51 protein-coding genes (2 of these 51 only partly in view) are annotated in these 57,483 nt (G+C 71.4%); 31 read left to right on the forward strand and 20 right to left on the reverse strand.

Translation table 11 applies throughout. From position 1 onward, the window contains the following. From BJ964_RS19390 to BJ964_RS19415, 6 genes are all read left to right on the forward strand, one after another. Window positions 1-1,188: the 3' portion of a glycosyltransferase gene (locus tag BJ964_RS19390; RefSeq protein WP_203832464.1), read on the forward strand. 204 nt of this gene lie to the left of the window's left edge; only the last 1,188 of its 1,392 coding nucleotides appear in the window; the start codon falls outside the window, past its left edge; its stop codon occupies window positions 1,186-1,188. Then, window positions 1,178-2,731, forward strand: coding sequence for an ABC transporter (locus BJ964_RS19395; RefSeq protein WP_188121968.1), 1,554 nt, complete (start codon window positions 1,178-1,180; stop codon window positions 2,729-2,731). Before BJ964_RS19390 ends, BJ964_RS19395 begins: the two co-directional genes overlap by 11 nt. A 259-nt stretch (window positions 2,732-2,990) precedes the next feature. Further along, window positions 2,991-3,983, forward strand: coding sequence for a Ppx/GppA phosphatase family protein (locus BJ964_RS19400; RefSeq protein ID WP_307838011.1), 993 nt, complete (start codon window positions 2,991-2,993; stop codon window positions 3,981-3,983). A gap of 118 nt (window positions 3,984-4,101) precedes the next feature. After that, the gene (locus BJ964_RS19405; protein ID WP_188121969.1) at window positions 4,102-5,220 is read left to right on the forward strand and encodes a WD40/YVTN/BNR-like repeat-containing protein; all 1,119 of its coding nucleotides are present in this window, start codon (window positions 4,102-4,104) and stop codon (window positions 5,218-5,220) included. After that, window positions 5,217-5,513, forward strand: a complete 297-nt coding sequence (locus tag BJ964_RS19410) for a MoaD/ThiS family protein (RefSeq protein WP_188121970.1) — start codon at window positions 5,217-5,219, stop codon at window positions 5,511-5,513. The genes BJ964_RS19405 and BJ964_RS19410 overlap by 4 nt, the downstream gene beginning before the upstream one ends. Window positions 5,514-5,568: 55 nt before the next feature. Continuing rightward, a complete protein-coding gene (locus tag BJ964_RS19415; RefSeq protein WP_188121971.1) occupies window positions 5,569-6,117 on the forward strand; it encodes a TetR/AcrR family transcriptional regulator in 549 nt (182 codons plus the stop codon). A 4-nt stretch (window positions 6,118-6,121) separates the two neighbouring features. Here the strand turns inward: BJ964_RS19415 and BJ964_RS19420 are convergent, their stop codons facing one another. Next, window positions 6,122-7,135, reverse strand: coding sequence for an SDR family NAD(P)-dependent oxidoreductase (locus BJ964_RS19420; RefSeq protein ID WP_188121972.1), 1,014 nt, complete (start codon window positions 7,133-7,135; stop codon window positions 6,122-6,124). Window positions 7,136-7,253: 118 nt separating this feature from the next. Here BJ964_RS19420 and BJ964_RS19425 point away from each other — a divergent pair, with 118 nt between their 5' ends. The 3 genes from BJ964_RS19425 to BJ964_RS19435 all read left to right on the forward strand — a co-directional run bounded on the left by BJ964_RS19425 (window position 7,254) and on the right by BJ964_RS19435 (window position 12,552). Beyond that, a complete protein-coding gene (locus BJ964_RS19425) occupies window positions 7,254-8,456 on the forward strand; it encodes a hypothetical protein (RefSeq protein WP_188121973.1) in 1,203 nt (400 codons plus the stop codon). Between the two features lie 463 nt (window positions 8,457-8,919). Continuing rightward, entirely contained in the window at window positions 8,920-10,254 is a 1,335-nt protein-coding gene (iscB, locus tag BJ964_RS19430) for an RNA-guided endonuclease IscB (RefSeq protein ID WP_188121974.1), read from the forward strand. A 39-nt stretch (window positions 10,255-10,293) separates the two neighbouring features. Further along, window positions 10,294-12,552: an FdhF/YdeP family oxidoreductase gene (locus BJ964_RS19435; RefSeq protein ID WP_188121975.1), complete on the forward strand. Its 2,259-nt coding sequence runs from the start codon at window positions 10,294-10,296 to the stop codon at window positions 12,550-12,552. Here BJ964_RS19435 and BJ964_RS19440 read toward each other — a convergent pair. Beyond that, complete coding sequence (locus tag BJ964_RS19440) at window positions 12,549-13,517, reverse strand: glycosyltransferase (protein WP_188121976.1); 969 nt, start codon at window positions 13,515-13,517, stop codon at window positions 12,549-12,551. The two genes, BJ964_RS19435 and BJ964_RS19440, sit on opposite strands and share 4 nt — an antisense overlap. A 466-nt stretch (window positions 13,518-13,983) precedes the next feature. Here BJ964_RS19440 and BJ964_RS19445 point away from each other — a divergent pair, with 466 nt between their 5' ends. Further along, window positions 13,984-14,370 carry a nucleoside/nucleotide kinase family protein gene (locus BJ964_RS19445; RefSeq protein WP_229807016.1) on the forward strand — a complete coding sequence of 129 codons (387 nt, stop codon included), beginning with the start codon at window positions 13,984-13,986 and terminating at the stop codon, window positions 14,368-14,370. A gap of 1 nt (window position 14,371) precedes the next feature. Here the strand turns inward: BJ964_RS19445 and BJ964_RS19450 are convergent, their stop codons facing one another. The 10 genes from BJ964_RS19450 to BJ964_RS19495 all read right to left on the reverse strand — a co-directional run bounded on the left by BJ964_RS19450 (window position 14,372) and on the right by BJ964_RS19495 (window position 25,554). Then, on the reverse strand, window positions 14,372-15,466 hold the full coding sequence (locus BJ964_RS19450) for a hypothetical protein (RefSeq protein WP_188121978.1): 1,095 nt from the start codon (window positions 15,464-15,466) through the stop codon (window positions 14,372-14,374). Next, window positions 15,463-15,993 (reverse strand): RNA polymerase sigma factor, encoded by a 531-nt coding sequence (locus BJ964_RS19455; RefSeq protein ID WP_229807017.1) that lies wholly within the window; start codon window positions 15,991-15,993, stop codon window positions 15,463-15,465. The genes BJ964_RS19450 and BJ964_RS19455 overlap by 4 nt, the downstream gene beginning before the upstream one ends. 62 nt (window positions 15,994-16,055) lie before the next feature. Further along, on the reverse strand, window positions 16,056-17,432 hold the full coding sequence (locus BJ964_RS19460; RefSeq protein WP_188121980.1) for a glycosyltransferase family 39 protein: 1,377 nt from the start codon (window positions 17,430-17,432) through the stop codon (window positions 16,056-16,058). 89 nt (window positions 17,433-17,521) lie between these two features. Beyond that, window positions 17,522-18,322, reverse strand: a complete 801-nt coding sequence (locus BJ964_RS19465) for a carbohydrate ABC transporter permease (protein ID WP_188121981.1) — start codon at window positions 18,320-18,322, stop codon at window positions 17,522-17,524. Further along, window positions 18,319-19,179, reverse strand: coding sequence for a carbohydrate ABC transporter permease (locus BJ964_RS19470; protein WP_188121982.1), 861 nt, complete (start codon window positions 19,177-19,179; stop codon window positions 18,319-18,321). Before BJ964_RS19470 ends, BJ964_RS19465 begins: the two co-directional genes overlap by 4 nt. Next, window positions 19,176-20,426, reverse strand: a complete 1,251-nt coding sequence (locus tag BJ964_RS19475) for an ABC transporter substrate-binding protein (RefSeq protein WP_188121983.1) — start codon at window positions 20,424-20,426, stop codon at window positions 19,176-19,178. Before BJ964_RS19475 ends, BJ964_RS19470 begins: the two co-directional genes overlap by 4 nt. A gap of 5 nt (window positions 20,427-20,431) precedes the next feature. Next, window positions 20,432-21,529, reverse strand: coding sequence for an LLM class flavin-dependent oxidoreductase (locus tag BJ964_RS19480; protein WP_188121984.1), 1,098 nt, complete (start codon window positions 21,527-21,529; stop codon window positions 20,432-20,434). 131 nt (window positions 21,530-21,660) lie between these two features. Continuing rightward, window positions 21,661-22,830 (reverse strand): S8 family peptidase, encoded by a 1,170-nt coding sequence (locus tag BJ964_RS19485; protein WP_188121985.1) that lies wholly within the window; start codon window positions 22,828-22,830, stop codon window positions 21,661-21,663. 146 nt (window positions 22,831-22,976) lie between these two features. Then, on the reverse strand, window positions 22,977-24,179 hold the full coding sequence (locus tag BJ964_RS19490) for a GAF domain-containing sensor histidine kinase (protein WP_229807018.1): 1,203 nt from the start codon (window positions 24,177-24,179) through the stop codon (window positions 22,977-22,979). 103 nt (window positions 24,180-24,282) lie between these two features. After that, window positions 24,283-25,554 (reverse strand): pyridoxal phosphate-dependent aminotransferase, encoded by a 1,272-nt coding sequence (locus BJ964_RS19495; protein WP_188121986.1) that lies wholly within the window; start codon window positions 25,552-25,554, stop codon window positions 24,283-24,285. Between the two features lie 195 nt (window positions 25,555-25,749). Here BJ964_RS19495 and BJ964_RS19500 point away from each other — a divergent pair, with 195 nt between their 5' ends. Continuing rightward, window positions 25,750-26,178: a cupin domain-containing protein gene (locus BJ964_RS19500; protein ID WP_188121987.1), complete on the forward strand. Its 429-nt coding sequence runs from the start codon at window positions 25,750-25,752 to the stop codon at window positions 26,176-26,178. A gap of 89 nt (window positions 26,179-26,267) precedes the next feature. Here BJ964_RS19500 and BJ964_RS19505 read toward each other — a convergent pair whose 3' ends face one another. Continuing rightward, a complete protein-coding gene (locus BJ964_RS19505; RefSeq protein WP_188121988.1) occupies window positions 26,268-28,787 on the reverse strand; it encodes a PAS domain-containing sensor histidine kinase in 2,520 nt (839 codons plus the stop codon). Between the two features lie 158 nt (window positions 28,788-28,945). Here BJ964_RS19505 and BJ964_RS19510 point away from each other — a divergent pair, with 158 nt between their 5' ends. From BJ964_RS19510 to BJ964_RS19530, 5 genes are all read left to right on the forward strand, one after another. Then, window positions 28,946-29,893: an NmrA/HSCARG family protein gene (locus BJ964_RS19510; RefSeq protein WP_188121989.1), complete on the forward strand. Its 948-nt coding sequence runs from the start codon at window positions 28,946-28,948 to the stop codon at window positions 29,891-29,893. 34 nt (window positions 29,894-29,927) lie between these two features. Beyond that, window positions 29,928-30,788: an ion transporter gene (locus BJ964_RS19515; protein WP_188121990.1), complete on the forward strand. Its 861-nt coding sequence runs from the start codon at window positions 29,928-29,930 to the stop codon at window positions 30,786-30,788. 54 nt (window positions 30,789-30,842) lie between these two features. Further along, window positions 30,843-32,102: an AAA family ATPase gene (locus BJ964_RS19520; RefSeq protein WP_188121991.1), complete on the forward strand. Its 1,260-nt coding sequence runs from the start codon at window positions 30,843-30,845 to the stop codon at window positions 32,100-32,102. Between the two features lie 65 nt (window positions 32,103-32,167). After that, window positions 32,168-32,731, forward strand: coding sequence for an RloB family protein (locus tag BJ964_RS19525; RefSeq protein ID WP_268248030.1), 564 nt, complete (start codon window positions 32,168-32,170; stop codon window positions 32,729-32,731). 41 nt (window positions 32,732-32,772) lie between these two features. Then, on the forward strand, window positions 32,773-33,324 hold the full coding sequence (locus BJ964_RS19530; RefSeq protein ID WP_188121993.1) for a GNAT family N-acetyltransferase: 552 nt from the start codon (window positions 32,773-32,775) through the stop codon (window positions 33,322-33,324). A 27-nt stretch (window positions 33,325-33,351) separates the two neighbouring features. On the opposite strand, the gene BJ964_RS19535 is transcribed toward BJ964_RS19530, so the two are convergent. After that, entirely contained in the window at window positions 33,352-34,035 is a 684-nt protein-coding gene (locus BJ964_RS19535) for a hypothetical protein (protein ID WP_188121994.1), read from the reverse strand. 215 nt (window positions 34,036-34,250) lie between these two features. Here BJ964_RS19535 and BJ964_RS19540 point away from each other — a divergent pair, with 215 nt between their 5' ends. Genes BJ964_RS19540 through BJ964_RS19550 form a run of 3 tightly spaced genes read left to right on the forward strand, consistent with a single transcriptional unit; the run spans window position 34,251 to window position 37,298 of the window. Then, entirely contained in the window at window positions 34,251-35,063 is an 813-nt protein-coding gene (locus BJ964_RS19540; protein ID WP_188121995.1) for a polyphosphate polymerase domain-containing protein, read from the forward strand. Between the two features lie 3 nt (window positions 35,064-35,066). Then, window positions 35,067-35,744: a DUF4956 domain-containing protein gene (locus BJ964_RS19545; RefSeq protein ID WP_188121996.1), complete on the forward strand. Its 678-nt coding sequence runs from the start codon at window positions 35,067-35,069 to the stop codon at window positions 35,742-35,744. Then, a complete protein-coding gene (locus tag BJ964_RS19550; RefSeq protein WP_188121997.1) occupies window positions 35,745-37,298 on the forward strand; it encodes a CotH kinase family protein in 1,554 nt (517 codons plus the stop codon). It abuts the gene before it with no gap. A 59-nt stretch (window positions 37,299-37,357) separates the two neighbouring features. Here BJ964_RS19550 and BJ964_RS19555 read toward each other — a convergent pair whose 3' ends face one another. Further along, window positions 37,358-39,862 (reverse strand): HAD-IC family P-type ATPase, encoded by a 2,505-nt coding sequence (locus tag BJ964_RS19555; RefSeq protein ID WP_188121998.1) that lies wholly within the window; start codon window positions 39,860-39,862, stop codon window positions 37,358-37,360. A gap of 65 nt (window positions 39,863-39,927) precedes the next feature. Continuing rightward, window positions 39,928-42,990 (reverse strand): AfsR/SARP family transcriptional regulator, encoded by a 3,063-nt coding sequence (locus tag BJ964_RS19560; RefSeq protein ID WP_188121999.1) that lies wholly within the window; start codon window positions 42,988-42,990, stop codon window positions 39,928-39,930. 110 nt (window positions 42,991-43,100) lie between these two features. Here BJ964_RS19560 and BJ964_RS19565 point away from each other — a divergent pair, with 110 nt between their 5' ends. From BJ964_RS19565 to BJ964_RS19595, 7 genes are all read left to right on the forward strand, one after another. Continuing rightward, window positions 43,101-43,319 (forward strand): hypothetical protein, encoded by a 219-nt coding sequence (locus BJ964_RS19565; RefSeq protein WP_188122000.1) that lies wholly within the window; start codon window positions 43,101-43,103, stop codon window positions 43,317-43,319. A gap of 72 nt (window positions 43,320-43,391) precedes the next feature. Next, window positions 43,392-43,922, forward strand: a complete 531-nt coding sequence (locus BJ964_RS19570) for a MauE/DoxX family redox-associated membrane protein (protein WP_188122001.1) — start codon at window positions 43,392-43,394, stop codon at window positions 43,920-43,922. 4 nt (window positions 43,923-43,926) lie between these two features. Further along, complete coding sequence (locus BJ964_RS19575; RefSeq protein WP_188122002.1) at window positions 43,927-44,460, forward strand: TlpA family protein disulfide reductase; 534 nt, start codon at window positions 43,927-43,929, stop codon at window positions 44,458-44,460. Continuing rightward, window positions 44,457-46,298: an ABC transporter ATP-binding protein gene (locus tag BJ964_RS19580; RefSeq protein WP_188122003.1), complete on the forward strand. Its 1,842-nt coding sequence runs from the start codon at window positions 44,457-44,459 to the stop codon at window positions 46,296-46,298. Before BJ964_RS19575 ends, BJ964_RS19580 begins: the two co-directional genes overlap by 4 nt. Then, window positions 46,298-46,693, forward strand: coding sequence for a signal peptidase I (gene lepB / locus BJ964_RS19585; RefSeq protein WP_188127039.1), 396 nt, complete (start codon window positions 46,298-46,300; stop codon window positions 46,691-46,693). Before BJ964_RS19580 ends, lepB begins: the two co-directional genes overlap by 1 nt. A 113-nt stretch (window positions 46,694-46,806) precedes the next feature. After that, entirely contained in the window at window positions 46,807-47,787 is a 981-nt protein-coding gene (locus tag BJ964_RS19590; protein ID WP_188122004.1) for a glycosyltransferase family 2 protein, read from the forward strand. Then, window positions 47,777-48,907 carry a glycosyltransferase gene (locus BJ964_RS19595; protein ID WP_188122005.1) on the forward strand — a complete coding sequence of 377 codons (1,131 nt, stop codon included), beginning with the start codon at window positions 47,777-47,779 and terminating at the stop codon, window positions 48,905-48,907. The genes BJ964_RS19590 and BJ964_RS19595 overlap by 11 nt, the downstream gene beginning before the upstream one ends. A gap of 239 nt (window positions 48,908-49,146) precedes the next feature. On the opposite strand, the gene BJ964_RS19600 is transcribed toward BJ964_RS19595, so the two are convergent. From BJ964_RS19600 to BJ964_RS19610, 3 genes are read right to left on the reverse strand one after another with little or no spacing between them, the layout of a single operon-like run. Further along, the gene (locus BJ964_RS19600; RefSeq protein ID WP_188122006.1) at window positions 49,147-50,700 is read right to left on the reverse strand and encodes a hypothetical protein; all 1,554 of its coding nucleotides are present in this window, start codon (window positions 50,698-50,700) and stop codon (window positions 49,147-49,149) included. Next, the gene (locus tag BJ964_RS19605; RefSeq protein ID WP_188122007.1) at window positions 50,697-51,533 is read right to left on the reverse strand and encodes a hypothetical protein; all 837 of its coding nucleotides are present in this window, start codon (window positions 51,531-51,533) and stop codon (window positions 50,697-50,699) included. Before BJ964_RS19605 ends, BJ964_RS19600 begins: the two co-directional genes overlap by 4 nt. Window positions 51,534-51,580: 47 nt before the next feature. Beyond that, window positions 51,581-52,414, reverse strand: a complete 834-nt coding sequence (locus tag BJ964_RS19610) for an SGNH/GDSL hydrolase family protein (protein ID WP_203832467.1) — start codon at window positions 52,412-52,414, stop codon at window positions 51,581-51,583. 69 nt (window positions 52,415-52,483) lie between these two features. Here BJ964_RS19610 and BJ964_RS19615 point away from each other — a divergent pair, with 69 nt between their 5' ends. Genes BJ964_RS19615 through BJ964_RS19635 form a run of 5 tightly spaced genes read left to right on the forward strand, consistent with a single transcriptional unit; the run spans window position 52,484 to window position 56,657 of the window. Next, complete coding sequence (locus BJ964_RS19615) at window positions 52,484-52,780, forward strand: SelT/SelW/SelH family protein (RefSeq protein ID WP_229807019.1); 297 nt, start codon at window positions 52,484-52,486, stop codon at window positions 52,778-52,780. 16 nt (window positions 52,781-52,796) lie between these two features. Continuing rightward, window positions 52,797-53,882 carry a calcium:proton antiporter gene (locus BJ964_RS19620; RefSeq protein WP_188122009.1) on the forward strand — a complete coding sequence of 362 codons (1,086 nt, stop codon included), beginning with the start codon at window positions 52,797-52,799 and terminating at the stop codon, window positions 53,880-53,882. 26 nt (window positions 53,883-53,908) lie between these two features. After that, window positions 53,909-54,913: a permease gene (locus BJ964_RS19625; RefSeq protein ID WP_188122010.1), complete on the forward strand. Its 1,005-nt coding sequence runs from the start codon at window positions 53,909-53,911 to the stop codon at window positions 54,911-54,913. After that, window positions 54,910-55,617: a TIGR03943 family putative permease subunit gene (locus tag BJ964_RS19630; RefSeq protein WP_188122011.1), complete on the forward strand. Its 708-nt coding sequence runs from the start codon at window positions 54,910-54,912 to the stop codon at window positions 55,615-55,617. Before BJ964_RS19625 ends, BJ964_RS19630 begins: the two co-directional genes overlap by 4 nt. Next, the gene (locus BJ964_RS19635; RefSeq protein WP_229807020.1) at window positions 55,614-56,657 is read left to right on the forward strand and encodes a hypothetical protein; all 1,044 of its coding nucleotides are present in this window, start codon (window positions 55,614-55,616) and stop codon (window positions 56,655-56,657) included. The genes BJ964_RS19630 and BJ964_RS19635 overlap by 4 nt, the downstream gene beginning before the upstream one ends. Here the strand turns inward: BJ964_RS19635 and BJ964_RS19640 are convergent. Continuing rightward, window positions 56,654-57,483, reverse strand: partial view of a PepSY-associated TM helix domain-containing protein gene (locus tag BJ964_RS19640; RefSeq protein WP_188122013.1) — the 3' portion only. It continues 559 nt past the right edge of the window; the window shows 830 of its 1,389 coding nt (coding positions 560-1,389); its start codon lies beyond the right edge, outside the window — the gene reads right to left on this strand; it ends in the stop codon at window positions 56,654-56,656. The two genes, BJ964_RS19635 and BJ964_RS19640, sit on opposite strands and share 4 nt — an antisense overlap.

Below are 57,483 nucleotides of genomic sequence, written 5' to 3' on the forward strand. Positions count from 1 at the left end.
ATCCGGGTCACCGACGAGGAGGCCCGCGCGATTCCGGACGCCGACCTGCCGGTCTACACGGTGCTGGTCCCGGCCTACCGGGAGCCGAGTGTCATCGGCCTGCTGATGTCCCACCTCGGCGCCCTGGAATACCCGAAGGACCGGCTCGAGGTGATCCTGCTGCTGGAGGAGGACGACCGGGAGACCATCGAGGCGGCGTCGGCGGTCGCCACCGAGCCGCACGTACGCATCCTGGTGGTCCCCGAGTCGCAGCCGAAGACCAAACCGAAGGCCTGCAACGTGGGCCTGGAACAGGCGACCGGCGAGTTCGTCACGATCTACGACGCCGAGGACATCCCGGATCCGCTGCAACTGCGCCGGGCCGTGGTCGCGCTGCGCCGGCTGGGGGCGGAGTACGTCTGCCTCCAGGCCGAACTCGGCTACTTCAACGTCGACCAGAACCGGATCACCCGGTGGTTCGCGCTGGAGTACGCCACCTGGTTCCGCTCCCTGCTGCCCGGGCTGGTGGCGCTGCGGATGCCGATTCCGCTGGGCGGCACGAGCAACCACTTCCGGGCGCGGGAGCTGCGGGAACTGGGGGCGTGGGATCCGTACAACGTGACCGAGGACGCCGACCTGGGCATCCGGCTGGCCCGCTCCGGCCTGCGCGTCGGGGTGCTGCACTCGATCACCCTGGAGGAGGCGAACTCCGACTTCATCAACTGGATCAAGCAGCGCAGCCGCTGGTACAAGGGCTACCTGATGACCTGGCTGGTGCACCTGCGCGCACCCCGGGCCACGATCCGGCAGCTCGGCTGGCGCGGCCTGCTCTGCCTCAACCTGTTCGTCGGCGGCACCCCGCTCGCGGCGCTGCTCAACGCGGTCCTGTGGGCCACCACGATCCTGTGGTTCCTGGACCGGCCGCCGGTCATGGAGGAGATCTTCGTGCCGCCGTTCTACTACCTGGGTGTCCTCTGCCTGGTCTTCGGCAACGCCACGGTGATCTACCTGAACGTGCTGTCGGCCCGCACCATGGACCGTCCCGACCTGCTCGGCACGGCCCTGCTGTCACCCGTGTACTGGGCCATGATGAGCCTGGCCGGGGCCAAGGCCGCGTGGCAGCTGATCGTCAAACCGTCCTATTGGGAGAAGACGACCCACGGCTTGCACCTCCCGTCTTCGTCGAAGGAGGCGGCCGATGTCAGTTGATGTCGCGACTCGCCCGGTTTTAAAAAGCCGGACATATGCCTATGCGCTGGTCTATCTGGCCATGGCCCTCTGGTTCTGGCAGAGCGACCTGGTCCCCGGCGACTCGGCCAGCCGTGTCGCGAACGCCTACTACACCCTGTTCAGCCGGGATCCGCACCTGGCCGCCATCGGCTTCGTCTGGAACCCGCTGCCGTCACTGATCCTGCTGCCGTTCCTGCCGCTCGGCCTGCTCTTCCCACCGCTCACCCAGCAGGGCCTGCTGGTGGTGCTGATGTCCGCGGCGCTGATGACGGCGACCGTCGCGGTGGTCCACGACGTGCTGCGCCGCTCCGGCGCGCCGCGGATCCCCCGGCTCGTGCTGACCGCCGCGTTCGCCCTGCACCCGATGATCGTCGTCTACTCCGGCAACGGGATGAGCGAGGCCTGCTTCCTGCTCTGCCTGATGCTGGCGGTCCGGGCCCTGCTCATCTGGTTCACCGACGGCCGGGCCGAGTCGCTGGTCCCGCTGGGCCTGGCGGTCGGCCTCGCCTACGGCGCGCGCTACGAGGCACTCGCCCCGGTCGCCGCGGTCCCGCTCATCGTCTTCCTGACAACCCTTTGGCGTACGCCCGGAGCACTCCCGAGACGCAGGGCCCTCGCCCGGACCGACGCCGTGATCGCCGGCCTGCCCGGGGTGCTGGCGGTGCTGCTGTGGGCGCTGGCCGGGAAACTGATCGTGGGCCAGTGGTTCGCCACCTTCTCCAGCCAGTACGGCAACTCGGCCCAGGTGTCCGCGAACGCCACCGGGATCGGCTCGGTGACCGGCGGCGACCTGCCGGCCCGGGCCGGCTACTGGCTCCAGCAGATGACCGGCCTGGCCCCGTTCTTCCTGGTGCTGCTGGCCGCCGCCCTGGCCGTGGCGTGGCGGCGCCGGGACCCGCGGGTGCTGGCCCCGGTCACCGTCCTCGGCTCGGTGCTGGCCTTCGACGGCCTGGCCTTCCTGTCCGGCACCAGTTTCGGCTGGCTGCGCTTCCACATCACGGTGATCCCGCTGACCGTCCTGCTGGCCGGCCACCTGATCGCCCACCTCCACCGCCGGCCGGTCACCGCGGCGGTGCTCGCGCTGGTCCTGGCGTCCGTACCGGCCACCCTGATCACCTTGAACCGCCCGGAGCTGGCCCGCGAGGAATCGGAGTGGCTGACCGCCGAGGGCGCCGCCCGCACCCGGGGCCTGGCGCTGGTGAACCGCCAGGTGGCCGCCGACCTGGATGCGATGAACCTGCCCGACGGCGCCGTCCTCACCGACGCCGCCTACGCCTTCGGGGTGGTCCTGGCCAGCGACCGCCCCGGCCAGTTCGTCATCACCCCGGACCGCGACTTCGCCACGGTCCTGGCCGACCCGCCCGCCCACGGCGTCCACTACCTGCTGGTCTCCGCTCGCGGTGCGGCCGACGCGGTCCGCCTCCGGCACTTCGGCCCGGACCCCGCCACGGTGCCCACCACCGGCGTCCGAACCTGGCACGACCCGGCCGGCAATCTCCAGTGGACCCTGGTCCCCCTCTGACCACGGCGCGGGAGCCATCACACGACCTCGTCATCCGCTGCAACTGCTCCCTGCGCCCGTTTCGCCCGCTTTGCAGGCCGACGTCGTGCGATCGTGAACGATTTGCCACCCGCAACGGTGGTAAATCGTTCAAGATCGCTCCGGGTGGGCGGCGACCGCACGCGGTGTGAGGGTGGCCTCTGTTGCGGGGCGAGCGGCACCTGCCACGAAACAATCGTGGGTGAGAGCCAGGGCGGCGCGTGAGGAGAATCCGGGTCGGATGACGGTGGAGTTTCTGGGTATGCGGCGGCAGATGCGCCTGGGTGTGCTCGATGTCGGGTCGAATACGGTCAACCTGGTGGTGGCCGACGCGGAGTCGGGGCTGCCGCTGCCGGTCCACACGTGGGAGCGGCGGCCGCGGCTGGCGCACCGGCTGCCGGCCGACGGCACGATCGGCGACGAGGCGATGCGGCGCATGATCGCCGCGGTGGGCGAGGCGGCCGGCGAGGCCCGCCGTGCCGGGGTGAACCGGATGTTCGCCTACACCACGGCGGTGGTCCGGGACGCGCCCAACCGCGACGAGGTGCTGGCCGCGGTCGAGAGGGAAACCGGCGTACGCCTCGGCACGCTCTCCGGTGTCGAGGACGCCCGGCTCACCTTCCTGGCCGCCCGGCGCTGGCTGGGCTGGCAGGCCGGCCCGATGCTGATGGTCGACATCGGCGGCGGCTGCCTCGAGGTGGCGTTCGGCCGGGACCGGCTGCCCGAGTCGGCGATGTCCCTGCCGCTCGGCGCCGGCCGGCTGACCCGCGAGTTCCTCCGCGACGCCGATCCGCCCTCGCCGCGGGCCGTCGAACGGCTGCGGCGGCATGTGCGGGACCGGTTCGCCGAGGTCGCCGCCCGTACCTCCTGGGAGTCGCCGCGGACCTCGGTGGCCGCCTCGAAGACCTTCCAGCAGCTGGCCCGGCTGACCGGGGCGCCGCCGCTGCGGCTCGGCCCGTTCGTGCCGCGCGAGCTGACGGCCCGGGCGCTGCGGCCCTGGATCAAGCGGCTGGCCGCGATGCCCAGCCCGAAACGGGCCCGGCTGCCCGGTGTGTCGCCGCACCGGGCCCGGCAGATCCTGGCCGGGGCCATCGTGGCGCACGAGGTGATGCGCCGCCTCGGCGTCGAGTCGCTGCGGATCTGCCCGTGGGGCCTGCGCGAGGGCATCCTGCTGCGCGAACTGGAGGCCCGGCAGGTTCCGCTGGGCAACGCCGCCTGGGTGCCCTGGGACTGAGAGCCGCGTGAAGCGCTGCCGGCTTGACCCCTATCGGTCGAACATTCGTCCTAGACTCCCCAGGGTGATGTGACGCGCACCATCATGCGTCTATGGGTCGACAGGAGGGGAGTGGAACGTGAGCGGTGTTCGATTGCTGGTCGGGACGCGCAAGGGACTGTTCATCCTGACCTCGGACGGCAAGCGCGAGGACTGGAAGGTGGACGGCCCGCACTTCGCCGGATGGGAGATCTACCACGCCAACGGCTCGCCGGCGGACACCGACCGGCTCTGGGTGTCGCAGTCCGGGGGCTGGTTCGGCCAGGTCATCCAGCGCTCCGACGACGGCGGCGCCAACTGGGAGACGGTGGACAACGACTTCACCTACGCCGGCGACGTCGGCGACCATCTCTGGTACGACGGGACCCCGCGCCCGTGGGAGTTCAAACGGGTCTGGCACCTGGAGCCGTCCCGCACCGACCCCGACACGGTGTACGCCGGGGTCGAGGACGCCGCCCTCTACAAGAGCACCGACGGCGGCCAGAAATGGGTGGAGCTCACCGGCCTGCGTACCCACCCGTCGGCGCCGAAGTGGCAGCCCGGCGCCGGCGGCATGTGCCTGCACACGATCCTGCTGGACCCGGTGAACCCGGACCGCATCTACGTGGCGATCTCGGCGGCCGGCGTGTTCCGCAGCGACGACGGGGGCGAGACCTGGCAGCCGATGAACCGGGGGTTGCAGAGCAACATGGAGCTGCCCGACCCGGACGCCGAGGTGGGCCACTGCGTGCACCGGCTCGCCATGCACCCGTCCCGCCCGGACACGCTGTTCATGCAGAAGCACTGGGACGTGATGCGTACCGACGACGCCGGCGCCAACTGGCGTGAGGTGAGCGGGGACCTGCCGACCGACTTCGGCTTCCCGATCGCGGTGCACGCGCACGAGCCGGAGACGATCTACGTGGTGCCGATCACCAGCGACCAGCAGCACTTCGTGATGGACGGCAGACTGCGCGTCTACCGCAGCCGGACCGGGGGCGAGCGGTGGGAGGCCCTCACCGCAGGCCTGCCCCAGGAGAACTGCTACGTCAACGTGCTCCGCGACGCCATGGCGGTCGACACGCTCGACTCCTGCGGCATCTACTTCGGCACGAGCGGCGGCCAGGTGTACGCCTCCGCCGACAGCGGCGACACGTGGCGCGCCGTCGTCCGCGACCTGCCGCCGGTGCTCTCCGTGGAAGTGCAGGTGCTGCCGTGATCCGTGTCATCCTCCCGCCCCACCTGCGCAATCTCGCGCACGTGACCGGGGAGGTGCGGGTCGAGGTGCCCGGGGAGGTGACCCAGCGGCACGTGCTCGACGCGGTCGAGGAGCGTTATCCGATGCTGCGCGGCACCATGCGGGACCGGGCCACCGGCAAGCGGAGGGCGCTGGTGCGTTTCTTCGCCTGCGAGGAGGACCTGTCCAACGAGTCGCCGGACGATCCGCTGCCGGACCGGGTGGTCAAGGGTGAGGAGCCGTTCATGGTGGTCGGCGCGATGGCCGGCGGCTGACCCGGACCCCGGCCTGCCGGGATCGGCGATGCTGGTGGCGGCATACGATCGGGGCATGGCCAGGCGTACCGGGGAGGCGACCCGCGAGGAGATCCGTAACGCGGCGACCCGTCTCTTCCGGGAGCGTGGCTTCGCCCGCACGTCGGTGCGCGACATCGCGGCGCAGGCCGCCACCAACCCGGCGCTGGTGATCCGGCACTTCGGGACCAAGGAGCTGCTGTTCCTGGACACCATGCACCTGACGATCGACGACGAGCCGCTGCTGGACGTCCCGCTGGAGCGGTTCGGCGAGCGTTTCATCGAGGTGCTGCTCGCCGACGACGACATCCGCGGCGTCTACCTGGCGCTGGTGCACGGCAGCAACGAGCCGCAGATCCGGGCCCGCCTCCAGGACATCCACGAGCGCACCTTCGTCGCACCGGTGCGGGCCCGGCTCACCGGCCCGGACGCCGACATCCGGGCCCGGCTGGCCGCCGCGGTGGTCGGCGGTCTGCTCTACGCCCTCTGGGTGGTGGAGGACGAGCATCTGGTGACCGCCGACCGGCCGCTCCTGGTGGCGCACTACGGCGCGCTGTTGCAGCGGGCCCTGAGCCCGCGCGGGTGACCGGTTACTGCACGGACCAGCCGCCGTCGGACGGCAGGACCACGCCGTTGAGGTTCACCCCGTCGTCGCTGAGCAGGAAGGTGATCGACGCGGCCAGGTGCTCGGCCATCGCCACACCCGGGATGAGCTGGAGGAACGGGCCGGTCCGCCCGCGGCCGAACTCGGAGGTGTTCACCGGTGCCATGCCGGTGGCCACCCCGCCGGGCGCCACCGCGTTGGTCCGGATGCCCTGCTGCCCGTACATGAACGCGGTGTTCTTGGTGATGCCGACGACCGCGTGCTTGGACGCCGTGTAGGCGATGCCCGCGGCGTTGCCCCGCAGCGCCGCCTCGGAGGCGACGTTGACGATCGCGCCGCGCCCGGCGGAGAGCATGGCCGGCAGGACCGCGCGGGTGAGGCGGAAGACGCCGTCCACGTTGACCGCGAAGACCTTCTCCCAGACGGCGTCGGACGCCTCGTGGGCCGGGCTGAAGTCGTCGACCACACCGGCGATGTTGGCCAGGCCGTCGATGCGGTCGCCGGCGGCGGCGACGATCCGTTCGATGTCGTCCGACCGGGTGATGTCGCCGGCGACCGCGACGAACGACTCACCCAGCTCGGCCTCGGCCTCCTTGAGCTTCTCGGCGGTGATGTCGACGCCGATGACCCGGCCGCCCTCGCGGACGATGCGGGACGCGGTGGCCCGCCCGATGCCGGAGGCGGCGCCGGTCACGATGACCGTCCGGCCGTCGAACCGGCCGGCGGTGATCCGCTCCTGCCAGCCGGCGCCCGCACCGGACTCGACCGGGGCGACGCCGCCGTTGACCTGGAGCACCAGGTCGTCGATCACCGACTGCGGCATCTTGCCCTGGCTGAGGGCGACCAGTTGCTGGAGCGGGAGTCCGCGGACCGGCGCGAGCGAGGAGGCGTCGGCGCCGCCCGCCGCGAGCAGCTCGCCCAGAGCCGGGCCGCCCACCGGGTGGTCGAGCCATTCACCGACGGTGTTCGCCGCGGTCAGGGGCTTCGGCGCGGTCGTCATAGGGTGTTCCCTTCGGTCAAGGGGAGCGGGAGCGGAAGTCAACTTAGTTTACTTCGGCTCTCCCGGCGAGCCCCGGCCAGGAGCGGATCGATCCGGCGAAACACGCTACGGTCCACCAATGGGACTGCTGGACAGGTTCGCCGGTTCGCCGCGGCGCCGTTTCGCCCAGCTCGCTCTCCGGGTGGCCCGGCGTACCCCCGGCGTGGAGCGTGCGGTCTACCAGCCGGACGACTTCGCCATCGCGATTCACCGGACCGGTGTGGCCGGTCCGGCCCATCTCTACCTCTCCAACGTCTTCCGGGAGACCGCGGACGCCTCGCCGGCGGAACGCCGGCAACAGCTCGAGCGCCTCATCCGGCTGATCGCGCCGCTCCCGGAAGAGGACTGGGACGCGGTACGCGCGAAGCTGCGCCCGGTGCTGCGCCCGGTGACGTTCGGCGCGGCCGGGCCGACCGGGATGCGCCCGCCGCTGTCCCGCCCGGCCATGCCGCACCTGCGCGAGCTCGTCGTGATCGACACCCCGGAGGCGATGGCGTACGTGTCGCCGGACCGCCTGGAGACGTGGGGCGTACCGGTCGACGAGGTGTTCGCGGTGGCCCGGCAGAACCTGGCCGTCATCGCCCGCGGCGCCCTGGACCGGCCGTGGCGCGACAGCACGGCGATCAGCATCCTCGACGACGGCGACGGCTACTTCACCTCGCTGCTGCTGTCGCCGGGCTGGCTGTCCGAGGTGGGGGAGCGGATGGGCGGCCCGGCCCTGGCGTTCGTGCCGGACAGCAACACCCTGCTGGTCACCCCGCTGCCGGACACCGGCGCGGAGCAGATCTACGCCGCCGTGGAGCACTCCTTCGGCGAGGCGGTCCGCTACCTGTCCCCGGTCGGCTACGTGGCCGGGCCGGACGGCCGGTCGGTGCCGTACGCTCCCCCGCCGGGGCACCCGCACCACCGGCCGGCCCGCCGAGCCGACGCGGTGCTGGCGCTCACCGAGTACTCGAACCAGACCGAATGGCTCTCCGACCAGTACGCCAAAGCCGGCGTCGACGTGCACGTGGGCAGCCTGATCGCGGTCGAGCCGTCCGGCGGCGGCCCGGTCGAGACCATCGCCACCTGGACCGACGGCGTCTGCACACTGCTGCCCCGCGCCGACTCGGTGGCGTTCGCCCGGGCCGGCGACGGCATCGACTTCCGGGTGCCGTGGCGGATCGCCGAACAGGAGGCCGGCCTGTGCCCGGAGCCGCTGCTCGCCCCGGCCCGCTACCGGGTCGAGACGTGGCCGTCCGCCGACGTGCTGGACGGGATGCGGCAGCACCGTCTCGACTGAGAATGCTGAGGTTGCCGATCCCGCACGGCGAGGCGCACGGTGGGCGAGAGAGACTGCACGTGGGAACGTGTGCCGCAATGGGGAGGGTCCGGTCACCAACCCGGCCGTGAACGACCGGGCTTGCTGGTTAAGCCGGTGAGCCCGGTCGGTCGCGGTGTGTGTGACCAGCCCGAGTAAACCCTTTGAAAGGGGTGAAACTACGTTGAACATAGGTGCGCAGACCTACGGTCGGGTGCTTCCTCAGCCCGGCCCTCTGGAATCGCGGTCAGTAGACAACCCGTCGGGTCGGGACGAAACAGGGCCACGACACCACTCCCACCCGGGGTGGCAAGCCGGTGTTCAACATGGGCGAGGGGAGACCCCTACCGTGGTTGTTCCGCGGCAGGGGCGTCACCCCGGCGCGGCTGCGGCCGAGCCGGGAGCGGGCGGTAACGCCCACCAGCAGCAAGTGACAGAACCGCGGGTGTTCGTCCTCGACCGCAACGGCCTCCCACTACAACCCTGCACCCCCGCACGAGCCCGGCAATTGCTACGCACAGGCCGAGCCGTCGTACACCGCCGTACCCCATTCGTCATCCGCCTCCGCGACCGTAACCGGCAGGAATCAGTCGTCCAAGGCGTGCAAATCGGAGTCGATCCCGGGTCGCGGTACACCGGCATCAGTTTGTTCACCGGCTCTGATGCCGTCTCACCGAAGCCGGTGGCGGAACCGGCGGTGGTGCGGGCTGGGGTGTTCAGCATCGAAGTCCAGCACCGCGGCAACCAGATCCGGGAGAAACTCACGGCGCGTGCTGCGTTGCGTCGGGGCCGGCGCTCCCGGAATCTGCGTTACCGGCAGCCGCGGTTCGACAACCGCACCCGCTCAGTGGGCTGGTTGGCTCCCTCGCTGCGGCATCGGGTCGAGACGACGATGTCGTGGATCAGCCGACTCCAAAGGTGGGCTCCCGTCGCCGCGCTGCATGTGGAGCGGGTTGCGTTCGACACCCAGTTGCTGCAGGACCCCGAGATCGCGGGTCGCGGCTACCAGCAGGGCACCCTGCATGGCTACGAACTCCGCGAGTATCTCCTCGAAAAGTGGCAGCGGAAATGCGCGTACTGCGGCGTTTCGGGAGTGCCGTTGAACCTCGATCACATCCGGCCGCGGTCGCGTGGCGGCTCGGACCGGGCATCGAATCTGACGCTCGCGTGTATCTCTTGCAACCAGACGAAGGGTAACCAACCGGTGGAGGTGTTTCTCGCCGGCCGGCCCGAGATGTTGGCTCGGATTCTCGCGCAGGTAAGGAAGCCGCTCCGCGATGCGGCGGCTGTGTCTTCGACCCGGTGGGCGCTCTGGAAGTCGCTCACCGTCACGGGCCTGCCCGTGCATGTTGCGTCTGGTGGCCGCACCAAGTACAACCGGCACCGCACCAACACGCCGAAGTCTCACACCCTCGACGCCCTGCACGTCGGCGTTGTGGATGAGGTGACGGGCTGGCCCGTCCGGGTGCTGGTCGCCACGGCGACAGGCCGCGGCACCTACACCCGCACCCGGACGGACAGGTACGGGTTCCCCCGGCTCCGGCTACCGCGGACGAAACTGCATCACGGGTTCCAGACCGGTGATCTGGTCCGCGCTGTCGTGCGCACCGGTGCGAATCAGGGCACGCACGTGGGTCGCGTCGCGGTCCGCTCGACCGGCCGGTTCAACATCCGCACCGCTACTGGCCTGGTTCAAGGAATCGGTCACCGGTATGTCCGGCTGTTGCAGCGCGGCGACGGCTGGACCTACTCCCGCCAGCCCGAACAACAGCCTGCGTGAGCTCGTTACGGCGCCGGAGTATCCACGGAAGGAAATCTGATGACAGCCTTCGACGAGGAAGAGGCCCGTCTTCGGGTGGGGCCACCGGCCGATCACGTGGCCGGTCTCCAGGCGGTCCGGCTGAGCCTCGCCAACGCCGTACGCAAGATGGGTGTGCGCAAGACGGTGCGCAACCTGCGCACCCTGAATCAGCACGACGGCGTCGACTGCATGAGCTGCGCCTGGCCGGACCCGCAGGGCCGCCGGCACACCGCCGAGTTCTGTGAGAACGGGGCGAAGGCGGTCTCCTGGGAGGGCCAGCGGGACACCGTCGGCCCGGAGTTCTTCGCCGAGCACGGACTCGCCGACCTGGCCGGGCGGACCGATCACTGGCTGGAGAAGCAGGGCCGGCTCACCCACCCGATGGTGCGCCGGGACGGCGGCACCCACTACGAGCCGATCTCCTGGGACGACGCGTTCGCCCTGATCGGCTCGTTCTTGAGAGATCTGGACAGTCCGGACGAGGCGGCCTTCTACACCTCCGGGCGGGCCAGCAACGAGGCGGCGTTCGTCTACCAGCTGCTGGCCCGGGCGCTCGGCACCAACAACCTGCCGGACTGCTCCAACATGTGCCACGAGTCGACCGGCACCGCCCTGATGCGCACCATCGGCATGGGCAAGGGCTCGGTCACCCTGGAGGACCTGCACCAGGCCGACCTGATCGTGGTCTCCGGGCAGAACCCGGGCACCAACCACCCGCGCATGCTCACCGCCCTGGAGATCGCCAAACGGGACGGCGCGAAGATCCTGGCGATCAACCCGCTGCCGGAGGCCGGGCTGATCCGCTTCGACAACCCGCAGAACGTGCGCGGCCTGGTCGGCGCCGGCACCCCACTGGCCGACCGGCTGCTGCGGATCCGCTCCAACGGCGACCTGGCCCTCTGGCAGGCCATCGGCCACCTGCTGCTGCTGAAGGGCGTCGCCGACCGGGAGTTCATCGAGACGTCCACGGCCGGGTTCGACGCCTGGGCCGAGCACGTCGCCGGCATCGACCGGGACACCGTGCTCGCCGCGACCGGGCTGAGCTGGGACGAGATCGAGGCCGCCGCCGACATGCTGGCCTCGGCGAAACGGATCGTGCACTGCTGGGCGATGGGCATCACCCAGCACCGCAACGCCGTCGCCACGATCAAGGAGTTCGTCAACGTCGCCCTGCTCCAGGGCATGATCGGCAAGCCGGGGGCCGGGCTCTGCCCGGTCCGCGGGCACTCCAACGTGCAGGGCGACCGGAGCATGGGCATCTGGGAGAGGCCGCCCGCGGTGTTCCTGGACCGGCTGCGCGACGAGTTCGGCTTCGAGCCGCCACGCGCGCACGGCCACGACGCCGTCGACACGGTGCGCGCCTTCCGGGACGGCCGGGCGAAGGTGTTCGTCGCCCTGGGCGGCAACTTCGTCGGCGCCATGTCGGACACCGAGGTGACCGCGGCCGCGATGCGCGACGCGGCGCTGACCGTGCAGATCTCCACGAAACTCAACCGCAGCCACGTCGAGGCCGGGCGGACCGCGCTGATCCTGCCGACGCTCGGGCGTACCGAGCAGGACCTGACCGGCGGCCGGGTGCAGCGGATCACCGTGGAGGACTCGATGTCGGCGGTGCACGCCTCCCGGGGGCGGTCCGCTCCGGTGGGGCCGCTGCTGCGCTCCGAGGTGGACATCGTCTGCGGCATCGCGGCCGCCGCCCTCGGCGACCGGCACGACATCCCGTGGGACGCGTTCGCCGCCGACTACGAACAGATCCGGGAGCGGATCGGGCGGGTGGTGCCGGGCTGCGACGACTACGCCGCGAAGATCCGCGACGGCGGGTTCACCATGCCGCACCCGCCGCGGGACTCACGGACCTTCCCGACACCCGAGGGGAAGGCGGTCTTCACGGTCAGCCCGGTCGAGGTGATGACCGTGCCGGAGGGCCGGCTCGTGCTCCAGACGCTGCGCAGCCACGACCAGTTCAACACCACGATCTACGGGCTGGACGACCGGTACCGGGGGATCAGGCAGGGCCGCCGGGTGGTGTTCATCAGCGACGCCGACCTCACCGAGCTCGGGTTCGCCGACGGTGACGTGGTGGACCTGGTCTCCGAGTGGGCCGACGGCGTCGAGCGGCGGGCCGAGCGGTTTCGGCTGGTCGCCTACGACACCCCGAAGGGCTGCGTGGCCGCCTACTACCCGGAGACCAACCCGCTGGTCCCGCTCGACTCACAGGCCGAGGAGAGCGGGACGCCCACGTCGAAATGGGTGCAGGTCCGTCTGGAACGCGTCTAGACGGAGACGTTGTCGGTGGGGGCCGGGCCGCTCTCGAAGAGCCCGGCCAGGGTCTCCACCCCGCCACCCCAGGCGGCCGCGAGGACGGCGGCGACCACGGCCATCGCCTGGAGCGCGTGCGCGGCCCCGCGGCCGGTCATCGCCCGCGTCAGGTTGCGGCCCACGGCGCGCGGCAGCGTACGCCGCAGGTAGTCCTTCTCCGCGCCGAGTTCCTGGTCCTTCGGCATCAGACCGGCCATCTGCACCTTGCCGCGGCCCTCGGCGTAGCAGCGCCGCATCAGGAACCCGAACGTCGACCGGTCGGCCGGCACCTCGTGGTCGATGGTGGCGTGCGGCACGTACATCCACCGGCCGCCGGCCGCCGCGCTCATCCGCAGGCACAGCTCGGTGTCCTCGGGCCGGTTCTGGTCGCCCAGCTTGCCGAACCCGGTCCGGAAGCCGCCGACCGCCAGGAACGCGTCCCGTCGCACGATCATGTTCGCGGACCAGACGTTACGGATCGGCGCGGTCCTCGTCGGCATCCCGGTGTAGGAGACCCCCACCGCCCAGAGCAGCTCGTCCGGCATCCACGCCGGGCGCGGTCCGGCCCAGGCCGGGATGATGCCCCCGCCGGTGCCGACCACCGACGGGTCGGCGAACGGCGTCAACTGGTACGCCAGCCACTCGGGGCTCGCCACGGTGTCGTCGTCGAGGAACGCGATGAACGGCGTACGGGTGTGGAAGGCCCCGGTGTTGCGGTTGCCGGATGCGCCCCGCGCGTACGCGTTCTCCAGCACGGTCACCCCGGGGAACGTGAGCTTCACCCGGTGCGCCATCTCCGGGTTGTGGTCGACGACCACCACGATCTCGGCCGCCGGGTACGTCTGCGCCTGAGCGGAGGTGATCGTACGGGTGAGCGAGGCCCACCGCTTCTCACTGTGCGTCGGTATGACGATGCTGACGTCGGAACTGCTGTTGTGCTCCAAGCCGTTTGCTCCTGGGCGACGGCGCATGACGCGGTGGGGGGCGCGATTTGCGTACGGGTGCGGACGAGGGGGAAAGGGGATCCGGAATGCAGCATCCTACGGGTAAAAGGCGAACCAATTACACGTAGGTGACGAGGGTGGTCGAGGGTGATGTCCGGAGCCGCGCAGGCCGGTGGCCAGAGCTTTCCCGAGAATCCTGTGGTAGGGCTGTGGATTCTGGGGACCTCGGTGAACGGCGATGTGAGCCCGGTCGCTTTCCCGTCCCGGGCGGGTCCGGAACGAAATAGGATGATCGCCCATGGTGGTGGCGAAAACGGGTGCCGTTGAGCGCATAGTCGCTTGGGCGGCGGCCCGGCACCCACCGATCGAAGGCCGACGGGTCCTCGCGATAGAAGGCCGTTCCGGCTCAGGCAAGACGACCCTCGCGGCGGCCCTCGCCGACCGAACGGGGTCGCCGACCATCCACATGGATGATCTCTACACCGGGTGGGACGGGCTCCTCCCCGGTGTCACGGCCCTGCGCGAGTGGATCCTCGAGCCGCTCGCCGCCGGGGAGCCGGCCGTGTGGCGGCGCTGGGACTGGACCGCCGGCGCCTACGCGGAGGAGCACCGGGTGCCGCCGGGCGGGTGGCTGATCGTCGAAGGGGTCGGCACGGGGGCGCGGGTGCTCACCCCGTACCTCATCGGTCTGGTCTGGCTGGTGTGCCCCACCGCGGAGCGCAAGCGGCGCGCGCTCGCCCGGGACGGCGCCACCTATGCCCCGCACTGGGACCGGTGGGCCGGGCAGGAGGCCGCCTTCCACACGGCCGAGCAGGTCCGCGACCGGGCGGACCTGCTCATCGAGACGTGCTGAATCACTCCTTCATGGCGTATTCGTCGAGGCGGGGGTCGTCGGCGGGGAGGTGGCGCAGGCCGGCCAGCAGGGCGCGGACGGCGGCCGGGTCGCCGCGGACCTCGGTGTCGGCCCAGCTGCCCGGTTGTGCCTCGTAGGAGAGGCCCGACTTCCCCTCGATCAGGGTGTGGCCGTCCAGGGACTCCAGCCGCAGCCCGGTCCTCAGGTCGGCGGCGAGCGGCTCCAACCGGCCGCTGCGGACGTTGACGATCCAGTCTCCGTGGCCGTCGGTGAGGCGGATGTACCAGTCCTCGGTGGGGGTCTCCGCCGGGTAGCGCGGGCCGGTCCGCTGGTGCAGCACCCGCATCTGAGGGACCTGCTCGCCGGACCAGACGACCTGGTCACCGTCGGTGCGGGCGGCGGCCATGATCTTGCGGGCCTGGTCCAAGGGGTAGCCGGAGACCGTCGCCTGCCAGTACTTGCCGCGCTCGTCGGACCACACCCAGGAGATCGAGTCCTGCCAGTCGTAGCGCACCGCCGGGCGGCCGTTGAGGGTGTCGTCGGTGCGGACCGGCTTCGGGTTCATCCCGGCGCCGTCCTCCTCGTAGGAGATCCGGTCGACCGGGCCGTTCACCCACACGCCGCCCCGCATCACGGCCCCGTCGTCGAGGTCGGCGGCCATCAGCGACGGAACGGTGCACGCCGCCGGCCAGGTGGAGGAGCGGGCGAAGACGTTCACCAGCCGCCAGCCGTCGGGGATCACGGTGGGGAACAGCCGGACGGACGCCTTGTCGGGGCGGATCGGCTCGGCGTACCCCTCGATTCCGGCTCCGCAGCTCAGCGAGCCGTCCATGGCGATGGCCGCGGAGATCAGCGGGTCCGGCTCGGGTGACCACAGGCGGGTTCCGGCGACCGTCACCACCACCGCGGCCGTGGTCAGCCCGGCCAGTACCGCCAGACGGCGCCCGTGCCGGCGTGGCGCGGAGCTGATGGCGACCGAGTGCCGCCGGTGGTCGACGGCGGCGCGGATCGCGGCGAGCCGCTCGGCGTCACCGGGTTCGGCATCGGGCGCCGGGTTCGCCGCGAGCAGGGCGGACGGCAGATCGTTGCGGTTCATCGCAGGACTCCCGGAACGGTGGCGGGCAGAACGGCCGGCCCGGACTCTCCGGCCAGGTCGGTCATGACGGTCCTCAGACGGCGGCGGGCACGATGCAGGCGTACGGCCAGCGTGCCCCGGGAACATCCCAGCGCGGCCGCCGCCTCGGGCCGGGTCAGCCCGTCCCAGGCCAGCAGCATCAACAGTTCGCGGTCGTCGGCGGGCAGCCGGTCCAGGGCCCGGCCGACCAGGCCGGACGGGCCGCTGGTGGCGTGCGCGGGCTGGGCGGCGAGCCGGTCGTGCAGGGCCTCGCGCCGCTGCTCGGACCGGCGCACGTTGGCGCTCACCCGCCGGGCCACCCCGAACAGCCACGGCCGGGCCGCCTCCGGGATCTCGCGGAGCCGCCGCCACGCCACCACGAACGTCTCGGCGACCACCTCGTCGGCCTGGTCGCCGTCGACCCGGCGGCGCGCGTAGGCCAGCACGGCCGCGGCGTGTTCGCGCCACAGCCGGTCGAATCTCTCCTCGTCGGGCGCGTCGTCGCCCACTCCTGCCTCCCCGGTCGTCGATGGCTCTCCACCACCGAAGGTGTCCGGCAGGTGGCGGGAGATTACCGGCGTTCCATCAGGGTGATGCCGAGCAGTGGGTAACTCCATCGCCGGGCGATCCGGTAGCCGTCGCCGATCCGGTCCCGTTTGGCGGCCGTCATGTCCTGCAACGGGTCGGCCGGGCTGTCCACCCGGATCACCCAGATCCGGTCGGGTGCGCCGAGGCAGGCGGCGTCCGGGCACTCCCGGGCCTGGAGCCGCCCGGTCAGCCGCTGGCCGGTGGTGGCGAGCACGTCCGGCGGGCGCGGGGCGGGCAGATAGCGCTGGTAGAGGTCGCGGGGCGCCCAGGCGATGCTGTAGTGCGAGTCGGGGAAGACGGCCACGTCGCCGGGCCGGTAGAGGGGGCGGATCACCGCGGCGATGCGGGCGGAGTCCTGACCGTGGCCGGCCGGTTCGCGGATGTCGAGCTGGGCCGGGTAGCCGAGGAAGGCGGCGAGCGCGACGACGGCGGTCAGGTGGGTTCGGCCGGCCTGAACGGCGGCCCACGCCGCGAGCACCACCAGGGCGGGGACGGTGATCAGCACGTACCGGGCCACCCACACCGGGGTGAACAGTCCGGCGGCGAGGAGGAGCGCGATCGGGACGAGACCGGCGCCGACCAGGGCGCGCTGAGACCACGGGCCGAGGATCGCGAGTCCCAGGATCAGGCCGCCCACGACGGCCGAGACGAACAACTGCTGCGGGAGGTTGCGCACGGTCTGCGGGCCGACCAGGGCGATCCAGGAGATCTGCGCGGATTGTCCGGCGGCCGACAGGCAGAGGGCCAGCGCCGGAAGGCTCCCGGCCAGCGCGGCGGGCAGCCACCGCCGTGGCAGACGCCATCCGGCCAGGGCGTGCCCGGCGATCATGAGCAGGCCGCTGAGCGGATGGCACAGGCCGGTCGCTGTGACCGCCGCCGCGTAGACCGCGGCCCGCGCGACCGTCGGCCGCTCCAGCAGGCGGACCAGCGCCAGCAGGGCGAGCGCCGCGCCGAGCATGACCAGCGCGTAGGGGCGGGCCTCCTGCGCGTACCGGGAGGTCACCGGCAGGACCGCGAAGAGCAGCCCGGCGCCGAGCCCGGCCGCGTCCCCGCCGGCCCGGCGGCCGAGCGCCACCACCACGAGGGCGGTCAGGATCATGGCGAGCAGCGAGGGGAGGCGCAGGGCCGTCGTGCCGGTTCCGGCAATCGCGGCAAAAGCCTTCAAACCCGCATAGTACGGCGTGAGCACCACGTCAACCGCATCGGCGAGCCGCCACAGCCGCTCCCAGCTCAGCCGGACCGCTCCCCAGGTGGCCAGCTCGTCCGCCCAGAGCGCCGCCCCGGTCAGCCGCCACCCGCCGAGCATCGCCGTGACCACCGCCGGAAGGGCCCACACCAGCGGGGTCGTCACGCGTTTCACCGGACGACCCTAGGAGCGGCCGCCCCGCGGCACGACGATCGCCACCCGAACAGTCCGTGAACGTCAGGTGGGCGCCGGGGCCGTGCCGGTCAGCCCTTGACCGCGCCCGCGGTGATGCCGGCGACGAAGTGGCGCTGGAGGAAGGCGTACGCCAGCACCATCGGCAGCGAGGCGACGACCACACCGGTGAACAGCAGCGGGTAGTCGGTGAGGTATTCGCCCTGGAAGCCGAGCAGTGCCAGGGGGAGGGTGCGTTTGCCCGGCTCGTCGATGAACAGCAGCGGGTAGAGCAGATCGTTCCAGTGCATCACCAGCAGGAAGATCGCGGTGGCGGCGAGGCTCGGCGCGGAGACCGGTACCGCGATCCGCCAGAACGTCGCCCACGGCCCGGCCCCGTCGATCTCGGCCGCCTCGTACAGCTCGCCCGGCAGCGTCCGCATGAACCCGGCCAGGATGAACACCGCCACCGGCAGGGTCACCACCACGTTCACCAGGATCAGGCCGGTCAGGCTGTTGCGCAGGCCGAGCCGCTCGAACTGCACGTACTGCGGGATCATCACGGCCTGTGCCGGGACCGCCAGGCCGATCGCGAAGATCCCGAACAGCAGCCGGGACGGCCACCGGGGCAGCCGGGCCACCGCGTACGCGGCCAGGCTCCCCAGCAGCAGGGTGAGCGGCACCGACACCGACACCACGAGCACGCTGTTGCCGAGCACGCCGAGCAGGTCCTGTTCGGCCAGCACGGTGGCGTAGTTGTCCAGGGTCGGGTCAGTGGGCGGCCCGAACGGCGCGGCGAACAGGTCCGGGGTGGTCTTGAGACTGCCGCCGACGATCACCAGCAGCGGCACCACGATGAGCGTCGCGTAGACGCCGAGGATCAGCCGTCTCATCCGTGCACCATCCGTCCGGCCCGGTTCTGCAGCCAGGTGACCAGGGCGATCGCCACCATGAACACGATCGACTCGGCGGCCGCGTAGCCGAGCTGCGAGTTGGCGAAAGTGGTGTAGATCCGGGTGGACAGGATGTCCAGCGCGGACCGTGGCGGATTGCCGGCCAGGCCCAGGATCAGGTCGAACGCCTTGAACGACTGCACCGTGGTGTAGGCGATCACCAGGGTCGTCGCGGGCGCCACCATCGGCCAGGTGACGTGCCGGAACTGTTGCCAGCGCCCGGCCCCGTCGGTCTTCGCGGCGTCGTACAGCTCCGCCGGGATCTGGTTGATCCCGGCGATGTAGACGATCATCATCTGCCCGGCGTGGAACCAGATCTGGGCGACCGCCACCCAGAGGATCGCGGTCTCCTCGTCGCCCAGGTAGGCGCTCTGCAACGCGTCCAGCCCCACCGTGTCCAGGACGGCGTTGGCCAGCCCGAAGTTCGGGTCGTAGACGAATTTCCAGATGAACGCGACCGACACCGAGGACAGCACGGTCGGCAGGAAGAACAGTGCCCGCAGCACGGTCGACCCGCGGGTGCGGGCGGCCAGCAGCACCGCGAGCAGCAGTGCCAGGGCGGTCTGCCCGAGCACCACCACCAACAGGAACTTGAGATTGTTGGTGAGCGCGTTACGGAACAGGTCGTCGTTCGACACCACCTCGGTCAGGTTGGACAGCCCCACGTCGGCGAAGGTGGGGCTGTAACCGTCCCAGTCGGTGGTGGCGTACCGCAGACCCTGTACGGCGGGGAGCAGGAAGAACCCGCCGTACAGGGCCAGCGCGGGGACCGCGAAGAGCAGGAGACGGAACTTCATTTCTTCTTCTGGTCGATGACCTTCTGGGCCGCCTCGGCGGCCTCCTCCGGGCTCTTGCCGCCGGCCACCTGTACGGTCGCGTTCTCCACGGCGCCGCGGATGTCCAGGTTGGTGAACTGGAAACGCGGTGCCAGGGCGGTCTTCCTGGTGAGCCAGGGGGCGAGCGCCTTCAGGTCGGCGTTGGTGTACTCGACGCCCTTGACCGTGACGTGCTGGGCCGTGCCGTTGGCGTACACCCCGGCGACCGCCGGGTCGGACAGGTGCTCGATCCAGGCCAGCGCGTCGTCCTGCCGGGCCGACCGGGTGTTCACGCCGAGGATGAAGGTGGCGTTGAAGACACCCTCGTACTTCGCCTTGTCGGCGGTCGTGGTGATCGGCGCGAGCAGGTCGATCGGGAAGGTGGCGCCCAGCTTGCGGACCCCGGCGATCTGGAACGAGCCGGTGGCCAGCAGGGCGGCCTTGCCCTGGGCGAACAGTGCGAGCGCCGCGTCGCTGCTGGTGCCGGTGGCGTTGTCCGGGAAGTAGGGGCGCAGCTCGGCGTACTGCTTCAGGACGGTCAGGAACCAGTCGTCGGTGACCTTGTGCTCGCCGGTCTCGATCTTGCCGAGCGCGTCGTCGGTGGGCGCGTTGTTGACCACCAGCACGTTGAGCAGCTGGCCGGCGTTGGCCGCGTCGCCGCCCGGCCAGGCGATCGGGGTGACACCCTGGCTCTTCAGCCTGTCGGCCAGCGCCAGGAAGCCCTGCCAGTCCTTCGGGGCCTCGCCGATCCCGGCCTTGCTGAGCAGGTCGGTGTTGGCCAGCGGGGTGTTGAACACCAGCTGATACGGGATGCCGAGCTGCTTGCCCCCGGTGGCGCCCGCGGTGATCAGGGACGGCTCGTACCCGGCGAGCACCGCCTTGCCGGTCAGGTCGGCGGAGACCCCGGCCTTGGCGATGTCCAGGAACTGCGCGCCGCGGAAGGCGGTGAAGGCGTCCCCGATCGAGCCGCCCCGCAGCTTCTGGAGAGCGGTGCTCTGGTAGTCGTTGGACGGCGAGATGTCCTGACGTACACCGAAATTCTTTGATTTTTTGAACTCAGCGATGATCTGCTCGAAGACCTCCTTGTCCTCGGCACGCCAGTGGGCGAAGGACAGGTCGCCGCCGCTCCCGGTCGTGGGCGCGGGGTCGCCGCCCGGCCCGGCGCAGGCGGCCAGCAGCGAGGCGGCCCCGGCTCCGGCGGCGATGCGGAACAGGTCCCGGCGATTCATGATTGTCACTTCTGTTCAGCTCCTGTCAGGAGGCCGCGTCGGCGCAGTTCGGGCAGCAGGCCCTCACCGGCGTGGTAGGCCTCCTCGAGGTGGGGGTATCCGGAGAGGATGAATTCGTCGATGCCGAGGTCGTGGTACTCGGCGATCCGGTCGGCGACCTCGGTGTGGCTGCCGACCAGGGCGGTCCCGGCGCCGGGACGGACGAGTCCGACCCCGGCCCAGAGATTGGGGTAGATCTCCAATTCGTCGCGGGTGCCGCCATGGAGGGCGAGCATCCGCTGCTGGCCGACCGAGTCGGCCTGGCGCAGGGATGCCTGCGCCGTCGCGATCTGTTCCGGGGTCAGGGCGTCGAGCAGCGCGTTCGCCTCGGCCCAGGCCTGCTTCGACGTGTCGCGGGTGATCACGTGCAGCCGGATGCCGAATCGTCCGGGGTAGCCGAGTTCCCGCAGCGCGGCGATCTTGGCGGCCACCGCCGCGGGCGGTTCGCCCCAGGTCAGGTAGACATCGGCGTGGTTGGTGGCGACATCCAGGGCGGCCCTCGACGAGCCGCCGAAGTAGATCGGCGGGGCGTCGAAGCCGCGTGGCGCGTGCGCGCCGGCCACATGGAAGTGCTCACCGTCGAAGTCGAACGGGCCGTTCCAGGCGCCGCGCAGCACGGTCAGGAACTCGCCGGTCCGGGCGTACCGCTCGTCCTTGCCCAGCCAGTCACCGAAACGTCGCTGCTCGGCGGAGTCGCTCCCGGTGACGATGTTGAGCATCAGCCGGCCGCCGGAGATCCGCTGGAAGGTCGCGGCCATCTGGGCGGCCAGGGTGGGCGACAGCGAGCCGGGGCGGAAGGCCACCAGGAACTTGAGCCTCGTGGTCTCGCGGGAGATCGCCGCGGTGGTCAGCCAGGCGTCCTCGCACCAGGTGCCGGTGGGGGTGAGCACACCGGTGAAACCGTTGCGCTCGGCGGCACGTGCGACGTCGATCAGGTAGTCGATACCGGGCTCGCGCAGCGAGGCGCCGTCGGTGTGCGTGCTGCGGCCGCCACGGTCGTCGACGCCCACGATGGACCGGCTGTCGCCGGTCGTGGGCAGGAACCAGTGCAGGACAACGGGCATGCCGGAGATATTTTCACATCTCCTATGGGACAACAAGGTGATCTAGATTATGTGCACGTTCTCATACAAGCGGTCGGCGGACCGGATTTCGCGAACGGCGGGGGACGGGCGTCCCCCGCCGTTCGACCGCCTTACTGGACGACGAAGAGCAGGAGGTTCGGGGAGCTGGTGCCGGGGCTGGTGACCACGCTCGGGGTGGCGTTGGTGGTCAGCGCCGAGGAGACCTGGGCCGGGGTGTAGCTCGGGTTGCGGGACAGCACGAGAGCCGCCGCGCCGGCCACGTGCGGCGACGCCATCGAGGTGCCGCTGATCGTGTTGGTGGCCGTCGTGCTGGTGTACCAGGACGAGAGGATCGACGAGCCGGGCGCGAAGATGTCCAGGCAGCTGCCGTAGTTCGAGTAGCTGGCCCGGGCGTCGGTGCTGGTGGTGGCGCCGACCGTGATGGCCGTGGGCACGCGGGCCGGCGAGTAGTTGCAGGCGTTCGCGTTCGAGTTGCCGGCCGCGATGGCGTAGGTGATGCCGGCCGCGATGGAGTTGCGTACCGCCGTGTCGATCGAGGTGCTGGCGCCGCCGCCGAGGCTCATGTTGGCGACCGCCGGCTTGACCGCGTTGCTGGTCACCCAGTTGACGCCGGCGATGACCCCGGCCGTGGTCCCGGAGCCGGAGCAGTTGAGCACCCGTACGCCGACCAGCTTGACCGCCTTGGCCACGCCGTACGTGCTGCCGCCGACCGTGCCGGCGACGTGGGTGCCGTGGCCGTTGCAGTCGACCGCGCCGCTGCCGACGGCGTCGTAGCCGGCCGTGGCCCGCCCGCCGAACTGGCTGTGGGTGTAGAGGATGCCGGTGTCGATGATGTAGGCGGTCACGTTGGAGGCGGTGACCGGGTAGGTGTAGGTGGTGCTCAGCGGCCGGGCGCGCTGGTCGATGCGGTCCAGGCCCCAGGGCGCGTTGCTCTGGGTGGCGGCCAGCGAGACCACCTGGTTCTGCTCGACGTAGGCCACCTTCGGGTTCGCCGCCAGCCGCTTGGCCTGGGCCTCGGTGAGGCCGGCCTCGTAGCCGTTGAGCGCCTTGCCGAAGCTGCGCTTCACGGTGCCGCCGTACGACCTGGTCAGACCGGACTCCACCGCGCCCGACTTGAGCACCACGATGTAGCTGCCGGGGATCGCGTCGGCGGTGCCGGCCAGCCGGATGGTGCCGGTCGCCGGTGCGGCCGCGGCCGGTGTTCCCGTCGCCACGACCGCCGTCGCCAGTGCGAACAGACCAGCGGCCAGGATGCGGCCGCCACTGCGTCGAATCGCCATGATCTTCCTCTCTCGCGCGCGCCGGCGGCGAGCAACCGAGGGATCGATGCCCATCGCTCGACTTCTTCGGTGAGCGTACGGGCGTCAGGCGTTCACACCTAGATATTGAAATGTATATATTCTGTTGTCGCCTGGCCGCGGTGCCCTCAGGCGACGGCGGGCAGCACGATCCGGGCGACCGTGCCGGACGGCGTGCCGGTGACGGTCAGCCTGCCGCGATGCGACTCGATGATGTTGCGGGCGATCGTCAGACCCAGACCCACCCCGGGTACGGCGTGATCGCGGGCGTGGCGGCCGCGGTAGAAGCGGTCGAAGACGTACGGCAGCTCGTGCTCCGGGATGCCGACGCCGGTGTCCACGACCTCGACCCAGGGCTGCGGCGTGGTGCCGGTCCGGACCGTGATCGCCCGGTCCATCGGGGTGAACAGCAGCGCGTTGCGCAGCACCTGGGTGATCGCGTCGGCCAGCCGGGGCAGGTCCGCCCGGACCGGTACGGCCGCGCCGGTGTGCAACCGCGGCTGCTCGGCGCGCAGCGCGATCAGGGACCCGCAGGACTGGAACGCGGCCTGCACCACGGCGTCCAGCTCGACCCGCCCGGTCGGCGGCGGCAGCGGCGCCTCCCCCGGCCGGGTGCCGGCCAGCAGGTGGTCGACCATGCGCATCAGGCGCTCGCCGTTGCGGTGGATCGGGTCGATCAACTTGCGATAGGCGGCCAGCTCCTCCTGGTCGCCGAGGATCTCCAGATAGCCCTGGATGGAGGCGACCGGCGTACGCAGCTCGTGGCTGATCGCCGACACCAGGTCGTCCTCGCGCTGCACGGCCCGGGACAGCTCGTCGCCCAGGTCCGCCATTCGCATCCGGTCCCGTATCGAGGTCAGGTGGACCGCCGCCTGCCCGGCGAGGGTGACCAGGTTCTCCACCTGGCGGTCGTGGAGCACACGCGGCCTGTCGTCGATGACGCACATGGCGCCGAGCGTGTGCCCGTCCGGGTCGATGATCGGCGCGCCCGCGTAGAACCGGATTTTCGGCGTCCCGGTCACGTTCGGCGCGGCCGCGAAGCGGGGGTCGAGGGTGGTGTTCGGCACGATCAGCGGGGTGCGGGCCGGGATCACGTGCTTGCAGAACGACAGGTCCAGCGACGTCTGCTCGTCGGCCAGGCCGGTGCTGCCGGCGAACCACTGCCGGTCCCGGTCGATCAGCGAGACGGCGGCCATCGGGGTGTCGAACATCGATGCGGCCAGCCGGGTGAGGTCGTCGAGCACGGCGGAGCGGGGCCGCCCCAGCACGCCGTACGAGTACAGCGTGGCCAGCCTGGCCTTTTCGTCCTCGGCGGGGGATTCGTGGCGCACGCCTGTACTTCGGCGGTGGGCCGATGGAGCTGAGCTTTCGGGGGTCCGTGCCGCCGTGTTCACCACGAGGGTGATCACGGCGGCGCGACGTCCGTTGCGGGCCTCAGCCGACGGCGGCCCGGCGTGCCGTGTAGTCGCCGCCGCCACCGCGGTGGCCCGGGTACGGGATCAGGTTGTCCGGCTGCTCCTCGTACGCCGGCTCGGCCCAGCGGCGGCCGGCGCTCTCCAGCGGGTCGCTGTCGTAGGCGGACCGGCTGTGGAAGCGCTGCGCGTACTCCATCATGCCGTCGACCAGGCGGTCCACGTCGGCGGCCGGGCGCACCACGAGGCGCATGAACTGGCTGGTCATGCCGAGCTTGTTGCCGCACTCGCGGGTCATGATGCCGTGGTTGGCGACCAGGTAGTCGCGCAGCGCCACGCCGGACCACTCGTTCGGCAGCTTGACCAGGAAGAAGTTGCCCTGCGAGGGGAACACCGTCATGCCCTGGATGCGCTGGAGCTCGCGGCCCATCGAGCGGCGGTCCCGGCTGAGCAGGCGCAGGCTCTCCTCGTACTCCATCTCGTGTTCCTGGATCATGTGGACGACCTTCTCCGCGAGGGAGTTGAGGTTCCACTTCGGCAGCATCTTCGCGATCTTCCCGGAGATCGCCGGGTTGGCCAGCATGTAGCCGAAGCGGATGCCGTGCAGGCCGAAGTTCTTGCCGAGGCTCTTGAGCACCACCGCGTTGGGGCGGATCACCGCGTCCGGGCCGACCGAGGGGTAACGCTCGGCGTCGGAGAAGTCGATGAACGACTCGTCGACCACGACCAGGTCCAGGTCGCTGAGCGCGTCCATGAAGCGGATCACGTCGCGCCGCGGGATGTAGTGGCCGTCCGGGTTGTTCACGTTGCAGACCACCGCGACCCGCGACTTGCGCTCCCGGATGAACTCGACGTACTCCTCCAGGTCGAGCCGGAAGCCGTCGCGCTCCTGGAGCGGGAACATGTCCACCCGCTTGCCGGTCTCCATCGGCTGGTCGGTCCACCGGCCGAAGGTGGGGATCGGGATCGCCACGCTCTCCTTGATCATCAGGTGGTCGATCCAGGTGATCAGCTCGGTCGAGCCGTTCGCCATGGCCACCGTCTGCGGGTGCAGGCCGAGCACGCTGGCCAGCTTCTTGGTGATGGTGGCCGAGTCGCTCGGGTAGTACTTGAGGATGCTCTTGAGGTCCCGGGTGAGCTCGTCGAACATCTCCGGTGTGGGGAAGTAGGGGTTGCACGGGATGCAGAAGTCGACGATCTCCACGCCTTCACCGGCGGCCCGTGTCACGTCGAAGTACGACGCGCTGTGTGAGCCCTTGTGCAGCATCGACGTATCGATTCCGGTCCGTGCCACAGTGATCCTCCCGAACCCCTCGGTGATGGTGCCGCCACCGAGTACGGGGGAGCCCTCCGGATCGTTCACAAAATCATCAATGCGCTGTGAGGCTTAACCCTCAGGTAAGGAAACACAGGAAAGGAGACCGCCCGCCACCGATGATCAACTTGCTCGTTCTCCCTCCAGGTGGCTGTCGTGACAAGGGTGGTGGAAATGCGCGGTTTGATCAGGATCTGCCTGGGCGGTGTCGTCGTGCTCGGGGCGGTGATGACCGCGAGCCCGGCGTACGCCACACCGGGGCACGGGGTGACCGTCAAGGTGATCGGGCAGTGGACCGTGAAGGACACCGGCTACGAGCTGCGCGAGATCACCATCCGGCCCGGCGGCGCCACCGGCTGGCACCGGCACCCCGGCCTGGTCTTCGCGAACGTGCGCGCCGGCACCCTCACCCACCGGATGTCCGACTGCGTCACGGTGCACCGGTACCGGGCCGGGGAGGATCTCATGGAGGCCCCGGAGGAGCCGCGCGCCCACCTGGGTGAGAACCGGGGCAGCGAGCCGCTGGTCCTGGACGTCGTCTACGTCTCCCCGAAGGGTGTCCCGCTCTCCGTCGACGCCCCGGACCCCGGCTGCGCGCGATAGCCCCCGAACCACCCGTTCGCCCTCTCCACCGACCCGGGAGCCCAGGTCGGCCTGCTCGACCAGGGCGTCGGCCACCACCCCCGGCAGGGTCACGCGGCCGGGTCCTGGCGGGGCAGCGTCACGGTGAACCGGGTGCCGCCCGCCGGCCCCGGTTCGGCGGCGATCGTGCCGCCGTGCGCCTCCACGATCGCCTTGGTGACCGCCAGGCCCAGCCCGGTGCCCTTGATCTTGTGATCGATCGCGGTGCTGGCCCGGAAGAAGCGGGTGAACAGCTTCGGGTACTGCTCGGGCGGGATCCCGATGCCGGTGTCGGTGATCGTCACCGTCACGGTGTCGGCGTCCTCCCGGGCGCCGACCGTGACCGTGCCGCCCAGCGGCGTGTACTTGATCGCGTTGGACAGCAGGTTGTCCAGCACCTGCCGGAGCCGGGCGGAGTCCCCGGCCACCATCGGCAGGCTGTCGACCTCGGTGACCAGGTCCACCGGCGCACTGAGCCGGTGTTCCTCGACGGCCTGGCGCAGCAGCCGGTCCAGGCGCAGCGGCCGCGGGTCCAGCACGGTCGGCCCGCTCTCGAAACGGGCCAGGTCGAGCAGGTCCTCGACCAGGCGCATCAGGCGGGCGCTGGTCCGCTCGATGGAGACCAGCTCGGTGCGGCCGGCGAACTCCGGCTCGTCCAGCAGCGATTCGGTCCGGGCCGCGATGATCGCGATCGGGTTGCGCATCTCGTGGCTGACCACGGCGACCAGTTCGTCCTTCATCCGGTCCAGCTCGCGCAGCCGGCGGACCTGCTCCTGCTCCTTCGCCAGCAGCAGCTCACGCTGATCGGCCAGCTCCCGCCGTTCGGTGACGTTGGTGCTGATCCCGTCGACGTACAGGTGGCCGTCCTCGTGCCGGGTGACGCCCCGGGTCCACACCCAGCGCGTCCGGCCGTCGTACCCGATGATCCGGCATTCGAACTCGGCCGGCTCGCCGGTGCCGATCCGCTCGTGGTAGGCGAGGAACGCCACCCTGTCGTCGGGGTGGATCCGTTCGGCCAGGGTGTCGGCCATGTCGGCGTCGGTGGGCAGGGCGCCGCCGAAGACGCCGGTGGCCCCGGGACTGGAGTAGACCGACCGGACCGAGCCGTCCGGCATCATCTCGACCGTCCAGAAGCAGTCGTTGACCTGCTCGATCACCCGGTTGAAATCCCGCCGCGCGGCGGCCAGGGCGAGGGTCAGGTCCTCGGTGCGGCGACGTTCCACGAACCGGCCGATCTGAGCCGCGACGTCGCGCAGCATGGCCAGGATGTCGTCGTCGCGGGCGCCGTCGATGTCGGTGAAGAACGCCAGGACCCCGGTCACCCGGGCGCCGCTGTGCACCGGCATGCCGATCGTGGCCCGCAGCCCCAGTCGGTACGCGATCGGCAGCCGCCCCGCCTCGGGGAGATCGTGGAGCAGGTCGCTGCTCCAGATGTCGGCTCCGGTCGCCCACACCGCCCCGGGCAGTCCCTGCCCGATGCCGAACGCCAGCGGGGCGTCGCCGGTGAAATCGGCCAGGTCGGCTCCGGGCCGGACCCACGAGCTGACCCGGTCGATGCGGTGCCGCTCCTCGTCGACCTCCCAGTACTCGCCGCAGGCCCAGTCCAGTTCGGCGGCGATCGCGGCGGCGGCGGCGATCGCGGCGTCCCGGGCCGAGGTGGCCTCGGACAGCGCGCGGGCCACCGCGTACCGGCAGCGGTGCAGCACTTCGGCCCGGTGCGCGTCGGTGATGTCGTGCATCGCCACCACCGCTCCGAGCCGGTGACCGTCGGGGGAGTCGATCGGCCGGGCGTTGGTGAGGAACCAGCGCGGCGGCCGGCCCGGGGCCATGACCGTCATCTCCTCGTGCGAGACGATCTCGCCCGCGAAGGCGCGGGCCAGCGGCACCTCCTCCGGATCCATCGGGGTACGGCCGTCGGCCCGGAAGAGGTGGTAGGTGCCCGCCCACGACTCCGGGCCGATCGGCTGGTGCCCGAGCCCGTGGATCTCGCGCATCGCGGAGTTGAACTGGGCCAGCGTGCCGTCGCTGTCACAGGCCGCCACCCCGGTGTCCAGGCTGTTCAGCAGCGCCTGGAGATAGGCGCGCTCCCGCTTGAGCTCGACCCCCGCGGTGGTACGGGCGGTGATGTCGTGCAGGAAGGCGTGGTGGACCGGCTTGCCCCGCTCGTACTGCGTCTGAAGGGTCATCTCGACCGGGAACTCGCGGCCGGACCGGTCGACGACGGTGAACTCGAGGCGCCGCCCGGCGAAATGGGAGGTCCGGGACCGGCGGGCCCGCTCCAGGCCCCGTTCGTGGGCCTCCCGCATCGGCGGCGGGATCATCAGCTCGGTGGCCGGGTGGCCCACCGCCTCGGCGGCGGTCCAGCCGAAGAGCTGCTCGGCGGCCGGATTCCAGGCGATGATCACGCCGTCCGCGTTCATCGACACGAAGGCGTCGTGTGCGTTGTCCAGGACGGCCCGCAGGCGGCCCGCGGCGCGCAGGGCCTCGTCCCGTTCGGCGCGGAGGGCGGCCATCTCCCGGGCGTACGGGTCGGCGCGCGCCGGGCCGTCGGTCCGGCCCGGTGCGGCGACCGGCTTGTTGTCACGCCCCATCACAGAAACCGATCGGCAACCCGGCGCGACCGCTGAGGGAGATGGGGATCGGACGTGACGACGGTCTCCATCGATCGGGAATTATCGATCCCTGAGTGCGGTTGAGCGGGTCACGAGAGGCCGACCGGGCCCTCAGGGAAGCGGAGAGAGTGATCAAAATGGGTCAGCAGAAGATCATCGCGGTCGTCGGCGCCACCGGTGCCCAGGGCGGTGGACTGGTCAAGGCGATCCTGGCCGACCCCAGCGGTGAGTACGCGGTCCGGGCCCTCACCCGGGATACCACCTCGCCCCGCGCGCAGGAGCTGGTCAAGCTCGGCGCCGAGGTGGTCCAGGCGGACAACTACGACGAGCAGAGCCTGGTACGGGCGTTCACCGGGGCGTACGGCGCCTATCTGGTGACGAACTTCTGGGCGCACATGTCCGCCGACCGGGAGCTCGAAGAGGCCGCCAACCTCGCGAACGCCGCGAAGCAGGCGGGTCTCCGGCACGTGATCTGGTCGACGCTGGAGGACACCCGCGACCACATCCCGGTCCACGACGACCGGATGCCGACCCTCCAGGAGAAGTACAAGGTCCCGCACTTCGACGCCAAGGCGGAGGCCGACGGCCTGTTCCGCGCGGCTGGGGTGCCGGCCACCTTCCTGCGCACCACCTTCTACTGGGAGAACCTGGCCAACGGCTGGGGCGCCACCCGCGACGCCGACGGCGTTCTCACCCTGAGCCTGCCGATGGGCGACAGCCGGCTGGCCGGCATCGCGGTCGAGGATATCGGCGAGACGGCCTACCGGATCTTCAAGGCCGGTGACGAGTACGTGGGCCGGACCGTGCACATCGCCGGCGAGCACCTGACCGGCGAGCAGATCGCGGCCGGACTGTCCCGGGCCGTCGGCGAGCGGGTCGTCTACCGCCCGCTGACCCACGACGCCTACCGTGGCCTCGGCTTCCCGGGCGGCGACGAGGCGGGCAACATGCTCCAGTACTACACCGAGTTCGAGGACTACTTCACCGGCGTCCGCGACCTCGACGAGGTCCGCCGCCTCAACCCCGGCCTACGGACCTTCGACCAGTGGCTCGCCGAGAACGGTCACACCATCCCCACCGCATGACATAGCGGTACGAACCACCGCATAAGATGCGGGCGTGCTGATTCGGGACCTTGCCCCACGTTGTCTCGCCGTGGTCGGCGCGCCCTGGTTCAGCATCGCCGGATTCACGGTCATCGTGCTCAACGCGGCGTGCCTCGGCCTGGAGACCTACTCCGGGATCGAGGCCGCCGCGGGCCCGCTTCTGCGGCTGATCGAACACCTCTGCGTCGCGGGTTTCCTGGTCGAGCTGCTGATCCGTTTCGGCGCCTGCCTGGACCGGCCGTCCGCGTTCTTCCGCGACCGGTGGAACCTCTTCGACATGCTCATCCTGGCCGCCCCGCTGCTGCCCGGCGTCCGGGAGAACGTGACCCTGCTGCGCCTGCTCCGGCTGGCCCGGATCGTCCGCGCCTTCCGGCTCTTCCCCAGCCTGCGGGTCATCCTGGTCGGCATCCGGCGCAGCCTCCCCGGCCTCGGCAGCTTCCTGCTGATCACCGGTTTGGTCCTGTACGCCTACGCCATGCTCGGCTGGATGCTGTTCGGCACGGCCCAGCCCGACCGCTACGGCACCGTCGGCCAGGCCATGCTCAGCCTCTTCCTGCTGCTGTCCCTGGACGACATCACCAACATCCTCCAGTCCGGCCGCGAGATCACCGGCTGGGCGGTGCCGTACTACGTCTCCTTCATGGTCACCGCCTGCTACCTGCTCACCAACCTGCTGGTCGGCCTCGTCCTGACCGCCCTCCAGGAGGCTCACGAGGCGGAACGCGCCGCCGCCGACGGCAAACACCGAGGCGCCCCCATCCCGGCCGACGACTCTCCCCAGCGCCAGATAGCCGTCCTCCGCGAGGCCCTCGACACCCTGGAACGCCAGCTCGAACGAGCACCCGAGGTGCCATCACCCCGCAGTTTTCGTTGAGAATTCGCGAAAACAGGTCTCTATCCGCATCATAGACGCGGGTAAGCTGGCACTGTGCTGATCCGCTTCGAGGTGTCCAACTTCCGTTCGATCGCCGAGCCGGTCGAGCTGTCGATGGTCGCCATCGATCGGGACCGGGACGCGGCCCGTGACCAGCCACGCCTTGGCGAGAGCCTGCTGACCCGAGCCGCCGTCTACGGGCCGAACGCCTCCGGAAAGTCCAACCTGCTCGCCGCGATCACCTGGCTCCGTGATGCGGTCGAGCTGTCCCTCCGTGAATGGGGCGACGACATCCCGGTCGAGCCGTTCCGGCTCGGGGCGGAACAGTCGGGCTCCAGTGAGTTCGTGCTGGAAGCGATGATCGACGGAGTTCGATTCGAGTACGCATTGGAGATCGGCCCTCAAGCGGTCATCTATGAGGCGCTGTTCCACTATCCGGAGCGGAAACGCCGCCGGATCTTCGAACGTGAGGGTCTTCGCCTCACCTTGCAAAGGGGTCTTGGAGCTCTCTCCGGCACCAGGGAGTTGCTTACCGATCGGACCTTGGCGCTTTCCGTGGCCAGACGCTTCGACGAGCCCTCGGTCACCCGCTTCTCCGACGAAGTGATCCGGATCCGTTCCCAAGGAGTCCGCTCGAACTCGCATGGGTCGCTCTTGGCAAAGCTTCGGGGATGGGTCGATGGGCAATTCGACATCTGGCATGTGGGCCGCTACGGGCCGGTCGACGACGCTTCACTCGCAGAACGTGAAAAGGCCGTGGCCATGTTGCGCCTCGCTGATCTGGGTATCGAAGATGTCGAGGTTGTCGACGGCCCGTTTCGTTTGCCCGATTCGATTGCTTCTTCGACTGCTTCCCTGAGGTTGTTGCACAAGAGCGCGGTGGGCCGCACGGCATTCGAGCTGCGCGAAGAGTCGGAGGGGACGAGGACCTGGTTCGGGTTGATCCCCTCCGTGCTGACCGCGCTTCGGCACGGCTCGCTCATGGTCTTCGACGAGCTGGACGCCAGCCTCCACCCGACCCTGTCGGCCGAGCTGCTCAGACTCTTCGCGGATCCCACGATCAACCCGCACGGTGCGCAGCTCGTCTTCACCTCGCACGACACCAGCCTGCTGAATCACCTCAACCGTGACGAGGTGTGGCTGACCGAGAAGCGCCCCGACGGCAGCACGCGACTGGGGGCCCTCGCCGACTTCGCGGGTGAACGGGTCCGTAGGTCGCAGAACCTGGAGAACGCCTATCTCCACGGCCGTTTCGGCGCCCTACCGCAACTGGATCAGACCGAGCTCCTGCGCGCGCTCGGGCTGATCGGTTGAACGCCCGGCGAAGAGGCGGCAAACCTCTCGGCCGGACCGCCGGCAAACGCCCCGAACTGCGTACGGTGGTCGTCTTCTGTGAGGGCAGGAATTCCGAGCCCGACTACGTGAACGGGCTGAAACGCCTGCCGCACGTCATTCGCAACACCGCTCTGAACATCGAGATCCACCCGAAGCAGGGCACCCCGTTGACCCTGGTGAGGATGGCGGCCGAAAGGTTCAAGGATCCCGAGGTCGATGAGTGCTGGTGCCTCTTCGACGTGGAATGGCCGAAGCACCATCCACATCTGGCGGAGGCCATCGACCTGGCGAAGCGCGCCGGGGTCAGGTTCGCGGTCTCGAATCCCTGTTTCGAGCTCTGGTTGATGCTCCACCACGCCGATCACACGCAGTTCCTCGACACCGCCAGAGCCGAGAGCGAGAGCCGGAGGCTGGACGGGCGCAAGGGCAAGAGCATCGACGCCGCCGCGTACATGCCGTTGCGGAAGGCGGCGGCCGAGCGGGCCGCGCGATTGGAGAAGCGGCATCTGAGAGATCGAACGACGTTCCCCGGCGACAACCCGTCGTCGGGGATGTTCCGTTTTCTGGACGCCGTCGAAGGGGACGGAGCCATCCCGGCAGATGGCTAGCCTCCTAGGATGCCGTTGCGCGAGCGGTAGGATGTCGCTCCGTGACTGAGGAGATCTCCATCGCCCGGGCCGCTGATCGGGAGCGGGTTGTCGCATCGCTGGTGGCGGCGTTTGCCGAGGATCCCGTACTGCGGTTCATCTGCCCGGATCCGGAGGACTATCCCGCTCAGGCGGCGGTCTTCTTCGGCCACCTCTTCGACAAGCGGGTGGGCCGGGGGACGATCTGGACGATCGGCGGCGGGGCGTCGGTGGCGATCTGGGAGCCGCCCTCCGGCGGTGACGTCCCGGCCGCGGAGATGGATCTGCCCGCCGATGCGCTGGCGCGGGTGAAGGAGTACGACGAGGCGGTTCACCTCGCGCTTCCCGGGGAGCCGTTCTGGTACCTGGGTGTGCTCGGCACCCACCCGGCGAGCGCCGGCCGCGGTTGGGGCCGGGCGGTGATGGCCGCCGGTCTGCGCCGGGCCGCTGAGGACGGACTTCCGGCGGTGCTGGAGACCAGTAAGCCCGCCAACGTCGACCTCTACCGCCGGGCGGGCTGGCGGGTCCTGAGCGAGTTCAGTTCCCCGTTCCCCACCTGGATCATGACCCGGTAGAGCTCCTTCGTGGTCGAGGTCCGGCTCTCAGTGCTGTTTGGAGGGGCCTGATGCGGCGCTGACAGCCGGCTGGGGGTTCATGCGCCGGGTGGCGGTGAACCAGATGGTCAGGATCAGGATGAGTTCGCCTACGTTGCCGATCCAGAAGCCGGCTACCGCGGCCGCGGCGGCCGCGAACATGGCGATCGATCCGATCAGGAGCCAGGGCCAGCGGGTGCGGGCCAGCAGGAGGGCGCCGATGGCGATCAGGATGAGGATGGTGGCCACCGCCGGGATCGGGGGGCCGTGGGCGGCGGCGTTGGTGTAGCGGAGAGTGCCGGCGTAGCGGGTGGGCTCCAGGTCGAGGGTGACGATGTCGAGCCAGATGCCGATGGTGATCAGCAGGACGGTCACCGCGCCGAAGGCGGCCGGTGCGGTCGCGCCGGTGAAGAAGCGGACGTCGTAGCGGCGGGCCAGGCCCACGCCGACCATGATCAGCAGCGGTACGAGGACGCCGTGTGCCGCGTACCGGGGGAACGAGAGGGCCTCCAGGGTGTCGCCCTCGCCGACCGTGGCGCCTATCGCGATCACCGCGTTGTCCCAGACCAGGCCGAGAAGGACCAGGGCCAGGAGGGCGAGCGCCCAGTCCGGCTGCCGGCGGCGCAACGCGATCACCATGCCGAGCATGACCGTCTCCGCCACGGTGATCAGGCCGAAGAGCGTACTGAGCATCCGTGGCCCCTGTTCCATTGAGGGAAACGATGTTCCGTCAACGTAGACGGCGTGCCGCGCAGAGGCAAGCCGGTCGATGATCATAATCAGAGCCCGGCGTGGTAGCGGCTCCTACCGCCGGGGGAGTATGTCCATCGGGGGTTCATCCGCCGTTCCCATGAACTTCACAGGAGTCATCGAGCTTGCTCTGTCGTTGCTCCTCGTAGATAACAGGCATGAATCGACTGCTCGGTGACGATCACGCCGGTCACGCCCTGCGGGCTCCCAGTAGCCTGCACTCGTTCAACCGGTACGAGATCAAGTACCTGGTGCCGAGTGAGCAGCTGCCCGGGCTACGGGCGGAGCTGGCCGGGCGGATGGACTCCGACAGCCACGGCGCCGACGGCGGGTACGGGGTGTGGAGCACCTACTACGACACCCGTGACCTGCGGTTCTACTGGGAGAAGATCGAGGGCCTGAGGTTCCGGCGGAAGCTGCGGGTGCGTCACTACGGCGACCGTACGAACGTCGGCGACGACACGACGGTGCACGTCGAGATCAAGCAGCGGGTCAACCGGGTCACCCAGAAACGGCGGGTGGCCATGCCGTACCACCTGGCCCGCGACCTGTGCGACGGCCGGCGGATGGTCGAGCACGACCCGCCGCAGACCGCCTTCCTCGAAGAGGTCCTCGAACTGATCTCGCTGCTGGACCTGCGGCCGGTCGCGATGACCGGCTACCAGCGGGAGGCGTACGTCGGCCGGGACGCCGACGTGGGCCTGCGCGTCACCGTCGACTCCCGGATCCGTGGCCGGGACCGGGACTTCGACTTCGCCGCGGACGCGGAGAACCGGCTGATCGTGCCGGCCCGGCTGTCGGTGGTCGAGTTCAAGGCCAACGAGCGGGTCCCGTACTGGCTCACCGACCTGGCCGCGCGGCTGAACATGTCGGTGGTCCGGGTCTCCAAGTACTGCCAGAGCGTCGAGGCGTTCGGCCGTGCCCCGCGGTCGATCTTCCACATCCCTGATTCCGAAACCGTTGAGGTCTGACCCATGCCATTCGAAGTACAGGATCTGTCCGGCACGTTCAGCGTCGGTGACATCGCGATCGCGCTGTCGCTGTCGTTCCTGCTCAGCGCGTTCATCGCCTGGGTCTACCGGTTCACCCACCGCAACGTGTCGTACTCCCAGTCGTACGTGCAGACGCTGGTCATCCTCGGCATGCTGATCGCACTGATCATGCTGGTCGTCGGCTCCAACATCGCCCGGGCGTTCGCGCTGGTCGGCGCGCTGTCGGTGGTCCGGTTCCGCAACGCCATCAAGGAGACCCGCGACGTCGGGTTCATCTTCCTGGTGATGGGCGTCGGCATGGCCGCCGGCACCCGCTTCTACACGCTGGCGATCGTGGCCGCGGTCGCGATCAGCCTGATCATCCTGGTGATGTACCGGTTCAACTGGTTCGCCGCCAACGTGCAGCGCCAGGTGGTCAAGGTGCAGGTCCCGCCGGACGGCAACTACACCAACAACATCCAGGACGTGCTGATCGGCCTGACCAGCGAGTTCGAGCTGGTCAGCATCGAGTCGATCCGGGGTGGCGCGCTCACCGAGCTGATGTACACGGTCCGGTTGAAGAAGGGCACCGAGCCGGGCGAGCTGATCACCAAGCTGGGCGAGCGGACCGGCGGGCAGCGGGTCACCGTCCTGACCGGGTACGACCAGACGGACCTGTAGATGCTGCCCCGGCGGATCGCCCACCGGATCCCGGTACGGGTCCGGCACTACTGGAAACTGCTGGCCACCTGTGCTGCCACGCTGCTCGCGTTCGCCGTGGTGTTCAGCACGGTCCGGGTCGCGCCGCTGGTCACGAGCGCCAGCGACGAGAGCGGCGACGAGGTGTCGGTGAACATCGCCGGCACCACCGACCTGTTCGACGCGACCAGGGCGCACACCATCAAGATCACATACCGGACCGAGGCGTACGAGGAGCTGCTCGACTCGTTCTGGAAGGACGGCGAGAAGGAGTACCTGGAGGCCGACCTCACCATCGACGGCACCACCGTCCCGAGCGTCGGCATCCGGCTGAAGGGCAACTCGACGTTGCAGGGGATCACCCGCGACGGCGAGGCCCGGCAGGGCGGGTTCGGCGGCGGCCGGGGTGCGATGCCCCAGGGTGCGATGCCCCAGGGCGGGCTCCCGGAGGGCGGCGGCGGCTTCCGCATGGGCGGAGGTGGCGGGCGTACCTCGCTCAAGACCGAGGAGCCGGAAACCCTGCCGTGGCTGATCCGCTTCGACGAGTTCGTCGAGGGCCGCCGCTACCAGGGCCACCGCGAGATCGCGGTGCGGGTCGGCGGCATGGGCGGCGGCGCGGCGGTCCTCAACGAGGCCGTCTCGCTCAACGTGCTGGCCGCGGCCGGTGAGGTGACCCAGCGGTACGCCTACACCAGCTTCACCGTCAACGACCGCCCGGCCACGGCCCGGCTCATCGTCGAGCACCCGGACGAGAACTTCGCCGACGCGATCGGCGGCAACGGGGTGCTCTACAAGAGCATGGCGTCCAGCCAGTTCACCGACCAGGGCGACGACCCGACCGAGTACGCCGACGACTTCAAGCAGATCAACAAGAAGGGCAGCCAGGACCTCCAGCCGGTCATCGACCTGATCCGCTGGGTCAACACGGCCGGCGACGCCGAGTTCGACGAGCACCTGGACGAGCACGTCGACGTGGCGTCGTTCGCCCGGTACGCGGCCATCCAGAACCTGCTGGTCAACTTCGACGACATGGCCGGTCCGGGCCGCAACTACTACCTCTGGTACGACCTGGACGCCAAGAGGTTCTCGGTGGTCGGCTGGGACTACAACCTGACCCTGTCCGGTTCCGCCACCCAGGATCCGGCCGAGTCGGTGAGCATGGGCGGCGGCGGCATGCGCGGTGGTGGCGGTGACTTCCAGCCGCCCGAGGGCATGGAGCTGCCGCAGGGCGGTCAGATGCCACAGGGTGGGCAGATGCCGGGCGGTGGGCGCGGTGGGTTCGGCGGTCACAAGCTCAAGGAGCGCTTCCTCGCCAGTGCCGCCTACAAGGACACCTATCGGAAGGCCTACAAGGAACTGTTCAACAAGATCTACGGGAACGCGTCGGCGCTCAACGCCCTCGACGCGATCACCGAGGTGATCGGCACGGTCGACGGGGCGAACGCGGAGTCCACCGCCACCGACGCGGAGAACCTGCGCACGCTCATCCGGGAGCGCACGCAGTTCCTGGTCACCAACGAGATCATCACCGGCTGACAGGAGGCGCTCGGGTCCATCGTGGGCCCGAGCGCGCTTTCGGCGTACAAAATCCGCTCTCAAACGGGGTTTTCGAGGCCGAGCAGGCGGTCGAACAGGCGGAGCCGGAACACCACGGTCAACGTCAGGTACCAGAGGACCAGCGTCGGCAGCACCACGAAGAAGACCGCCTTCGACGGCCCCATCAGGCCGAAATACTGCCACAGCAACGGTACGCAGAGGACCGCGCCGAACGCCACCATCAGGCCCAGCACCAGCCACGACGGCCGTTTGTCGCCGGTCGGCTCGGTCCACGCCGCGAACACCCGGGACCGCGGCGCCAGGAACAGGATCAGCAGAAACGACGCGAAGCAGAAGAACGTCGACAGCCCGGTCTGCGCCAGGATGGTGGCGGAGGCCTCGGTGAAGTCGGCGTCGACGCCGTACGTCAGGCCGGTCGTCCGCTCGAACTCGTGAATGATCCGCTCCGGGGCCCGCCCGGAGCCGAAACCGTGCGTGACAAGCGTGTAGAACACGGCGTAGATGGCCGTGCCGAAGGTGGCGGTGACCACCGCGGCCGGCGCCACGAACCGCACCAGGTTGCGCAGCAGATGCGGGTCCGGCTTGGTGGGTTCCGCCCAGAAGGTGAGGAACACCGTCGGGATGCCCACCGTGAACAGGGTCAGGCCCACCTGCGTCGGCGAGTACGGGAAGCTCAGCCCCAGCATCGTCACCGACAGGATGACCAGCCCCTGACTGGCGACCCGGGACAGGAAGACGTAGAGCGAGATCCCGATCCCGTTGATGATCCGCCGGCCCTCGTACTGCGCCGGGGACAGCGCCGAGAAGTCGTCCTCGACCAGCACGATGTCGGCAACGTCCCGGGTCACCGTGCTGCCGCTGCGCATCGCCACGCCGACCTGCGCCTGTTTGAGGGCGCGGGCGTCGTTCACCCCGTCGCCGACCATCGCGACGTACCGGCCCTGCCGCCGCAGCGAGCGCACGATCCGCTCCTTGTGCTCCGGCGCGACCCGGCCGAACACGCTGGTGCCGGCCACCAGCCGGTCCAGCGCCGGGTCGTCGAGGTCGTCCAGGGCGGCGCCCGTGACCGGCTCGTCCCCGGTGATCCCGGCCCGGGCGGCGATCGCGGCGACGGTACGCGGATCGTCGCCGGACAGCACTTTCAGCTCCACCCCGTCGGACCGGAAACGGGCCACCGCCGCGGCCACCTCGGGACGCAGCTCGTCGGCGAGCACGGCCAGCGCGACCGGCTCCAGCACCGGCAGGCCGGGCCGCCCCGCCGCGTCGCGCAGCCCACCCTCCGGATCCTCGGCACGTGCCAGCAGCAGCACCCGCAGCCCCTGCCCGGTACGGTCGGTGATCTCGCCGGCCGGCACCGGGCGCAGCAGCCGCCCGGCCAGCGCGTCCGGCGCGCCGAGCACCCACGCGCCCTCCTCGGCGACCAGGCCCGACCAGCGCAGCGACGACGAGAACGGCACCTCGTCGCGGACCTCCCAGACCGGCCCGCTCAGCGCCCCGGAGAGCGCCATGGCCGTCAGGTTCGGGGTGGTGGCGTTGTGGGCCAGCCCGCCCAGCGCCCCGGCGGCCATGGCGTACTCGTGATCGCCCAGCGGGACGATCTCCGCCAGCGCCAGCTGCCCGGTGGTCAGCGTGCCGGTCTTGTCGGTGCAGATCACGTCCACGCTGGTCATCGACTCGACCGCGTTGACCTGCTGCGCCAGGGCGCCGGTGCGGGCGATCCGGACCGCGCCGGCGGTGTAGGCGAGCGCGATCAGGAAGAACAGCCCGTACGGCACCAGCCCGGACAGCACCGCGGTGATCTGCACGACCCGCAGAACGCTGAACCCCTCCAGCGCCGCCTGCGCCAGGATGGCCCCGCTCATCAGCACGGCCAGCGCCATCACCAGCCGCACGATGAACTCGATGCTGCGCTGCAACGGCGTCTTGTCGGTGGTGGCCCGCCGCGCCTCGGCGGTGAGCCGGCCCGCGTAGCTGTGCACGCCCACGTCCCGGGCCAGCTGGTGACCGTCGCCGGCCACGCACAGGCTGCCCGAGCGCAGGTCGTCGCCCGGATGCTTGACCACCGGGTCGGATTCACCGGTCAGCAGCGACTCGTCGGCCTCCAGGCGGCCGCCGTCGAGCAGCGGGCCGTCGACCACGATCTGGTCGCCGGGGCGGACCCGCAGCACGTCGCCGCGAACCACCTGGTCCGGGGCGACCTCGGTCTCCCGGCCGTCGCGGATCACCAGCACCCCGGCCCGGTCCAGCAGTTGCAGCCGGTCCAGCTTGCGTTTGGCCCGGATCTCCTGGGCCGCGCTGAGCACCGCGTTGATCAGGCCCAGGCCGACGCTGATCAGCGCGTCGCTGTAGCGGCCCAGCACCAGCAGCGCGGCGCCGATCACGAACAGGATCAGATTGAAGAACGAGAAGACATTGGTACGCAGGATCTCGGCGTAACCGCGCGATCCGCCCTGTACGGCGGTGTTCGCCTCGCCCCGCCGGCGCCGTGCCTCGGCCTCCGCCCCGGTCAGCCCTTCGGCCGGAGCGAGCATCAGCTGTTCCATTCGATCGCAGTCCCCGCGCCTGACCGTACATTTCGGCAGGCCGGCGGCGATCGGTTTCGCCGGGATCAGTCCGGTTCCGGCAGTTCCGCGAGCTGTGCCGCGATCCGCTGCGCCTCGCTGTCGTTGCCGACCTCCCGGAACCGCTGCTCCGCCTCCACCCAGGCGGTCCGGGCCCGCGCGTGGTCGCCGGCGAGCTGATGGGCGGCGCCGAGCGCGGACAGGCACAGCGCCACACCCCAGGGCTCGTGCAGGATCCGCAACATCCGCAGCGAGGCGAGCAGGTGGGTGACCGCGTCGGTGGGCCGGTCCTCGGCCAGGCGCAGCTCGCCGAGTGCCCGCAGCGCGATCGCGTGCTGCGCCGACAGCCCACCACGCTCGAAGATCGCCAGAGCGCGCCGCAGCGCGGACCCGGCCCGCGGATCGCCGCGCCGGGTGTGCAGCTGCCCGAGATCCAGCAGCGCCCACGCCTGCCCGGAGTCCTGGCCCAGCCGCCGGTACCGTTCCAGCGCCTCCTCGAACGCCGTCTGGCTCGCGGCGAAGTCACCCGACTCGCGGTGCACCACACCCAGACCCCGGTAGGCGAACGCCTCCACATCGGGCAGCCCGTGCCGCTGGGCCAGCTCGAGAGCCGCGGTGAAACAGTCCCGTGCCTGCTCGATGCGGTTCTGCTCGCGGTGCATCACACCCAGCGAGCGCCACGCCGCCGCCTCGGCCGCCGCATTGCCGGCCCGCGCGGCCCGGACCGCGGACTCCTCCAGCATCTCCCGTGCGACCACATGATCACCGAGCCGCCGCCGCAGCGTCGCGACGAGCACCATCGTGTCCACCTCGGCGCGCGGATGACCGAACGCGGTGAAGACGGCCCGCGCCGACCCGGCCAGGCGCAGTGCCCGGTCCAGGGTGATCTCCTCGTCGGCGAGGGCGCGGCAGGCCAGGCCGTACCGGATCACCGCCGTCCCGAGCCGGTCGTCCTCGCGCTCGCAGACCGCCAGCGCCGCCCGGTGTGCCGCCAGGTACTCGTCGTTGTGGTCACGCTGGTCGAAAAGGTCCCGTGACACCGACGTGAGCCGCCACGCCACGCCGCTCAGCCCGGCCGCGGCCGCCTGCCGGACCGCGGCGACCAGGGCCGCCCGTTCGCCGGCCAGCCAGGCGAACGGGTCGCCGGTCAGCTCCTCCACCTCGGCCGGCGACAGCGCGACACCGCCCTTGCCCTCGGTCTCCGCCATCGGGCTCAGCAGCCGGTACGGCAGGCGCGCGGCCGCCGCCCCGGCCAGCGTGAGCCACTCCCGCAGGGCCCGTTCGACGCTGTCCTGCCGCTCCCGCGGCTCGTCCTCCTCGTCGGCGTGCGCCCGTGCGAACAGCCGGATCAGGTCGTGGAACCGATACCGGAAGGCGCCCACGGTCTCCAGCAGGTGGGTGTCCACCAGTTCGTCGACCAGATCCTCGGCCCGGTCGTACGGCACGTCCAGCAGCGGGGCGGCGACCCAGGCCGCGAAGTCCGGGGCGTCGAGCAGAGCCAGCCGGCGCAGCGCCCGCCGGCCCTCGGCGCTGAGGTCGCGGTAGCTGGCCGCGAAACTGGCCCGGACCGCGAGGTCGTCGACGGCCAGCTCGTCGAGCCGCAGCTGTTCGTCCGACAGCCGCTGGGCCAGCCGGCGCAGCGGCCAGTGCGCCCGGACGGCGAGCCGGGCGCCGGCCACCCGGATCGCCAGCGGCAGGAACCCGCACCGGCCGGCGATCTCCGCGGCGATCGCGGGTTCCGCGTCGACCCGGGCGGCGCCGCAGATCCGGCCGAGCATCCGGACCGCGTCGTCCGGGCCGAGGACGGTGAGCGTCACCCGGGCGGCGACGGCCAGGCCGCCCAGCCGGCGCCGGCTGGTGACCAGCACCGCGCAGGTCGCCGAGCCGGGCATCAGCGGGCGCAGCTGGGCCAGGTCCCGGGCATCGTCGAGCACCACCAGCACCCGGCGGCCGGCGAGCAGGCTGCGGTACAGGTCGACCCGCTCGTCCAGACCGGACGGAACGGTCCCGCCGGTCACCCCCAGCGCGTTCAGGAAGCGCCCGAGCACCTCGGCCGGCTCGGCCGGCGCCGGATGCACGCCGCCCAGCCCCGCATGGAGCACGCCGTCGGGGAAGAGGCTGTCCAGCAGGTGCGCGACGTACAGGCCGAGGGTGCTCTTGCCGACCCCGCCGGGCCCGGTGATCAGCGCGACCGGGAGCGCGCCGCCGGGCGCCGGAGCGGACAGCGCCGACCGGAGCCGCTCCACCTCGGCGCCACGCCCGGTGAAGTCGGCGACCACCGGCGGCAGCAGCGCGGGCCGGGCCATCGGCAGCGGCGACTCACCGGCCGCGGCCGGGTCGGGACGCAGCTCCGGAGCGTGCCGCAGGATCGCCGTGTTGAGACGCCGCAACTCGGTGCCGGGGTCGGCGCCGAGGGCGGCGGCCAGCCGGTCACTGAACGTCTGGAAGAACTGGAGCGCGTCGGCGTGCCGGCCCGACCGGTACAGGGCCAGCATCAGCTGCGCGGCCAGCCGCTCCCGGGTCGGATGCTCGGCGGTCAGGATGATCAGTTCGCCGGTGATCTCCGCGTGCCGGCCACGATCCAGTTCGGCGTCGACCATCAGCTCGGTCGCGGTGAGCCGCAGCTCGTGCAACTGGCCGCCGACCCGGTCGCGTAGCCGGTCGGAGGCGTCCCCGGCCAGGATCGGGCCGCGCCACAGGGCGAGCGCCTCCCGCAGCACGCCGGCCCGGCCGACCGGATCACGCTCGGCCCGGCCCCGCTCCACCAGGGCCCGGAACCGGAACGCGTCGACCAGCTCCGGATCCACCTCGGCCAGGTAGCCGTTCGACGTCCGGACCAGGCGCAGCGCGGGGACGGCCGGCGTACCGAGGGCGGTCCGCAGCCGGGCGACGTGACTGTGCAGGGCGGCCCGCGCCGACGGCGGCGGATCGTCGTCCCACAGCAGGGAGAGCAGCCGGTCGACGGGAACCGCGGTGCCGGCCTCCAGCAGCAGGACACCCAGCAGGCAGCGCTCGCGGCGGCGGCCCGGAACCACCGGTTCGGGATGCTCCGCCACCAGCGGGCCGAGCACCGCGAACCGTGCGGTCAGCGCCGGCAAGGCGTTTGGCAAGGCGTTTGGCAAGACATGGTCCGCATCGTACAAACCACGGACATCGACCGATGTCCGTGTGTTTTCGGGGGCGCTCTGTCGCCCGCGACCAGGAACGAGAGGAGACACCCGTGCGCGCGATGCGAACCGTTGCCGACCGGATGCTCACCATGTTCGTGCCGAAGGCGACCGCGCAGGCGGCCTGTTCCGGTAGCTACCAGTTCTGCCACACCGCCAGGGACGCGAACTGCAGCTACCAGTACGGCCAGGACATGCGGGCCATCTGGAAGTGCACCTACAAGCCCAACTGCACGGACACCTGCTCCAAGACGAGCCTCTGCTGCGGCTGATCCGAGAAGACGCGTGCCACCGCCGCACGGGGGCGGTGGCACGCGCTCCAGCGACATCTACCGGGGGTGCCGATGAGCCTTCAACTCTTCTGCCAGATCGTTCTCGGCCTGACCTTCGCGGCGGCGGTGGCCGGCAAGGTGCGCTCCCGGGCCGCGTGGCGAGCCTTCGCAGGTTCGGTCGGTGACCTGGGGCTCGTCCCGGCCGCCGCGGTCCGGCCGCTGGCGGTGCTGACCGTGGCCGCCGAATCGGGCGTGGTGGCCGCCATGGCCGTGCCCGGCCTGGCCCGGCCCGGGTTCCTGCTGGCGCTGGCCCTGCTGGCCGCGCTGACCGGTGGCATCGTCGCGGTGCTGCGGGCCGGCCGGCGGGCGGACTGCCACTGCTTCGGCGGGACCCCCGAGGCGTACGGCCCGCTGCACGTGGTCCGGAACCTGCTGCTGCTGACCGTCGCCGGGCTCGGCGCGGTCAGCGCGACCCCGGAGACCCTCCGGCTCGCCGAGGTGCTCCCGACCGTGCTGGCCGCCGTGCCGGCCGCGATGGTCGCCGTCCGCTTCACCGAGATCTTCGCCGTCTTCGACACCCCTCAACCCACATCCCGGAGTTGAAACCATGGCAGCACAGCTGAGCGTCACCGTCGTCGTCGGCGTGGTCGCCGTTTTGAACCTCATCCTGACGGTCGGCGTGATCCGCCGGCTGAAGGATCACGAGCAGCGTTTCACCGAGTTGTCCGCCGACGACGGGGCCTCGAACGCGCAGCCGTCGGTGGGCACCGCGGTTCCCGAGTTCACCGCGGCCACCACGACCGGTGGCAAGGTCACCGCCGCCGACCTGCGCGACGGCGGTCTCATCGGCTTCTTCTCGGTGGGCTGCCCGCCCTGCGCCGAGCAGCTTCCGGATTTCACGCGCTTCCTGCGCGCCATGGACGACACGCCCGCACTGATCGTCATCGAGGCGCCCTCGCCCGCGGACGCCGCCGCGTTCCTGGAGGTCACCGGAGATCTGCCGGTGGTCCTGGACGGTGGTGACGGGCTGTGCAAGACGTTCGAGGTGAACCGGTTCCCGTCCATGGCGCAGCTGAGCGGGGGAGCGGTGGCCGCCAACGCGCACACCGTCGCCCGGCTGCTGACCCAGGTTTCCGGGTGACCGCCCCGGCGCCGCGCGAGAGCCTGTGGCGTGATCTGACGCTCGCGACCCGGCTCGCCTGGGCCGCGTCACGGGCCGGGCTTCTCGCCTACCTGGTAGTGCTCGTGCCGCAGGGACTCGCGCCGGTGGCCGTCGCCTGGCTGACGAAGACGCTGCTGGACGGCATGGCCGCCGGCCGGGGGCTCGCCGTGCCGCTGCTGGCCGCCCTGGCGGTGGCGCTGCTGGCCACGACGGTCGCCGGCGACGTCGGCCACTACTTCGCCAGCCGTCTGCGCCGGGAGGTCGACCTGCTGGCACAGCGCAACCTGTTCCTGGCCGCCGGGCGCCTGCCGGGGCTGGCCCCGTTCGAGGACCCGGCCCTGCACGACCGGCTGGACCTCGGCGAGCAGGCCGCCCAGACCGCGCCGTCGCAGGTGGTCACCGGCGCCGCCGAACTCGGGCAGGCCGCGATCACGCTGACCGGCTTCACCGTCGCGCTGATCGCGGTGGACCCGCTGATCACTGCCACCGTCGCGCTGGTCGGGCTGGCCACCCTCCTCGTCGAGGCGCGGCTGGGCCGGGCCCGGGCCGGGCTGGCCTGGCAGCTCAGCCCGGCCTGGCGGCGGGCGTTCAGCTTCCAGGTGCTCCAGACCGACGTGCGTGCCGCCAAGGAGATCCGCGTCTACGGTCTCACCGGATATCTGCACGACCGGATGGCCGCGCTGCTGCGGTCGGCCACCGACGCCGAGAACCGGCTCGACAGCCGGGTGCTGCGCGGCCAGGCCCTGCTCGCCGTCTGCGCCACCGGCTCGATCGCCTTCGGCCTGGTGATGGTGGCCCGGCAGGCGTCGGCCGGCGCGGTCGGCGTGGGTGGGGTGTCGTTCGCCCTGGCCGCGCTGCTCGGCGTGCAGACGATGATCGCGGTCATGGTCCGGGTCGCGGCGGGCGCGTACGCCGGACTGCTGCTCCTGCGCCACTACCGGGACGTGGCCACCGACGCCGGGATCGCCGACCCGGTGCGGATTCCGCAGCCGGATGCCGTGGAGAGACCGGCCCCCCGCCTCTCTGACGGCATCCGGCTGCGGGACGTGTGGTTCCGCTACGACGAGCAGCACCCGTGGGCCCTGCGCGGGGTGGACCTCACCATCCCGCGGGGGCGGACCGTCGCGATCGTCGGCCTCAACGGCGCCGGCAAGAGCACCCTGATCAAACTGCTCTGCCGGTTCTACGAGCCGACCCGCGGCACGATCCGCTGGGACGACACCGACCTGGCCGGCCTGCCCCCGGAGGCCCTGCGCCGCCGGATGACCGTGGTCTTCCAGGACTTCATGGAGTACGACCTGACCGCGGCCGAGAACATCGGCGTCGGCGACCTGTCCCGGATGGACGACCTGCCGGCGCTGCGGGCCGCGGCCGCCCGGGCCGGGGTCGACGACCGGCTGACGGCGCTGCCCCGCGGCTACCGGACCCTGCTCACCCGGATCCACGCGGACTCGGCCGACCCGGACAGCACCGGCGTGACCATGTCCGGCGGCGGCTGGCAGCGGATCGCGATCGCCCGGGCGCTGCTGCGCGACGACTCCGACCTGCTGATCCTCGACGAGCCCAGCAGTGGGCTCGACCCGGAGGCGGAGGCGGAGTTGCAGCGGCAGCTGCGCGCCCGGCGCGACGGTCGGACCATCGTGATCATCTCGCACCGGCTGAGCGCGGTCCGCGAGGCCGACACCATCGTGGTCCTGGCCGACGGGCGGATCACCGAGTCCGGCGCCCACGACGAGCTGATCGCCGCCGGCGGCCGGTACGCCGAGCTGTTCGCCCAGCAGGCCAGCGGGTACGCGCCGGTACCGCAGGGGGCGTGATGGTGTTCGCCCTGGCCCTGACCGCCGCCGTGCTGCTGGCCGCCGTCCTGGCGGCGCGCCGGTTCCTGGTGGTGACCGTGGAGGGCATCAGCATGACGCCGACGCTGCGACCCGGCGACCGGCTGCTGGCCCGCCGGATCAGCGGCGCCGCCGTCGAACGTGGCGCCATCGTGGTGATGCGGCCGGACGGCCACCCCGGCTACTACCTGAAACGGGTGGCCGCGGTGGCCGGCGACCCGGTGCCCGAGGGCATTCCGGCGGACGCGGCCACGGTGCCGCCGCGAACCGTGGTGCTGCGCGGCGACAACGCCCACCACAGCCTCGACTCACGGGTCTGGGGCTGCGTGCCGGTCGAGCGGATCGTCGCCGTCACGGTGCGCCCGATCGATCGCTGACACCACTGGTGGCGGGCCGTTACGCGGCCCGCCGCCCGGCATTAACTGTCCGGTCTCCCAGCGCTCATAGCGTCGGCTCGAATACGCCCGGCCCCCTGCGTAAGCGAGTCGACATGCCTGCTGAACCGGACGTCAGCGTCGTCATCCCGACCTGTGACCGGCCGCTGCTCGCCACCCGGGCGGTCCACGGCGCCCTCGGCCAGACCCACGGCGACCTCGAGGTCATCGCGGTGGTCGACGGCCCCGACCAGGCCACCGTCGACGCCCTCGCCGAGATCGGCGACCCCCGGCTGCGGGTGGTCGTCGTCCCGGAGCGCCGCCGCGCCCCGAACGCCCGCAACGTCGGCGCCGCCGAGGCCCGCGGCCGCTGGACCGCGCTGCTCGACGACGACGACGAATGGCTGCCCGACAAGATCGAGGTGCAGCTCGCGCTGGCCGCCGGTTCGGCCGCCCGCTACCCGGTGGTCGCCAGCCGGCTGATCAACCGCACCCCGCGCGCCGACTCGGTCATGCCCCGCCGCCTGCCCGCCGCCGGGGAGCCGCTCAGCGAGTACTTCTGCGTCCGGCGCGGCCTGTTCTACGGCGACGGCTTCATCCAGACGTCGACGATCATGGCGCCCACCGAGCTGCTGCGCCGGGTGCCGTTCACCGTCGGGCTGCGCCGCCAGCAGGAACTCGACTGGGCGCTGCGGGCGGTCCGCGAGGACGGTGTGGAACTGCTCTACGCCGAACAGCCGCTCGTGCTCTGGCACCAGGACGAGGACCGCGACCGGATCAGCCTGCACAACCCGTACGAGCAGCAGCTCGCCTGGCTGCGCGCCAACCGGCACCTGTTCACGCCCCGGGCGTACGCCGCCTTCACGCTCAGCGTGATCAGCTCGATGGCCGCGCCGTCGCGCGAAGGCCGGCACTTCCGTGAACTGCTCGCCGAAGCCCGCGAACACGGCGACCCGCGCGCCCTCGACTACCTCACCCACCTCCAGATCTGGGCCCTGCCGCCGGCCCTGCGCCACCGGCTGCGCGACCTGATCGTCGGCCGCCGTGACCCGGCCCCCGCCCCGGCCACCACCGCCGAGCCGGTCGATGTCGGCTGACGGCCGCCGGGTCGCGATCTGGCGCAGCGCCATGCTCCCCGGCTCGGAGACGTTCATCCGGGCCCAGGGCGACGCGCTCACCCGCTGGCAGCCCACCTACATCGGCGCCGTCCGCGCCGGGTCCGCGCTGTCCCGCCCGGACGACGTGATCACCTTCCCGGACGGCGGCGGCGACTTCCTGCGGCTGCGGCTCACCGGCGCCTCACCCCGGCTGCGCGCCGTCCTCGCCGAGGCCCGCCCCGACCTGGTGCACGCCCACTTCGGCGGCGACGGCTGGCTGGTCAGCCACAGCGCCCGCCAGCTCGGCACACCGCTGGTCGTCACGGTGCACGGCCACGACGTCACCAGGCAGCCGCAGGCCCCCGGACTGCACGGGCTGCGCTACCGGCGCAACCTGCGAACCGTCTTCGACCGCGCCGCCCTCGTCATCGCCGTCTCCGACGTGATCCGCACCCGCGCCGAACAGTGCGGCGCCGACCCGGCCCGGATCCGCGTCCACCACACCGGCGTACCGGTTCCGCCCACCCCGCCGATCGTCCCGAAACGCTGGGACGTCGTCCTCGTCGGCCGGTTCGTCGCCAAGAAAGGCGTGGACGACCTGCTCACCGCCCTGTCCACGCTCACCGCGCCACGCCCGCGCGCCCTGCTCATCGGCGACGGCCCGCTGCTGCCCGAGATGCGCGCCCTCGCCGAACGCCTCGGCGTCGACGCCACCTTCGTCGGCACCCGGCCACCCGCATCGGTCCAGCAGCACCTCGCCGAGTCCCGGATGCTGGCCGCGCCCTCCAAGACCGCGCCCGACGGCGACACCGAAGGCCTGCCCACCACCATCCTGGAAGCCGGCGCGCTCGGCCTGCCGGTGGTGGCGACCCGGCACAGCGGCATCCCCGAGGCCGTCATCGACGGCGAGACCGGCCTGCTGGTCCCGGAAGCCGACCCCCGATCGCTCGCCGCCGCCCTGGCCCGCCTGCTCGGCGACGCCGGCCTGCGCCGCGGCCTCGGCGCCCGGGCCCGCTCCCACGTGGCCACGAACTTCGACCTCAATGTCCAGACGGCCCGCCTGGAAGACCTCTACGACCAGGCCGTCCACACGTCACCCTCGCTGCCGGGTCGTCCTTAGACGCGGTTTCGGTACGGCCTGCGCCGCCCCGCCGAACCATGACCGTCCCGCGGCGCACCCGCGAGCCCGCCGCGCCCGCACGGCCGTGCCGCGCGCTCCGGGCGTGAGCGTCACCTCACGCTCAGCACGCCGCTGTCGTGCGATCTTGAACGATTTGCCACCGCCTCGGGTGGCAAATCGTTCAAGGTCGCACGACAGCGGCGTGCAAAGCGGGTGAAACGGGCGCCTGTTTCCGGCGTTCAGCTGTTCGGCCGCAGTCGGGTGAGGACGGTGCGGGCCAGGCGCTTTCCGCCGCGCATGCCGCCGAGGACGGCGGTCGCGGCGCGGCCCGGAGTGGTCGCCCGGAGCACGGCGATGATCCGATGGGCACGGGACAGTTCGGCGCGCATGGTCGCGGCGCTCTGTTCGTACCACTCGATCTGCGCCCTGGCCTCGGAAAGCTCCCGCGCCAGACGGTCGTGCGCCGCACTCAGCCCGCGGAAGGTCGCCGGCACAGGCCGGGGCGCCGGATCCGGATCGCGGCCGGTCATGGCGGCCAGCAGGCCGGCGGGCCAGCGGTCGGCCAGGTTCTCGTCGTGCAGCGCGCCGGCGAACCGGCTCAGCGCGGCCTCCGGGCCGGTGGGCGCGGCCAGCGGATGCAGGCCGCCGTCCGCGGTCACCAGGATCGCGTCGGCGGCCACCCCCGCGGCGTCGCCGGACTGCCAGGCGGTCAGCAGCGCCCGCAGCTCGGGCAGGTCGCCGCGGCGGGCCACGGTCAGCAGGACGTCATGCAGGCAGCGGCCGGTGGGCAGCGGCTCGTCCGCCCCCTCCGGAAGCCAGCCGCGCGCCGTCCGCCGCAACGCCAGCAGCGTCCCCGGTTCGCCGCCGGTCGGGGCCGACGGCGTCTCCGGCTTGTTGCGGGGCTCGGCCGACGGCGTTTGCGGCTTGTCGCCGGGCTCGGCCGGCGGCGTCTCCGGCTTGTCGCCGACAGGGGCCAGCAGAACGTCCGGCAGGGGAGTGGGATGGTGGCCGGGCCGGGCGGCGGCCACGAACCAGGCCGGGGCCAGCGCGGATGCCAGGCGGTGACGCAGCAGGGCGGCCGCGAGTGGGCGCGGATCGGCCAGCAGCGGCCCGGACGGACGGCCGGACCGGCGCAGCGCCGAGGTGAGCAGGCCCGCCAGTTCCGGGTCGGCGAGGGCGGCGTCACTCACCAGCACGGCTGGGTTCCGCGGGGACGGGTGTGCGGCGTACCCCTGCGCCGGAGTGAGCCCCGCGGCCCGCAGCCGCTCCCGCAGGTCGTCGAGTCCCACCGGCCGCGTCGGGTCGTCGTCGGCCGGAGAGGCCCAGTCGGCGTCGCCCGGTTCCGTCGCGGCCGCGTAGAGGCGGTGCAGGCCGGCCGGGTTGGCGCAGCCCAGCAGCAGCCGTCCGCCGGGACGCAGCACCGCGAGCAGCAGTGCCAGGCCGGCGGCCCACGTCAGGTCCCCGGTCTCGGTCGAGCCGGCCCGGTCCAGGCCGTCCAGGGCGATCACCGTGTCGTACGCCGGAACCGCCGCCAGCTTCGGCAGGCTCCCGCAGCACACCTCGACGCCGGGGCGGTCGGCGTACCGGGTGGCCAGCGCCTCGGCGTCCGGCACCCCGCGTACCAGCACGGTGATCTGCCGGGCCGGGACCGCGTCGATCAGCTCCGGCTCGTGCGGCCCGACGATCAGCGTGTGACCCCGCGCCGACGCGGCGAGCCGGCGCAGCACCGGCCCGCCGGCGGGGTCGCGATCGGACCAGTGCGGCATCTCGCCGCCGAGCAGAAGGGCGGTCATGCGGCGGCCTCCCGGCCCTCGGACGTCCAGCGGAACAGCAGGCGCAGCTCGGCGGGGGAGAGCAGCCGGTCCGCGCCGAGCTCGTCGACGGCGGCCGCCCGCGCGGCGTCCGGGTCGATCGAGGCGCCGTGCAGCCCGGCCCACTGGCGGCGGATGCGGGGCCGGCCGCCGAACAGGTCGCGTTCGTCGCGCAGCTGCATCGGGTCGCCGTAGACGGCGGGTTCGCAGCCGGCCAGGATGCCGTAGAAGATCGCGCTGCACAGCCGGTTCGACGCCACCCGGCGGTGCCGGCGCTGTTCGGCGAGCTGCCGGTCGAGGAAACCCGGGTCCAGGTTCTTCCACCAGCCGCCCCGGTAGCCGTGACAGATCACCCGGAACCCGGCCCGCTCGTAGCGGCGGCGCACCCCGGCGGTCCGGTACTCCTGCCAGTACAGGCAGACGGTGACCGGGCCGGCCTCGGTGTCGCGGATCTCGGCGATCAGGCGGTCGTGGTCACCCTGGACGTGCTGACCCTCCCAGCCGTGGAACGGGTACCAGATCGTCCCCTCGCGCGCGGTGTCCGGCGCGGGCGTCATCTCCACCAGGTACGCCCACGGGGCGCCGGTCACATGCACCGGACGGCGCCCCATCGACCAGGCCCGCCGCCGGGTGCGCTCACTCCACACGAACGACGGCACGCCGGGCGTGAACTCGTGGTCGGGCGCCATGCCGTCCCCGATGTTCCAGCCGTGCTGGAGGTACCCGCGGATGCGCGGAGGATCGGGCGACTCCGGCAGGCCGCAGTACCGGGCCATCACCGCGGAGTGCCCGTAGTAGTGGTTCGCGTGGTGCACGTCCCATCCCAACCCGGACAGGTGTGCACCACGCGAACACCAGGCGATCAGCCGGTGACGGCGACCAGTTCCTTGAGGTACGCCTGGTAGCCGTCGGCGGTCGGGTGGTACGACTCGGACAGGTCGTCGCGGACCGAGTGGATCCACGGCTCCTTGGTGCACGCCTCGTGACCCTTGAACGCCTCGCGCACGTCGACGAAGGTGAAGCCCTGGTGGGCCGCGACCCGCGCCTTGATCAGCTCGTCGAGGGTGTCCGCGCCGGCGTTCAGCGCCTTACGGTGCGCGTCGGTCAGCGAGTCACAGGACACGCCGGTCCTCCCCGGGTCGGCGACCAGGTGCGGGTAGCCGGCCACGTACACCTTCGCGTTCGGTGCCCGGGTGCGGATCGCCTGGTAGAGGGTGTCCAGCCGGTCCGGCATGGTGGTCTCGAACGAGGCGGCCGCCTTGTCCACCGACGTCTGGCAGGTGGCGCCGTCACCGAACATGCACTGCTGGAGGACGGAGAACCAGTTCGCGTCGTTGCCGCCGACCGTGAGGGTCACCCAGCCGGTGCTCTCGTCGAGCTCGGTGAGCTGGTTGAACTGGACGTCGTCGATGACGGCGCCGCCGCACGTGGCGTCGGTGACCGCGCCGAACGGGGTGGCCGCGCGGGCCTTCACCCACAGCTGCGGGTAGCCGCCGTCCTTGCTCTGCTTGCATTCGCTGTCGCCGTAGTTGCCGGCGCCGACACCGGCCGCGTACGAGTCACCGAGCGCCACGTAGTCACCGGCCTCCACGGCCTTCTCGGTGGCGGCGCCCTCCGCGCCGGAACAGGCCGAGACGGTGACGGCCACCAGTAGCGCCAGCCCACCGGCGGCGGCCGCGGTCCAACGTCGGTTCAATGCGACTCCTTAAGATGGTTGATCCCCGCGATCATGCCTGATCAGGCCGATCCGGCATACTGCGGAGCTGTGACGCAGCCGCGAGAACCCCGCCTGGAGATCGAGTACTGCACCCAGTGCCGCTGGCTGATGCGCGCCGCATGGACGGCCCAGGAACTGCTGACCACCTTCGCCACGGAGCTGGGTGAGGTCGCCCTGGTGCCGGGTGTCGGCGGCGTCTTCGAGGTCCGGCTGGGCTCCGAGACCCTGTGGTCGCGCAAGGGCGAGGGCGGTTTCCCCGAGTTGCCGCATCTCAAGCGGCTGGTCCGGGACCGGATCGCTCCGGAGCGGAGTCTGGGCCACTCCGAGGGTCACAAGGCCGATTAACCGTCACAGTTGTGGGGTGAAGATCCTCTCGCGCTGGGCTCTCTACGTCCCGATCCTCGCCTTCGTGACGCTGGTCCTGACCTGGGGCCGTGACCTCCCGCCACCAGGCGTGATCATCGTCGCCCAGTTGCTGGCCGGCGCCGTCCTGGCCGCGGTGCACCATGCCGAGGTGGTCGCGCACCGGGTCGGCGAGCCGCTCGGCTCCCTGATCCTGGCCGTCGCCGTCACCATCATCGAGGTGGCCCTGATCGTCACGCTGATGATCGGCGGCGGCGACAAGGCGCAGTCGCTGGCCCGGGACACCGTCTTCGCCGCCGTGATGATCACCTGTAACGGCATCCTCGGGATCTCGCTGCTGGTCGGCGCGATCCGCCGCCGGATAGCGGTCTTCAACCCGGAGGGCACCGGTTCCGCCTTCGCCACGGTCGCCGCGATCGCCGTGCTCGGCCTGGTCCTGCCGACGTTCACCACGAGCCGGCCGGGACCGCAGTTCTCGCCCGCCCAGCTCGGCTTCGCGGCCGTCGTCTCGCTCGCCCTCTACCTGCTGTTCGTCATGGTGCAGACCCGCCGGCACCGCTACTACTTCCTGCCGATCACCACCGAGGGGGAGGTCATCGACAGCGAGGAGCACGTCGCGCCGCCGACCAACCGGACCGCCCTGGCCAGCCTCGGCCTGCTGCTGGTCGCCCTGATCGCGGTCGTCGGCCTGGCCAAGGGGGTCTCGCCCACGATCGAATCGGTGGTGGCCGGCAACGGCCTGCCACAGGCCCTCGTCGGTGTGGTGATCGCCCTGCTCGTGCTGTTGCCGGAGACCATCGCGGCAGTCCGCGCGGCGGTCCGCGACCGGATACAGACCAGCCTCAACCTGGCGCTCGGCTCGGCGATGGCCAGCATCGGCCTGACCATCCCGGCGATCGCCGTCGCGATGATCTGGCTGGAGGGCCCGCTGCTGCTGGGCCTCGGCGGCACCCAGCTCGTGCTGCTCGCGCTCACCTTCGTGGTCGGCACCCTGACCATCGTGCCCGGGCGGGCCAACATCCTCCAGGGCGGGCTTCACCTGGGCATGCTGGCGGTGTACCTGTTCCTGGCGGCGAGTCCGTGATCAACCGGAAAAGGTAGATTCCCCCGGTGACCGAAACGCAGGAGCGCGAAAGAACAGCCGACGCCCCGGCCGGTGAACGGCGAAGCCGGGGAATCAGTTCGGTGGAAGCGCTCGCCGCGGTTCTGGTCCTGCTGGTGATCTTCCGGGGCCGGCTGTCCGGCCTGGTCTCCGGCGAGCGCCTGCAAACGTGGACCACGGTGTTCGTCTCGGTCCTGGTGCAGGCCGTCCCGTTCCTGGTCTTCGGGGTGCTGCTGTCGGCGGTCATCGCGGTGTTCGTGCCCCGCTCGTTCTGGGCGACGGCGCTGCCCCGGCACCCGGCGCTCGCGGTCCCGGCGGCGAGCGTGGCCGGGGTGGTGCTGCCCGGCTGCGAGTGCGGAGCCGTACCCATCGCGGGGTCCCTGATCCGCCGTGGGGTGACGCCGGCCGCCGCGCTCGCGTTCCTCCTGGCCGCCCCGGCGATCAACCCGATCGTGCTGACCGCGACCGCGGTCGCCTTCCCCGGCAACCCGGAGATGGTGGTGGCCCGCGGCCTGGCCGGCCTGGCCGTCGCGGTGCTGATGGGCTGGCTGTGGCTGCGGCTCGGGAAGACCGACTGGATCCGGCTGCCGCACCGGCCCGACCTGGACGGCTCCAGGGGCCGGGCGTTCTGGGCCGCCTGCCGGCACGACGTGGTGCACGCCGGCGGGTTCCTGGTGCTCGGCGCCGCGGCCGCCGCCACGATCAACGTGATCGTCCCGGAGGCCTGGCTCCAGACGCTGGCCAGTCACCCGGTGCTGTCCGTGCTGGCGCTGGCCGTCCTCGCCGTACTGTTGTCGATCTGCAGCGAGGCGGACGCGTTCGTCGCCGCTTCGCTGTCGCAGTTCTCGCTCACCTCGCGGCTGGTGTTCCTGGTGGTCGGCCCGATGGTGGACCTGAAGCTGATCTCGATGCAGGCCGGGGTGTTCGGGCGCGGGTTCGCGCTGCGGTTCGCGCCGGCCACCTTCGCGGTGGCGGTGCCGGCCGCGGTCGTGGCGGGAGCGGTGCTGCTGTGAACCGGCAGGCGCAGGCGGTCGTCCTCTTCCTCTTCGGCGGCGCGATCCTCAAGGCGTCGTTCACCGACCTCTATCTGCGGTACGTGAAAGAGGGCCTGCGACCGTTCCTGATCGCGTCCGGCGTGGCCCTGGTGGCGGCCGCGATCATGACCCTCCGGTACGAGTTCCGCGGCCCCCGCCCGTCCCCGGAGGACGACCACGGGCACCATCACGAGCCGCGGGTGGGCTGGCTCCTGGTCCTCCCGGTACTCGCCCTGCTCCTGGTCGCCCCACCGGCCCTCGGGTCGTACACCGCGGTCCGGTCCGGCACGGTCCAGCTCAACGCCGAGTCCGACTTCCCGCCACTGCCCGACGCGGACCCGGCCCCGGTCGCGCTGATCGACTACGCCTCCCGGGTGATCTACGAGGACGGCCGCAGCCTGGCCGGCCGCCGCGTCCAACTGACCGGTTTCGTCGCCCGCGGCGAGGACGGCTCACCGATGCTGGCCCGGATCGTGGTGAGCTGCTGCGCCGCCGACGGCCGCCCGATCAAGGTGGGCCTCACCGGCGGCCCGATCATCGACGTCCCCTCCGGCACCTGGCTCCAGATCACCGGGAAACACAGCGGCAAGCGGGCCAAGGACCCCGTCAACCAGGCCGACGTCGCGTTCCTCGAGGTGGAGCAGTGGCAACCGGTCGACCCACCGAAGCAGCAGTACGAGTGAGGTCCGCGATCAGCCTGGGCGTGGCCCTGCTCGCGGCCGGGGCGCTGCTGGCCGGAACCCTGCCGGAGCCGCTGCCCGCCAACCCGGACGCGGTCGGTCGGCCCTCGCTGGCCCAGGCCTGGCCCGATGCCGCCCGCGCCGACCTGCCCGGGCTCACCGTCGAGCCGCTGCTGTTCCTGGACGCCACCACGGTCGTCGGCACGCGGGCGAGTGCGGACGCCGTACACCTCGTGGTGGTGAAGGACGACGTCGAGCGCGAGTTGCGCCGCCTGCCGGCCGCCGACGAACCTCGCTTCGAAGGCCTGACCGTCGCCGGTGACGAGATGCTCTGGACCGAGGCGGCCGGTGACCGGCCGGTCGAGGTGTGGGCGGTCCGCCGTGAGGGCGGCGTGCCCCGCCGGCTGACCGCGGACACCGGCAACACCCTGTTCTACGGCAACCAGTACGACCTGGTGGTGGCCGACGGCCGGGTGCACTGGGCGGCCGGCGAGGGCAGCGCGGCCACTGAGATCCGGTCCGTCCCGCTGACCGGCGGCACGGTCGAGATCCGCGAGGAGAAGGGCCAGTGGGCGCTGTCCGCCTGGCCCTGGCTCACCGACGACACCGGCAGCCAGTCCGGGACCGTCCGGATGCGGAACATGACCACCGGCCGGGAGGTGCGGGCGCCGGTCTCCGGAGCCGAATGGGCCATGTGCAGCCCGGTCTGGTGCCGGGTCATGGTGATGAACGGCGACGGCCTGGCCCGGATGGACGCGATGCGCCCGGACGGCGCCGGCCGCCGCCGGATGGCCGGCCCGGAGGCCCAGGCCGCGGTGGGCGACGTGGCCGTGCTGGACCGGTTCGAGATCCTCTCCGAACCCGGCCCGGAGTCCGACCTCACCGGCGTGGCCGGCCTCGTCGTGCACGACCTGACGACCGGGCGGACGGTGACCCTGGCGGCCGCCGCCGACCTGGCCGCCACCAAGGACGGGATGCTCTGGTGGTCGACCGGTCAGCAGGAGGCCGCCGTCTGGCACACGCTGGACCTGCGAACGGTCTAGGCGCGCTCGCGCAGGCTCAGCAGCGCGTCGGCCAGCAGGAACGCCGCCAGCGGGATGCCGAACCAGGGCAGCGCCCAGCCGATCGCGAAGACCACCGGCACGCCGGCCACGATGGCCCACGCCGGCAGGCCCAGCCACGCGCCGCGGGCCGGTGCGGAGCCGACCAGGGCGGGACGGTCGGCCCGGGTCGGGCGGCGCTGCCACCACATCCGGTAACCCCACAGGATCACGCAGAGCAGCCCGATCGCCAGCGCCGCCAGCAGGATCTGGTTGACCGGCCCGAACAGGATCCCCATGTGCGCCTGCACGCCCAGCTTGGACAGTTGCGCCAGCAGCGGCCAGTCGGCGAAGTCGCTGCGCGCCACCACGGTCGAGGTGGCCGGGTCGACGGCGATCCGGTCCAGCTGAACCGGCCAGGTGTTGTCGATCCCGGCGACGGTCCAGGCGGCGCCGCCGGTCTCCGGCAGGCTCAGCTCGACCGGGCCGGTGAGACCGCTGTCCCGGGCCACCTTCAGCACGGTGTCGGCCTGCGCCGGGTCGACCGCGACCGGGGCCTCGCTGCCGGCGCCGTGGTGACCACCGGCCGAGGCGGAGACGCCCGGCACCTCCAGGCCGGGCCGCTGGGCGTCGAAGGCGGTCTGCACCGTGTCGAACGAGGCGCCCGCATAGCGTGACCAGGTGAGACCGGTCGCCGAGAGGATCAGCAGGCCGAGGCTCAGCCACAGCCCGGTGGCCGCGTGCCAGCCCCGGGTCCGGCGGACGCCCTTCTTCGCCGACAGCTCCGGGGCCAGCATCTTGCGGACGCTGCGGCGGCGCCGCCACCACA

The sequence above is a fragment of the Actinoplanes lobatus genome (assembly GCF_014205215.1).
Classification (GTDB): Bacteria; Actinomycetota; Actinomycetes; order Mycobacteriales; family Micromonosporaceae; genus Actinoplanes; species Actinoplanes lobatus.

What these genes read in the sequence shown, in the direction of transcription:
- BJ964_RS19570 (WP_188122001.1), top strand. Translation starts at nt 43,392, where the DNA reads ATGAGCCTTCAACTCTTCTGCCAGATCGTTCTCGGCCTGACCTTCGCG.
- BJ964_RS19600 (WP_188122006.1), bottom strand. Translation starts at nt 50,700, where the DNA reads ATGACCGCCCTTCTGCTCGGCGGCGAGATGCCGCACTGGTCCGATCGC.
- BJ964_RS19415 (WP_188121971.1), top strand. Translation starts at nt 5,569, where the DNA reads ATGGCCAGGCGTACCGGGGAGGCGACCCGCGAGGAGATCCGTAACGCG.
- BJ964_RS19535 (WP_188121994.1), bottom strand. Translation starts at nt 34,035, where the DNA reads ATGCTCAGTACGCTCTTCGGCCTGATCACCGTGGCGGAGACGGTCATG.
- BJ964_RS19555 (WP_188121998.1), bottom strand. Translation starts at nt 39,862, where the DNA reads ATGGAACAGCTGATGCTCGCTCCGGCCGAAGGGCTGACCGGGGCGGAG.
- BJ964_RS19445 (WP_229807016.1), top strand. Translation starts at nt 13,984, where the DNA reads ATGGATGATCTCTACACCGGGTGGGACGGGCTCCTCCCCGGTGTCACG.
- BJ964_RS19545 (WP_188121996.1), top strand. Translation starts at nt 35,067, where the DNA reads ATGCCATTCGAAGTACAGGATCTGTCCGGCACGTTCAGCGTCGGTGAC.
- BJ964_RS19510 (WP_188121989.1), top strand. Translation starts at nt 28,946, where the DNA reads ATGGGTCAGCAGAAGATCATCGCGGTCGTCGGCGCCACCGGTGCCCAG.
- BJ964_RS19540 (WP_188121995.1), top strand. Translation starts at nt 34,251, where the DNA reads ATGAATCGACTGCTCGGTGACGATCACGCCGGTCACGCCCTGCGGGCT.
- BJ964_RS19575 (WP_188122002.1), top strand. Translation starts at nt 43,927, where the DNA reads ATGGCAGCACAGCTGAGCGTCACCGTCGTCGTCGGCGTGGTCGCCGTT.
- BJ964_RS19505 (WP_188121988.1), bottom strand. Translation starts at nt 28,787, where the DNA reads ATGGGGCGTGACAACAAGCCGGTCGCCGCACCGGGCCGGACCGACGGC.
- lepB (WP_188127039.1), top strand. Translation starts at nt 46,298, where the DNA reads ATGGTGTTCGCCCTGGCCCTGACCGCCGCCGTGCTGCTGGCCGCCGTC.
- BJ964_RS19395 (WP_188121968.1), top strand. Translation starts at nt 1,178, where the DNA reads ATGTCAGTTGATGTCGCGACTCGCCCGGTTTTAAAAAGCCGGACATAT.
- BJ964_RS19550 (WP_188121997.1), top strand. Translation starts at nt 35,745, where the DNA reads ATGCTGCCCCGGCGGATCGCCCACCGGATCCCGGTACGGGTCCGGCAC.
- BJ964_RS19475 (WP_188121983.1), bottom strand. Translation starts at nt 20,426, where the DNA reads ATGAATCGCCGGGACCTGTTCCGCATCGCCGCCGGAGCCGGGGCCGCC.
- BJ964_RS19470 (WP_188121982.1), bottom strand. Translation starts at nt 19,179, where the DNA reads ATGAAGTTCCGTCTCCTGCTCTTCGCGGTCCCCGCGCTGGCCCTGTAC.
- BJ964_RS19450 (WP_188121978.1), bottom strand. Translation starts at nt 15,466, where the DNA reads ATGAACCGCAACGATCTGCCGTCCGCCCTGCTCGCGGCGAACCCGGCG.
- BJ964_RS19400 (WP_307838011.1), top strand. Translation starts at nt 2,991, where the DNA reads ATGACGGTGGAGTTTCTGGGTATGCGGCGGCAGATGCGCCTGGGTGTG.
- BJ964_RS19480 (WP_188121984.1), bottom strand. Translation starts at nt 21,529, where the DNA reads ATGCCCGTTGTCCTGCACTGGTTCCTGCCCACGACCGGCGACAGCCGG.
- BJ964_RS19425 (WP_188121973.1), top strand. Translation starts at nt 7,254, where the DNA reads ATGGGACTGCTGGACAGGTTCGCCGGTTCGCCGCGGCGCCGTTTCGCC.
- BJ964_RS19420 (WP_188121972.1), bottom strand. Translation starts at nt 7,135, where the DNA reads ATGACGACCGCGCCGAAGCCCCTGACCGCGGCGAACACCGTCGGTGAA.
- BJ964_RS19435 (WP_188121975.1), top strand. Translation starts at nt 10,294, where the DNA reads ATGACAGCCTTCGACGAGGAAGAGGCCCGTCTTCGGGTGGGGCCACCG.
- BJ964_RS19595 (WP_188122005.1), top strand. Translation starts at nt 47,777, where the DNA reads ATGTCGGCTGACGGCCGCCGGGTCGCGATCTGGCGCAGCGCCATGCTC.
- BJ964_RS19500 (WP_188121987.1), top strand. Translation starts at nt 25,750, where the DNA reads ATGCGCGGTTTGATCAGGATCTGCCTGGGCGGTGTCGTCGTGCTCGGG.
- BJ964_RS19465 (WP_188121981.1), bottom strand. Translation starts at nt 18,322, where the DNA reads ATGAGACGGCTGATCCTCGGCGTCTACGCGACGCTCATCGTGGTGCCG.
- BJ964_RS19485 (WP_188121985.1), bottom strand. Translation starts at nt 22,830, where the DNA reads ATGGCGATTCGACGCAGTGGCGGCCGCATCCTGGCCGCTGGTCTGTTC.
- BJ964_RS19590 (WP_188122004.1), top strand. Translation starts at nt 46,807, where the DNA reads ATGCCTGCTGAACCGGACGTCAGCGTCGTCATCCCGACCTGTGACCGG.